General features: G+C 31.4%; 54 protein-coding genes and 2 tRNA genes (2 of these 56 running past the window's edge). 22 read left to right on the plus strand and 34 right to left on the minus strand.

Annotated features, from left to right (window positions below; all coding sequences use genetic code 11):
• Positions 1-285: the end of an ATP-binding protein gene (locus CLU82_RS14680; RefSeq protein ID WP_100843783.1), read on the plus strand. 1,830 nt of this gene lie to the left of the window's left edge; the window shows 285 of its 2,115 coding nt (coding positions 1,831-2,115); its start codon lies off the left edge, out of view; it ends in the stop codon at positions 283-285.
• Between the two features lie 158 nt (positions 286-443).
• On the opposite strand, the gene CLU82_RS14685 is transcribed toward CLU82_RS14680, so the two are convergent.
• Entirely contained in the window at positions 444-893 is a 450-nt protein-coding gene (locus tag CLU82_RS14685; protein ID WP_100843784.1) for a GNAT family N-acetyltransferase, read from the minus strand.
• Positions 894-1,701: 808 nt separating this feature from the next.
• Here CLU82_RS14685 and CLU82_RS14690 point away from each other — a divergent pair.
• Complete coding sequence (locus tag CLU82_RS14690) at positions 1,702-2,757, plus strand: outer membrane beta-barrel protein (RefSeq protein WP_100843785.1); 1,056 nt, start codon at positions 1,702-1,704, stop codon at positions 2,755-2,757.
• A 139-nt stretch (positions 2,758-2,896) separates the two neighbouring features.
• On the opposite strand, the gene CLU82_RS14695 is transcribed toward CLU82_RS14690, so the two are convergent.
• The 6 genes from CLU82_RS14695 to CLU82_RS14720 form a co-directional block, all read right to left on the minus strand.
• Positions 2,897-4,039, minus strand: coding sequence for a DegT/DnrJ/EryC1/StrS aminotransferase family protein (locus CLU82_RS14695; protein ID WP_100843786.1), 1,143 nt, complete (start codon positions 4,037-4,039; stop codon positions 2,897-2,899).
• 208 nt (positions 4,040-4,247) lie between these two features.
• Positions 4,248-5,150, minus strand: a complete 903-nt coding sequence (locus CLU82_RS14700; protein WP_100843787.1) for an N-acetylmuramoyl-L-alanine amidase — start codon at positions 5,148-5,150, stop codon at positions 4,248-4,250.
• Between the two features lie 36 nt (positions 5,151-5,186).
• A complete protein-coding gene (locus CLU82_RS14705) occupies positions 5,187-5,660 on the minus strand; it encodes a hypothetical protein (protein WP_100843788.1) in 474 nt (157 codons plus the stop codon).
• A gap of 29 nt (positions 5,661-5,689) precedes the next feature.
• On the minus strand, positions 5,690-7,003 hold the full coding sequence (gene rimO / locus CLU82_RS14710) for a 30S ribosomal protein S12 methylthiotransferase RimO (protein ID WP_100843789.1): 1,314 nt from the start codon (positions 7,001-7,003) through the stop codon (positions 5,690-5,692).
• 536 nt (positions 7,004-7,539) lie between these two features.
• Positions 7,540-9,144, minus strand: coding sequence for an OmpP1/FadL family transporter (locus tag CLU82_RS14715; RefSeq protein ID WP_100843790.1), 1,605 nt, complete (start codon positions 9,142-9,144; stop codon positions 7,540-7,542).
• Between the two features lie 46 nt (positions 9,145-9,190).
• Entirely contained in the window at positions 9,191-10,159 is a 969-nt protein-coding gene (locus CLU82_RS14720) for a hypothetical protein (RefSeq protein ID WP_100843791.1), read from the minus strand.
• A gap of 102 nt (positions 10,160-10,261) precedes the next feature.
• On the opposite strand from CLU82_RS14720, the gene proS reads away from it, so the two are divergent.
• The 4 genes from proS (at position 10,262) to rpsT (ending at position 12,411) form a co-directional block, all read left to right on the plus strand.
• Entirely contained in the window at positions 10,262-11,740 is a 1,479-nt protein-coding gene (gene proS, locus CLU82_RS14725; protein WP_100845046.1) for a proline--tRNA ligase, read from the plus strand.
• 77 nt (positions 11,741-11,817) lie between these two features.
• A tRNA-Glu gene (locus tag CLU82_RS14730) sits at positions 11,818-11,889 on the plus strand.
• 46 nt (positions 11,890-11,935) lie between these two features.
• Positions 11,936-12,007 (plus strand) — tRNA-Glu (locus tag CLU82_RS14735).
• A gap of 152 nt (positions 12,008-12,159) precedes the next feature.
• A complete protein-coding gene (gene rpsT, locus CLU82_RS14740) occupies positions 12,160-12,411 on the plus strand; it encodes a 30S ribosomal protein S20 (protein WP_100843792.1) in 252 nt (83 codons plus the stop codon).
• Between the two features lie 98 nt (positions 12,412-12,509).
• Here the strand turns inward: rpsT and CLU82_RS14745 are convergent, their stop codons facing one another.
• Together CLU82_RS14745 and CLU82_RS14750 are read right to left on the minus strand one after the other, a co-directional pair.
• Complete coding sequence (locus CLU82_RS14745) at positions 12,510-12,893, minus strand: response regulator (RefSeq protein WP_100843793.1); 384 nt, start codon at positions 12,891-12,893, stop codon at positions 12,510-12,512.
• 1 nt (position 12,894) lies between these two features.
• Positions 12,895-14,607, minus strand: a complete 1,713-nt coding sequence (locus CLU82_RS14750) for a PAS domain-containing protein (protein WP_100843794.1) — start codon at positions 14,605-14,607, stop codon at positions 12,895-12,897.
• A 173-nt stretch (positions 14,608-14,780) separates the two neighbouring features.
• Here CLU82_RS14750 and typA point away from each other — a divergent pair, with 173 nt between their 5' ends.
• Entirely contained in the window at positions 14,781-16,577 is a 1,797-nt protein-coding gene (typA, locus tag CLU82_RS14755; protein ID WP_100843795.1) for a translational GTPase TypA, read from the plus strand.
• Between the two features lie 219 nt (positions 16,578-16,796).
• Here the strand turns inward: typA and CLU82_RS14760 are convergent, their stop codons facing one another.
• From CLU82_RS14760 to CLU82_RS14780, 5 genes are read right to left on the minus strand one after another with little or no spacing between them, the layout of a single operon-like run.
• Complete coding sequence (locus CLU82_RS14760; protein WP_100843796.1) at positions 16,797-17,216, minus strand: DUF2141 domain-containing protein; 420 nt, start codon at positions 17,214-17,216, stop codon at positions 16,797-16,799.
• A 34-nt stretch (positions 17,217-17,250) separates the two neighbouring features.
• Positions 17,251-21,729 (minus strand): T9SS type B sorting domain-containing protein, encoded by a 4,479-nt coding sequence (locus tag CLU82_RS14765; protein ID WP_100843797.1) that lies wholly within the window; start codon positions 21,727-21,729, stop codon positions 17,251-17,253.
• Positions 21,730-21,747: 18 nt separating this feature from the next.
• Positions 21,748-24,081, minus strand: coding sequence for a T9SS type B sorting domain-containing protein (locus CLU82_RS14770; RefSeq protein ID WP_100843798.1), 2,334 nt, complete (start codon positions 24,079-24,081; stop codon positions 21,748-21,750).
• Positions 24,082-24,095: 14 nt separating this feature from the next.
• The gene (locus CLU82_RS14775) at positions 24,096-24,932 is read right to left on the minus strand and encodes an ABC transporter permease (RefSeq protein ID WP_100843799.1); all 837 of its coding nucleotides are present in this window, start codon (positions 24,930-24,932) and stop codon (positions 24,096-24,098) included.
• A 50-nt stretch (positions 24,933-24,982) separates the two neighbouring features.
• Positions 24,983-25,879, minus strand: coding sequence for an ABC transporter ATP-binding protein (locus tag CLU82_RS14780; protein WP_100843800.1), 897 nt, complete (start codon positions 25,877-25,879; stop codon positions 24,983-24,985).
• 367 nt (positions 25,880-26,246) lie between these two features.
• On the opposite strand from CLU82_RS14780, the gene CLU82_RS14785 reads away from it, so the two are divergent.
• The gene (locus CLU82_RS14785; RefSeq protein WP_100843801.1) at positions 26,247-27,314 is read left to right on the plus strand and encodes a hypothetical protein; all 1,068 of its coding nucleotides are present in this window, start codon (positions 26,247-26,249) and stop codon (positions 27,312-27,314) included.
• A gap of 476 nt (positions 27,315-27,790) precedes the next feature.
• Here the strand turns inward: CLU82_RS14785 and CLU82_RS14795 are convergent, their stop codons facing one another.
• From CLU82_RS14795 to CLU82_RS14850, 12 genes are all read right to left on the minus strand, one after another.
• Entirely contained in the window at positions 27,791-28,849 is a 1,059-nt protein-coding gene (locus tag CLU82_RS14795; protein WP_100843803.1) for a nucleoid-associated protein, read from the minus strand.
• 132 nt (positions 28,850-28,981) lie between these two features.
• Positions 28,982-29,527: a hypothetical protein gene (locus CLU82_RS14800; RefSeq protein WP_100843804.1), complete on the minus strand. Its 546-nt coding sequence runs from the start codon at positions 29,525-29,527 to the stop codon at positions 28,982-28,984.
• 98 nt (positions 29,528-29,625) lie between these two features.
• Positions 29,626-30,783, minus strand: coding sequence for a hypothetical protein (locus CLU82_RS14805; RefSeq protein ID WP_157813367.1), 1,158 nt, complete (start codon positions 30,781-30,783; stop codon positions 29,626-29,628).
• 46 nt (positions 30,784-30,829) lie between these two features.
• A complete protein-coding gene (locus tag CLU82_RS14810) occupies positions 30,830-32,491 on the minus strand; it encodes a S41 family peptidase (protein ID WP_100843806.1) in 1,662 nt (553 codons plus the stop codon).
• Positions 32,492-32,656: 165 nt separating this feature from the next.
• Positions 32,657-33,253, minus strand: coding sequence for an HPP family protein (locus CLU82_RS14815; RefSeq protein ID WP_100843807.1), 597 nt, complete (start codon positions 33,251-33,253; stop codon positions 32,657-32,659).
• A 4-nt stretch (positions 33,254-33,257) separates the two neighbouring features.
• Positions 33,258-34,538 carry a chloride channel protein gene (locus tag CLU82_RS14820; RefSeq protein WP_100843808.1) on the minus strand — a complete coding sequence of 427 codons (1,281 nt, stop codon included), beginning with the start codon at positions 34,536-34,538 and terminating at the stop codon, positions 33,258-33,260.
• Between the two features lie 114 nt (positions 34,539-34,652).
• Positions 34,653-35,042: a VOC family protein gene (locus CLU82_RS14825; protein ID WP_100843809.1), complete on the minus strand. Its 390-nt coding sequence runs from the start codon at positions 35,040-35,042 to the stop codon at positions 34,653-34,655.
• The gene (locus CLU82_RS14830; RefSeq protein WP_100843810.1) at positions 35,039-35,299 is read right to left on the minus strand and encodes a hypothetical protein; all 261 of its coding nucleotides are present in this window, start codon (positions 35,297-35,299) and stop codon (positions 35,039-35,041) included. The genes CLU82_RS14825 and CLU82_RS14830 overlap by 4 nt, the downstream gene beginning before the upstream one ends.
• Positions 35,300-35,725: 426 nt before the next feature.
• Complete coding sequence (locus CLU82_RS21020; RefSeq protein ID WP_157813368.1) at positions 35,726-35,875, minus strand: hypothetical protein; 150 nt, start codon at positions 35,873-35,875, stop codon at positions 35,726-35,728.
• 113 nt (positions 35,876-35,988) lie between these two features.
• Positions 35,989-36,447: a YciI family protein gene (locus CLU82_RS14840; RefSeq protein WP_100843812.1), complete on the minus strand. Its 459-nt coding sequence runs from the start codon at positions 36,445-36,447 to the stop codon at positions 35,989-35,991.
• Positions 36,448-36,501: 54 nt separating this feature from the next.
• Complete coding sequence (locus CLU82_RS14845; RefSeq protein WP_100843813.1) at positions 36,502-37,110, minus strand: hypothetical protein; 609 nt, start codon at positions 37,108-37,110, stop codon at positions 36,502-36,504.
• Between the two features lie 18 nt (positions 37,111-37,128).
• Positions 37,129-37,587: a DinB family protein gene (locus CLU82_RS14850; RefSeq protein WP_100843814.1), complete on the minus strand. Its 459-nt coding sequence runs from the start codon at positions 37,585-37,587 to the stop codon at positions 37,129-37,131.
• A 142-nt stretch (positions 37,588-37,729) separates the two neighbouring features.
• Between CLU82_RS14850 and CLU82_RS14855 the strand changes: the two genes are divergently transcribed.
• The 8 genes from CLU82_RS14855 to CLU82_RS14890 all read left to right on the plus strand — a co-directional run bounded on the left by CLU82_RS14855 (position 37,730) and on the right by CLU82_RS14890 (position 44,308).
• Complete coding sequence (locus CLU82_RS14855) at positions 37,730-39,889, plus strand: TonB-dependent receptor (protein WP_100843815.1); 2,160 nt, start codon at positions 37,730-37,732, stop codon at positions 39,887-39,889.
• A 133-nt stretch (positions 39,890-40,022) separates the two neighbouring features.
• On the plus strand, positions 40,023-40,436 hold the full coding sequence (locus CLU82_RS14860; protein ID WP_100843816.1) for a DUF2141 domain-containing protein: 414 nt from the start codon (positions 40,023-40,025) through the stop codon (positions 40,434-40,436).
• A 32-nt stretch (positions 40,437-40,468) separates the two neighbouring features.
• Positions 40,469-41,092, plus strand: a complete 624-nt coding sequence (locus tag CLU82_RS14865) for a hypothetical protein (RefSeq protein ID WP_100843817.1) — start codon at positions 40,469-40,471, stop codon at positions 41,090-41,092.
• 20 nt (positions 41,093-41,112) lie between these two features.
• Positions 41,113-42,471 carry a 2TM domain-containing protein gene (locus CLU82_RS14870; protein WP_100843818.1) on the plus strand — a complete coding sequence of 453 codons (1,359 nt, stop codon included), beginning with the start codon at positions 41,113-41,115 and terminating at the stop codon, positions 42,469-42,471.
• 2 nt (positions 42,472-42,473) lie between these two features.
• Entirely contained in the window at positions 42,474-42,776 is a 303-nt protein-coding gene (locus tag CLU82_RS14875) for a 2TM domain-containing protein (RefSeq protein ID WP_100843819.1), read from the plus strand.
• Positions 42,777-42,818: 42 nt separating this feature from the next.
• On the plus strand, positions 42,819-43,124 hold the full coding sequence (locus tag CLU82_RS14880) for a 2TM domain-containing protein (RefSeq protein ID WP_198520229.1): 306 nt from the start codon (positions 42,819-42,821) through the stop codon (positions 43,122-43,124).
• Between the two features lie 19 nt (positions 43,125-43,143).
• Positions 43,144-43,500 (plus strand): 2TM domain-containing protein, encoded by a 357-nt coding sequence (locus CLU82_RS14885; protein WP_100843821.1) that lies wholly within the window; start codon positions 43,144-43,146, stop codon positions 43,498-43,500.
• A 37-nt stretch (positions 43,501-43,537) separates the two neighbouring features.
• Positions 43,538-44,308 (plus strand): LytTR family DNA-binding domain-containing protein, encoded by a 771-nt coding sequence (locus CLU82_RS14890; protein WP_100843822.1) that lies wholly within the window; start codon positions 43,538-43,540, stop codon positions 44,306-44,308.
• Between the two features lie 92 nt (positions 44,309-44,400).
• On the opposite strand, the gene CLU82_RS14895 is transcribed toward CLU82_RS14890, so the two are convergent.
• The 5 genes from CLU82_RS14895 to CLU82_RS14915 form a co-directional block, all read right to left on the minus strand.
• Entirely contained in the window at positions 44,401-45,174 is a 774-nt protein-coding gene (locus CLU82_RS14895; RefSeq protein WP_100843823.1) for a CDP-alcohol phosphatidyltransferase family protein, read from the minus strand.
• 180 nt (positions 45,175-45,354) lie between these two features.
• A complete protein-coding gene (locus tag CLU82_RS14900) occupies positions 45,355-46,374 on the minus strand; it encodes a COX15/CtaA family protein (RefSeq protein ID WP_100843824.1) in 1,020 nt (339 codons plus the stop codon).
• Positions 46,375-46,398: 24 nt separating this feature from the next.
• The gene (locus tag CLU82_RS14905) at positions 46,399-47,832 is read right to left on the minus strand and encodes a CCA tRNA nucleotidyltransferase (protein ID WP_100843825.1); all 1,434 of its coding nucleotides are present in this window, start codon (positions 47,830-47,832) and stop codon (positions 46,399-46,401) included.
• Between the two features lie 82 nt (positions 47,833-47,914).
• Positions 47,915-48,487, minus strand: a complete 573-nt coding sequence (locus CLU82_RS14910; protein WP_100843826.1) for an L-threonylcarbamoyladenylate synthase — start codon at positions 48,485-48,487, stop codon at positions 47,915-47,917.
• 56 nt (positions 48,488-48,543) lie between these two features.
• Complete coding sequence (locus CLU82_RS14915) at positions 48,544-49,620, minus strand: DegT/DnrJ/EryC1/StrS aminotransferase family protein (RefSeq protein ID WP_100843827.1); 1,077 nt, start codon at positions 49,618-49,620, stop codon at positions 48,544-48,546.
• A 256-nt stretch (positions 49,621-49,876) separates the two neighbouring features.
• Between CLU82_RS14915 and CLU82_RS14920 the strand changes: the two genes are divergently transcribed.
• From CLU82_RS14920 to CLU82_RS14945, 6 genes are read left to right on the plus strand one after another with little or no spacing between them, the layout of a single operon-like run.
• Positions 49,877-50,107 (plus strand): phosphopantetheine-binding protein, encoded by a 231-nt coding sequence (locus CLU82_RS14920; RefSeq protein WP_100843828.1) that lies wholly within the window; start codon positions 49,877-49,879, stop codon positions 50,105-50,107.
• Between the two features lie 5 nt (positions 50,108-50,112).
• A complete protein-coding gene (locus CLU82_RS14925; protein ID WP_100843829.1) occupies positions 50,113-51,168 on the plus strand; it encodes a ketoacyl-ACP synthase III in 1,056 nt (351 codons plus the stop codon).
• Complete coding sequence (locus CLU82_RS14930) at positions 51,165-52,250, plus strand: aromatic ring-hydroxylating dioxygenase subunit alpha (RefSeq protein ID WP_100843830.1); 1,086 nt, start codon at positions 51,165-51,167, stop codon at positions 52,248-52,250. Before CLU82_RS14925 ends, CLU82_RS14930 begins: the two co-directional genes overlap by 4 nt.
• Complete coding sequence (locus CLU82_RS14935; protein ID WP_100843831.1) at positions 52,250-52,993, plus strand: SDR family NAD(P)-dependent oxidoreductase; 744 nt, start codon at positions 52,250-52,252, stop codon at positions 52,991-52,993. The genes CLU82_RS14930 and CLU82_RS14935 overlap by 1 nt, the downstream gene beginning before the upstream one ends.
• Positions 52,994-52,999: 6 nt before the next feature.
• Positions 53,000-54,010 (plus strand): ketoacyl-ACP synthase III, encoded by a 1,011-nt coding sequence (locus tag CLU82_RS14940; RefSeq protein WP_100843832.1) that lies wholly within the window; start codon positions 53,000-53,002, stop codon positions 54,008-54,010.
• Positions 54,010-54,645 carry an acetyltransferase gene (locus tag CLU82_RS14945; RefSeq protein WP_100843833.1) on the plus strand — a complete coding sequence of 212 codons (636 nt, stop codon included), beginning with the start codon at positions 54,010-54,012 and terminating at the stop codon, positions 54,643-54,645. The genes CLU82_RS14940 and CLU82_RS14945 overlap by 1 nt, the downstream gene beginning before the upstream one ends.
• 252 nt (positions 54,646-54,897) lie before the next feature.
• Here the strand turns inward: CLU82_RS14945 and CLU82_RS14950 are convergent, their stop codons facing one another.
• The 3 genes from CLU82_RS14950 to CLU82_RS14960 form a co-directional block, all read right to left on the minus strand.
• Entirely contained in the window at positions 54,898-56,034 is a 1,137-nt protein-coding gene (locus tag CLU82_RS14950; protein WP_100843834.1) for a hypothetical protein, read from the minus strand.
• A 96-nt stretch (positions 56,035-56,130) separates the two neighbouring features.
• A complete protein-coding gene (locus CLU82_RS14955) occupies positions 56,131-57,093 on the minus strand; it encodes a hypothetical protein (protein ID WP_100843835.1) in 963 nt (320 codons plus the stop codon).
• Positions 57,093-57,671 carry the 3' portion of a glycosyltransferase family 2 protein gene (locus CLU82_RS14960; RefSeq protein WP_100843836.1) on the minus strand. The gene runs 339 nt beyond the window's last position, so the window shows 579 of its 918 coding nt (coding positions 340-918); its start codon lies beyond the right edge, outside the window; it ends in the stop codon at positions 57,093-57,095. Before CLU82_RS14960 ends, CLU82_RS14955 begins: the two co-directional genes overlap by 1 nt.

Below are 57,671 nucleotides of genomic sequence, written 5' to 3' on the forward strand. Positions count from 1 at the left end.
GCAAGAAACGGTCAAGAAGTAGTGGATATTAATGCGTCAAATTTAGAAATAGATTTGATTTTTATGGATATTAAAATGCCAGTTTTAGATGGGTATGAAGCCTTTGAAATGATTAAAAAAGAAAACCCAAATCGAATTGTAATTGCTCAAACAGCACATTCATCTTCAGAAGTGAAAGAAAAAATCATGAAAGCTGGATTTTCAGGATATATAACAAAACCTTTAGATAAAGAGAAGATCTATGAAATAATTAATAAAGTGTATCAAAACAATTCTATATTTTAAAATTGTTTTTTACATATAAAAAATGGCATCATTTTTATTTTAGAGGCTTTGTTTTTTTAATCTCTTCATGGTATGTAAAGTTTGTTCTGACTTGAAGACAAACTAATTTTTTTACATTACTTAAATTTGATGTATGTTTTTGTTTACGCTGTTTGATATTATGAAACTGTAAGGTCGTAACTATAAAGGTAATCTTCTCTTACAAATCCCATTTTATGATATAATTTTTGAGCTATATTATTGCTTTTAGCAGTTCTTAAACGAATGGTATGAGCCCCCAATTCTTTAGCAAAAGCTTCTGTTTGTGAAATTAATTTTTCACCTATTCCTTTTTTTCTTGCTAAAGGATCTACAAAAAGATCATTTAGGATTAGTATTTTATTGAGTGCCAATGAAGAAAAAGTGACATAGATGAGTGCAAAACCAATAATTTTATCTGGATTTTCATCATCACAGGCTACAAAAATGACTGCTTCATTGTTCTCTAATCTTTCTTTTAGATAAGTATGGTGCTTTTCATAATTAGATGAATTTTTATAAAAAACAACATATTGATCAAATAGATTTGTTAATTGATCTAAGTCTTGAATGTTTGCTTTTCGTGTCATAGTTGGCTGGTTATGTGGGTTTGGAAATTAAATATACAAAAAAAGATTTAATGTTATTTTAGTTTTTATGCTTTTATGCTAATTTTTTAGTTTAAAAAATTAAAGACATATGTTAATTTATCCAATTTATTCTTGCTTTTGGCTTCTATTTATTTATGTTTTTTCTCGTTTAGGTAGAAATATTATTATTTACTAATCTGATGATTTTAGCACCATAGAATCATGTTACACTAATTTAAGAATATTCATATTTCTTTTTATTTTTTGCTAACTGCCTAAAATATTCGGTCATCGAAATATCACAATGTTCAAAAAACAGTTATTACACTTATTCATATTTGATAATTGTATTTTTTTATTATAATCCTTGAACTTATTTTAATAATGAGTTTGAGGATTTTTTGTTCTGTCAAGAAATTGAAATTGATATTTCAATTTTTAATACAATTATTTTGCTATATATTATTTTTTTCGACAACACCCCCTATTTTTTTATGGGTTGTGATATATTATTTATGTAATTTTTTTAAAAAACAAGTATTTTTTTATTTAGATTTTAAAACTAAGTATGTTTTTTATGGGTATTTTTAAAAATCTTGATTATTGAATTTGTAAAATAATTACAAAAAAAACGGAATTTGATCGTTATTGGGTAATGATTTTTGGATATTAATAATTCTTCACAGAAACTTTTAAAAAAATTTTCATGTTAACGAAAAGTTAATAATTTCGCTCTTAAGAAAGAAAAAAATAACCAACATCTGACTGAAAAGTCATTAATTAAATTACTAACAAAAAACATTTAAACATGAAAAAAGTATTAGCAATTTTAGTATTAGCATTAACAACGAGTATTTCATTTGCACAAGACGGAGATTCTTCAGGGCCTCCGGTTACCACTTTTGGAGGATCTGCAGATGCTTATTATAAGTATGATTTCTCTGGGAAACAACTTCAACCAACTTCAACTAGTTTTACAAATGCAAATGATTCATTTCAGTTAGGAATGGCTTCTATAGAGGCATCACATTCATGGAAAAAAGCTTCTGTATTTGTAGATTTAGGTTTCGGAAGCAGAGCATCTGAATTTTCATATAATGACGAAGCAAATACATTTATGATTAAACAGTTAATGTTTACTTATGAGCTTTCGGATAAATTTAAAATGGTTTTTGGTAGTTTCGGTACACATGTAGGATACGAGCTATTGGATGCTGTGGATAATAAAAATTATAGTATGTCATATGCTTTTACAAATGGGCCATTCTTCAATACTGGGGTGAAAGCAATTTATACTTCAGGAAAATTTACAGCTATGGCAGGTATCACAAATCCTACGGATTTTAAATCGGCATTAGATGCTCCTTCAAAAAACAAAACGTTTATTGCTCAAGTTGGATATGTAGGTGATACAGGAAGTGCTTATTTTAATTTTACTACAGGAAGTAATAATCCATCATCTCCTAAAAACATAACTCAATTCGATTTTGTAGCATCAAAAAAATTAAATGATAAATTTTCTTTAGGTTTTAATGGAACTTATGCAATGGTTGCAGATGATTTTGATAGTGATTTAGATAGCGAATGGTTCTCATTAGTTGGATATGCTAGTTATGCTTTAAATAATAGTTTAAGCTTAGCTTATAGATTAGAGTATTTTGATGATAAAGATGGAATTTCGGCAAATGCAATTGGTGGAAATGTTTTAGGAAATACATTGTCATTAAATTATAAAGTGGGTAATTTAACTATTATTCCTGAGTTTAGATATGATAATTCATCTGAGGATTCATTCGTAGATAGCGATGGAGTAGGAACAGGTTCTAATGGATTTGTGTTACTTGCAACGACATATACTTTTTAATTTTTAAATAAAAAGATATTTTTTTTTTGGCTGTCAAGATCTTTTATGGTTTTGGCAGCTTTTTTTATAGGAAATAATTAGTGTTTAACTCTGGTTTCTAATGTAGAAATATGGTTTAAAGTGTTTTGTTTTAATCTAATTAGCATAATAATTTTAATAAAACAGTGCTTATGCGGTTTCGATCGGAGTCTGTTAAATTAGATCCTGAAGGTAAACTCAGTCCATTTTTAAATAATGTTTCTGCAATTTCTCCCCCATAGAAAGGATAGTTTTCATACAACGGTTGTAAATGCATGGGTTTCCACAAAGGCCTGCATTCTATATCTGAATCCAATAAAGTTAATCGGATCGTTTCTCTATTGATCCCATTTTTGGTTTCATTAGGATTTACGAGTATAGAAGTCAACCAATAATTGGTAAAATAGTCTGGATTTACTGTTGAAAAAACGGTGATTCCAGGTATATTTTTAAAAAGTGAGACATAAAAATCATGCATAGCTCTTCGTAAAGCAACATGTTCATCAAGAACTTTCATTTGGCCACGACCAATACCTGCACAAATATTGCTCATTTGATAATTATAACCTAGTTCGCTGTGTTGATAATGAGGTGCCTCATCTTTGGCTTGTGAAGCAAGAAATTGTATTTTTTTCTTTTGCTGATGACTTGAAGTTATGATTGCTCCACCTCCAGAGGTGGTTATGATTTTATTTCCATTAAATGAAAAAACACTAATATCTCCAAAAGTACCACATTTTTGACCTTTGTAACTGCTTCCTAGAGCCTCGGCACTGTCTTCTAGAATAGGAATGTTGTATTTATCTGCGACGGCTCTAATTTCATCTATTTTATAAGGGACGCCATATAGATGTACCGTGATGATTGCTTTTGGAATTTGACCTTTATGAATTGTATCGATAATTGCATTCTCTAAAGCGATTGGGCAAAGATTCCAAGTTTCGAGTTCACTATCAACAAAAATGGGTTTTGCTCCTTGGTATAAAATAGGATTGGCCGATGCTGAGAATGTGAAAGATTGGCAAATAACTAAGTCTCCAGCTTTTACATCCAAGAGTATTAAACCTAAATGAATGGCAGCTGTAGCGGAGCTTAGAGTAGTTACAAAAACATCGTTAGATAAGTATTTTTCCAAAACATGTTCAAATTCAGTAATATTTGCCCCAAATGGTGCAATCCAATTGGAGTCAAAAGCATCGTGTATATAACTGAGTTCGGAGCCTCCCATATGTGGAGAGGATAACCATATTTTTGATTTGATCATTATTTTTTTAGATGTTAAATCATATAATTAACAAAATGTTTTTGACGGCTACTTGTTCGTATTCATTTTGGAAAAAGTTATGTAATTTATTTTTATTTACAAGTATCTGAGATATGTACTATTGATTCGTTAGTTTTAAATATAGTAAAAATAAAAAAAAACGCCTTTTGAATTGACCAAAAAGCGTTTTTTATGGAATATAGTATTTCTACTTTTTGTAAATAGAATAGATAGTGCTAATTGTTTTTTCGTCTAATATATCATTAACTTCTGTTTGGATATAATGAAGTTTGAAAGCCATAATGGCTGCTGAAAGATTTTTAGTGCTATAACCAATTACCTGCAAGCCTTGTTCTGCATTAAATTCTGGTGGAGGACAAGGAAGTTCATCTTCAGGCCAAACTCCAAAACCATTTAAAGACAAAAGTTTCCAAGGGAACAATGCGCTTGGGTCTTTCTTTCTACTTGGAGCAATATCTGCATGTCCAATTATATTTTGTATTGGAATATTATAATCTTTTTTTAATTTAGTCAGAAGAGCTAATAGGGAATTAATTTGTAAATCTGAAAAAGGTTCAGATCCGTTATTATCCAATTCAATGCCAATAGAGCTTGAATTAATGTCGGTATCTCTACCCCATGATCCATTTCCGGCGTGCCAAGCTCTTAAATAATCATTGAGCATATGAATTACTTTTCCATCTCTTGAAATTACATAATGAGCACTAACATTGGTTGCTTTTAATGTAAACGTTTTTAAAGTTTGTTGAATAGAATCCTGTGCTGTATGATGGAGAACAATAAAATTGGGTTTTCTTAAATTAAAATTAACTGTACCTACCCATTCAGAGACAATGCCATTTTGCAAAATCTTAGTGTCTGTTTTAGAAAGAGTATCTTTGTAATTAATCAATTGTTTATTATATCGATAAGCAACACTATCAATCACGACAAAAGGTTCGCTTTGCAAAGGTGTAGCTTCTTTTGTGGCAATAGTTTCTTTTAAAGTATTTATTTGATCATTATATACTTTTTCGTTTGCTTTGTGTGGATTTGTACCACACGAGACAATTAAAAAGATTAGAATGAGGTAGTAAAAGTGCTTTTTCATAGCTGATATTCAAAAGTGTTTCAGAATTATTAAATCTTAGTGTTTTCGAGCTTCCATTTTGCTGTTTCTTTCATCAATAAGATTTTTAAATTTCTCTTTTTGATCTTTGTTTAAAATTTCTTTTATTTCCATTTCTGTCATTTCACTTAGAACTTTAAATTCTTCTTTTTTCTCATCATCACTAATTTCTTTTTTCATTAAAACTTCTTCTTTTTTTAACGATTTTACATAAATATTAGTAACAACTACTTCTTGAAGGGCATCCAAATTGAGTTCTTTTTTATAAAATGCTACTATTTTTGCAGCAGTTTGCTCTACAGGTACAGGTTTTGGTGCACTTGGTTGACTAGCTGGCATTTGATTCATTTGATTAGATCTGCCATAGCTGTTCCCTCCATATCCATTTCCCCCATATCCCCCACCGTAGCCATTATTATATTGCTGTGCCGAAATGGTGTTGGCTGACAAGAATAAAAATACTATAAACAATACTGTTTTAAATGTTTTCATAAAATACAATCTTGAAAATTAAAAAAAAATTAAACTGGTTCTCCGTATAAATCAAATTCTGTTGCTTCGATAATTTTGATCATTGCAAAATCACCTGTTTTTACATAATGTTTTGAAGCGTCAATTAATACTTCATTATCTACATCTGGGCTATCAAATTCAGTTCTACCTACAAAATGGCCACCTTCTTTTCTATCAATGATACATCTAAAAGTTTTTCCAACTTTTTCTTGATTCAAATCCCAAGAAATTTGAGATTGTAATTCCATAATTTCGTTGGCACGATCTTGTTTTACATCAGCAGGAACATCATCTTCAAGTAAAAAAGCATGCGTGTTTTCTTCGTGAGAATAAGCGAAACAACCCATTCTGTCAAATTTCATTTCTTGAACAAAATCTTTTAAAATATTAAAGTCCTCTTGTGTTTCTCCGGGATAACCAACAATCAAAGTTGTACGAATAGCCATTCCGGGAACTGCAGCTCTAAAATCTTTTAATAATTGTGTTGTTTTCTCTTGAGTAGTTCCACGACGCATTGATTTCAAAACAGAATCAGCGATGTGTTGCAACGGAATATCAATATAATTACAAATTTTAGGTTCGCGTTTCATGATTTCAAGAACATCCATTGGGAATCCAGTAGGGAAGGCGTAGTGTAAACGAATCCATTCTATCCCTTCTACTTTTACTAAAGCTTCTAATAATTCTCCAAGGGCTCTTTTTTTGTATAAATCAAGACCATAATAAGTTAAGTCTTGTGCAATCAAAATCAATTCTTTTACTCCGTCTCTAGCTAATCCTTCTGCTTCTTTTACTAATTTTTCAATAGTTTGCGAAACATTTTTCCCTCTCATTAAAGGAATAGCACAAAAACTACAAGGCCTATCACAACCTTCAGAGATTTTCAAATACGCATAATTTTTAGGAGTCGTTGTCAAACGTTCTCCTAGTAATTCATGCTTATAGTCAGCTCCCAATGCTTTTAATAAAGCGGGTAATTCTGTAGTTCCAAAATATTGATCTACGTTTGGAATTTCTTTTTCTAAATCAGGTCTATATCTTTCAGATAAACATCCAGTTACAAAAACTTTATCTACAAGCCCTTTCTCTTTTTTATCAGCATATTCTAATATCATATTTACCGATTCTGCCTTAGCATTATCAATAAATCCGCAAGTATTAATTACAATAATATTCCCTTCATCTTCGGCTTTAGCTTCATGGGTCACATCTTTTCCGCTTGCACGAAGTTGCCCCATTAACACTTCACTATCATATACATTTTTAGAACACCCAAGAGTGATCACATTTATTTTGTTCTTTTTTAAAGACTTCGTTCTCATAATATTATATTCCTGATAATTTAGGAATTTGCAAAATTACAATTTTTTACGGAAACCCTGCTTCTTTCCTTTCAAAATGCCTTGTTTTGTTTCTGTAAAAATAATTTTAAATGATATAAATAGTGTTTAAGTATTGTTTTTGGGAGCAAAAGCAAAGGGTGTTTTCAGGAAGTATGGTTCCCGCTATCCGTTACAATCTTGTTGCCCGAACCCCGGGCAACAAGGATTTTCACTGCTATCGGGGCTAGGGATTAAGATTTAGTATTTTTGCTATTATTAGTCATTCCAATAAAAAAAGCAAAAGAAAGCTGAGAGTCGCGAGAAGGGAAACAGAAGTATCAGTAGCATTGGAATTGAATATAACTTTGTAAAAAGGAGTTATAGCGTATAAGTAAAATACTATTTAGTTTTAGAAATAACCCCGTTCGTGGCGTCAGAGACGCCGTGCATGGGGTTATTGGGAATAAATAACATAAAAAAACCATCTTTGAAAAAATTCAAAAATGGTTTTTTGCTTGTAAACTTGTTCTTTGTTTTTACATTTCAAATGTAAAAGTCATTGTGTAATTATTTTTGTATATATTTATTTGAGCTCTTTCTGTAAATCCTTGTGAGAAAAACTGTTCTTGAGATGTGTTGTGAGCATGTACATAAGAGAAATCAAGTTTTATAAAGCCAAAATTATATCCTAAACCACCCGAAAAACTATTCAAATCGCCTATGGTTACAGAGTCATTATAAGGGCTTCCTTCAAAACGATAACCGCCTCTTAGTTTTAAATTTTGTATTCTATATTCGGCACCAATTCTTATTTCGTTTGAGCTGCCTAATGCATTATATAATGCATTATTGACTCCGATATAATAAGAATTATTAGTAGAACTATTATATTGCGTTTGACTATAATCTTTGTATTTGTAATCCACGCTAAATAATCCTGTTTTACCAAAAACATAAGCGAAACTTCCTATAAAGCTTCCGGGAGTACGTAAGTCATAAGGAGCATAGTAATTAATTAGAAAAGGATCAGCAACATCTGGTGGTAATGAATTTGTATTATTAGATCTGATAGAAGATAATCTTTGTGATAACTGATCTGTCATATTGTACCATGTCGGTGATTCATAGGATAAACCGACTCTAATGTCCTTAGTTAACTTCGCAATAGTTCCTAATTGAAAAGAAAATCCTGAGCCGTAAGTATGTAGGCTATTTGAAAAATTTAAACTTTGAACTTCATAATTTAAATCTAAAGGGGTGTTGTTGTTGGATTCGTAAAAGTTAGTGTTTTGTACATAATCTGTAAAATGTGAGTTCAGATTCAATCCAATATATAAGAAGTCTTTGTATTGTATAGCGCTATTGAAAATTAGTTTTCCGTTATAGCCATTTGAGTAAACACTGTTTTCTTGATGATAATTTCCACCAGAGCGAACTGTAGATACATAGTTGCTGTTTGGATTGTCTAGATCTACTGCATCGATAATAAAGCCTTGTTCGTAATACGCTAACATAGCTTGTTGTGCCGCAAATCCGGATAAGTGTGGGTATTTGCCATTTAGAGGAGTTGGTAGGGTACTTCCTAGATAGTAATATAAGTCGCTTATAGATTCTCCTTCTTGACGGGTTACAAGCTCTAGAGGTACTGGGGCTCCATTGTTTCCATAATTAGCATAACTTAAAAAATAATTAGCGACTGAATTAATAGGACTTGTTCCTGCTGAAAATAATGAGTTATCATAATTGTTAGTGTTTTCGTAATTGATAGACATCGAAAACTTTTTTAAATTATTGTTAGGGTTTTTAGTTTTAAAAACAAAAACACCACCTGCTTGATTAATATCAAAGCTATTCTCTCCCGATGAAGTAGAAGTTCTGAAATAATTGGAGTCATTATGTATGTCATAATTCCCCATTGTTGTAGCAAATTGGTTATTGTTAAAAACAGCAGATCCGGCAGGGTTTACATTTATAGATGACAAATCTCCGCCTAATGCACCAAAAGCACCACTCATTGCAGTAAAACGGGCTGTTCCCTGCAAGTCGCTTTGAGCATAACGCATCGCATCTTTCATTTCTTGTGAGTGTGCTGTATAGAATGTCAATCCTACTATTAAAAATAACAAGAAGTTCTTTTTCATGGGTTTGAGCTTATGGTTGGTTAGTAAATTTCTGGATTAAGATTTTTTATCTTCTACCGCCTCCTCCAGACGTTCTACCACCACCTCCACCAGATGACATTCTGCCACCTCCGCTTGACATACCACTTCCACTACTTCTGTACGAATTATTGCTTGGTGTATAGCTGGACCTTTGGTAGTTTTGGCTAGAGGTGTTGGCTCTGTTTTGGGTGTAATTACTTCTAGATTGACTTTGGTTGTAGTTTCTAGATGTAGAATTGGTAGAATAGTTATTTCTGTTTGTAAAAGTAGGAGCTTGTCTGTTTACAATATTGTTAGTCCTATTTCTATTGTAGGAATTGTTGTTGTAAACACTGTTTCTATTAGTAAAACTTCTGCTACTAACACTATTTCTGTTGTAAGCAGTTACTCTATTGTTGTTGTAATATCTGTTAGTATTATATCCACTATAAGAGGAACCTCTTCTGCCATAATTGTAAGCATAAGGTGTTGCATAACTATATCCACAACCAGGGTATCCGTATCCTGGATATCCCCAGCCATAACCTGGATATCCGTATCCATAATATGGGTAGCCCCATCCGTAATATGGATAACCATAGCCGTAGCCATAGTATGGGTAGCCCCATCCAAATCCTATAGACCAATAGCTATCTGGATAGACAGTAACGGTTGTTTCTTGCGGGGAACTACCCCACGAAGCATATCCAGTAGGTGGTGCTTGTATAGAATCGTTTTCTGTGTTATAGTCGTTGCTATAGCTATTTACGTCAGTAAATATTTCGCCAGAAGCAGCTGTGTTCTGTAATGAATTAAAGTATTCTTTATATTGAATTGATGCGGGAGTAGGTTTATTGTCCTTTATAACAACTTTATCTCCATTTGTGCTATAAATGCCGTCACTATCATAGTAGGAACTGTTTTGGTAAGAACCACAAGATGTTATTATCAAACTCAAAAATCCTATTAGGAAATAAAGTGATGTTTTCTGTGTAATTAATGCATTTGTTTTCATTTCGGTAGATTATTTTATTGTTGGACAATACAAAATTAGTTAGTTTTGCGTAATTATTTAGTTAAATTATTAAGAAACAAATATTATGCCAAATTATTCAAAATGAGCAAGAACCTAACGACAAGAGCAGAAGATTATTCAAAATGGTACAATGAGTTGGTTGTTAAGGCCGATTTAGCAGAGAACTCAGGGGTTAGAGGTTGTATGGTAATAAAGCCTTATGGGTATGCTATATGGGAAAAAATGCAAGCTGAACTCGATAGAATGTTTAAAGAAACAGGACATCAAAATGCTTATTTTCCTTTGTTTGTTCCCAAAAGTATGTTTGAAGCAGAAGAGAAGAATGCAGAAGGATTTGCAAAAGAATGTGCAATTGTAACTCATTATAGATTAAAAAATGATCCTGATAGACCAGGGAAATTAATGGTTGATCCAAATGCGAAACTGGAAGAGGAATTAATTGTTCGTCCTACGAGTGAAGCAATTATTTGGTCTACTTATAAAGGATGGGTTCAGTCATATAGAGATTTACCTTTGTTGATTAATCAATGGGCAAATGTAGTGCGTTGGGAAATGAGAACTCGATTGTTCTTACGAACAGCTGAATTTTTATGGCAAGAAGGGCATACTGCACATGCGACTAAAGCAGAAGCAATAGAAGAATCAGAGAAAATGATGAATGTTTATGCTGATTTCGTTGAGAATTTTATGGCTATTCCAGTTGTAAAAGGATTAAAAACCGAAACAGAGCGTTTTGCAGGTGCTGATGAAACCTATTGTATTGAAGCCTTGATGCAGGATGGTAAGGCTTTGCAAGCTGGAACATCACACTTTTTAGGACAGAATTTTGCTAAAGCTTTTGATGTGAAATTTGCGAATGCCGAAGGTAAGCAAGAACACGTTTGGGGAACTTCATGGGGTGTATCTACTCGATTGATGGGGGCATTAGTAATGACCCATTCTGATGATCAAGGATTGGTATTGCCACCTAATTTAGCTCCGATACAAGTTGTTGTTGTTCCTATATATAAGAGTGATGAACAATTGGCTTCTATTTCAGCCGAAGTAGATGTTTTGGTTAAAGCGTTGAGAAAATTAAATATCTCAGTAAAATTTGATGATAGAACAACTCAGAAACCTGGATTTAAATTTGCTGAATGGGAATTAAAAGGTGTTCCAGTTCGAATTGCTGTTGGTCCAAAAGATTTAGAAAATGGAACTTTTGAAGTAGCGAGAAGAGATACTTTGACAAAAGAAGTTGTTTTCAAAGATGGAATTGTGAATTATATTGACGATTTATTGGAGCAAATTCAAAAAGATTTATTCGAAAAAGCATTAAATTATAGAAATACTCATATTACTGAAGTAAATAATTTTGATGAGTTTAAAGCAATTTTAGATGGAGAAGGAGGCTTTGTTTCAGCACATTGGGATGGAACAGCAGCTACTGAAGAGAAGATTAAAGAATTGACAAAAGCAACCATAAGATGTATTCCTTTAGATAGAGTTGAACAGGCGGGAAGCTGCGTGTTTACTGGGAATCCTTCTGTTGGAAGAGTGCTTTTTGCTAAGGCATATTAAAAAAATAAAAAAAAAATTGCTTAGCTATTGCGCAAACAAAAAATAGATGTATCTTTGCATCCGCATTAGAGAAGCACGGTCCGTTCGTCTATCGGTTAGGACGCCAGGTTTTCATCCTGGTAAGGGGGGTTCGATTCCCCCACGGACTACAAATCTCATTTACCTGAGAGATTTTTAAAAAAAAATAATGGTAATGGTCCGTTCGTCTATCGGTTAGGACGCCAGGTTTTCATCCTGGTAAGGGGGGTTCGATTCCCCCACGGACTACAAAATTAGTTGTAAATTAGTTTTATAAAACATCAAATTCAGTGTCTCGAAATTATGTTTTATTAGTTAAAACCAAAGTGATTAAATAATAATTGTGGGAGGTTTTTCTTTTTTAACTAAGTATTAATAACCTTACAATTAAATTAAAAAAAATGGCAAATCATAAGTCAGCTTTAAAAAGAATTAGAAGCAACGAAAAAAGAAGAGTATTAAATAGATACCAACATAAAACTACTCGTAACGCTATCAAAGCATTAAGAATAGCTACTGATAAAGCAGATGCTTCTGCAAAATTATCAACTGTAATATCTATGATTGATAAATTAGCAAAGAAAAATATCATTCATGATAACAAAGCTTCAAACTTGAAGTCTAAGTTAACTAAACATGTTGCTAAATTGTAATTAATATAATTTATATAATAAAAAAAGCTCCTTGAAAAAGGAGCTTTTTTTATATAATATATGTGTGTTATTGTTTAAAAGGAGTAATGAAATTAGATTTAGGGTTTTAAATAATTTAGCATTTCAACGGTGATCGGTTTGGATAGAAACTCAATAACATTAGAGTATGATTTTGATTTTTTGATATCCTCGGGATCTATTGTTGAGGTTAGGATTATGACTTTGGTGTTATTTAATTTGTAGTAATTGGAGTTGTTGAATAAGTCAAGAAACTCCCAGCCACCCATTACAGGCATGTTTAAGTCTAAAAATAATAATTGAGGTTTGGTTTCTTCGTTGGTTATGTTATTTATAAAAGTAATCGCTTCTTTGCCGTTAGTAGCATTTATTATTTCTTTTGCGAATGAGGCTTTTTGTACTACTTTTTTGAATAGCATTAATGTAATTGGGTCATCGTCGATGCACATAATTAAGTCTAACATTTTAAAAAGATTTAAGTGTTAGTGTAAATTCGGTTCCTTTTTCGATTTCACTTTGAATGCTTATTGTACCATCCATAGTTTCTATTTGTGATTTGACTAAGAATAAGCCAAGTCCTTTGCTGTCTGGGTAATCGTGAAATCTTTGATAGAGACCAAATATTTTATTTTTGTGTCTCTCTAAATCTATGCCGATACCGTTATCTTTGAAATTGATTGAAATAATATGATCTGTTTCTGAAATAGTAATATCTATAATTAAATCTCTGTCTTTTGATCTGAATTTAAGAGAATTGGTAAATAAATTGAGTATGATGCTTTCAAGATAAGCTTTATTGGTGCTTATTTTAGAAACGTTTCCGTAGTCGATGTTTAACTTTGGTTTTATAGTTTCGATTCTTAAATTTAGTTGGTTAAGAATATTTCTGAAAATATCTTGTATTTGTACTTCTTCATTTTGTATAGATGGACTGTCTTTTATGGTGATTACTTTGGCAAGATCATTGATGGTTTCGTTAAGTAAATGTGTAGATATTGTAAAACCATTTATGATCTCTTTTAAATCTTCGCTTTCAATTGTAGCTTCATCGATTAAATTTAACAGACCAGTTAAATTTGATAAAGGAGCTCTTAAATTGTGAGAGGTGATGTATGAAAATTGTTTTAAATCTTTATTGTTACGGGTTAATTCTCGAATGAGTATTTCTTTTTCTTTTTCTAATTTTTTATCTTCTGTGATGTCTCTTTGTATGGAGATCCAGTGAGATAGGTCTTGCTCGAGATTATAAACAGGTATGAGAGATAAACTTACCCAATATTCAGAATTATCTTTTTTGTAGAGTATAATTTCTGAAAAACATTCATTCCTGTTTTTTATAGCTTGTGTTAATTTGGAAATTTCATGAACATCTGAATTTTTTCCCATGAAAAAATTAGGTGATTTGCCTATAATTTCAGGGTGTGAGTAGCCAGACATTTTACTGAAAGCAGGATTTGCATAAACTATTTTAGGAATTTGTTGGTCATGTGAAGTTGCTTGGGTAATTATAATTGAATCTCGGGCTTCAGTAAAAACTGTTTCTAGTAATTTTAGCCTATTTTCTTCTTCTTTTTGTTTGGTTATATCTTGTATGGCACCAATCATTCGTATGGCTTTTCCGTTTTCATCTTTTAAGATGAAGCCTCTATCTAAAACATGTTTATAGGTATTATCTGCGCATTTGAATCGGTATTGGTCTTGCCATTTTTCTGTTTTTTGTTCGAGAAAAGAGTAGAGTTTAATAGACATTTTTATACTGTCTTCTGGGTGAATGTTGTCAAACCACCATTTTGAAGTATTGCCTACTTTGTCTTGATTGTAGCCATATATTCCTTTGATACCTTTGTTCCAAGTGAGTTTGTCTTCGGGTATTTTCCAATCCCAAATAGTGTCGCTAGTTGCTTTTGCAACAATATCATATTTTTCGTTAGATTCTTTTAGTTTGTCATTAGTTTGTTTTAGTTTTTTGTATGTTTCGGTGTTTTTTTTATCGTTTTTGTATAAAACATATCTAAAGAGTAGTCCAGTGATAGTTATGAAAAGGATGTCTTTAATAAAACCAAAATTATAAGCATTTAAATAAGGTGAATAATGTTTTGCTAATTTAAAGCTAATGATAGCAATAAATAGTGCAGTAATTATATAGACTAAGGTTATTTGGTTCGCTCTGTTTTTCATTAATCAAATATAATTATTTAATGTTAAAATTTAAAACTTCATTTTAAATAAATTCTGACACAATTTATTTAATGTTTTATTAATTACCTATGTGTTAACAAAATAGCAAACTATTGCATAAATATTTTTTATATCAAAATAAAGTGTACCTTTGCACCCATTAAAAATCACAGATGGAAGCTATTAGAAACATTGCAATTATTGCCCACGTCGATCACGGTAAAACAACTTTGGTTGATAAAATTATGTATCACTGTCAGTTATTTCGTGATAACGAGAATACAGGTGACTTAATCCTTGATAACAACGACTTAGAGCGTGAAAGAGGTATTACAATTACTTCAAAGAATGTTTCTGTTTCTTATAAAGGAACAAAAATCAATATTATTGACACTCCTGGTCACGCCGATTTTGGTGGAGAGGTAGAGCGTGTATTAAATATGGCTGATGGAGTTTGTCTTTTGGTAGATGCTTTTGAAGGACCTATGCCACAAACGCGTTTTGTATTGCAAAAAGCGATTGACTTAGGATTAAAACCATGCGTAGTAATCAATAAAGTTGATAAAGAAAACTGTACTCCTGAAGAAGTTCATGAAAAAGTTTTTGACTTAATGTTTGAATTAGGTGCTGAAGAATGGCAGTTGGATTTTCCAACAGTTTATGGTTCAGCAAAAAATAACTGGATGTCTGATCATTGGGAAAACGTAACTGATAATGTGGAAGCATTATTGGATATGGTAATCGAAAATGTACCTGCTCCTAAAGTTTCTGAGGGTACTCCTCAAATGTTGATTACATCTTTAGATTTCTCGGCTTTTACAGGACGTATTGCTATTGGTCGTTTAGAAAGAGGTGTTTTGAAAGAAGGAATGCCAATTTCTTTGGTTAAAAGAGATGGTACAGTAACAAAATCTAGAATTAAAGAATTACATACTTTTGAAGGTCTTGGACGTAAAAAAGTACAAGAAGTAATTGCTGGAGATATTTGTGCTATTGTTGGTGTTGAAGGTTTTGAAATTGGTGATACTATCGCTGATCATGAAAATCCTGAAGGTTTAGCATCTATTGCTATTGATGAGCCAACAATGAGTATGTTATTTACTATTAATGACTCTCCTTTCTTTGGTAAAGAAGGTAAATTTGTAACTTCTCGTCATATTAGAGAAAGACTTACAAAAGAATTAGAGAAAAACTTAGCTATGAAGTTAGGTGAAACTGATTCTGCTGATAAATTCATGGTTTTTGGTCGTGGAGTACTTCACTTATCTGTTCTTATTGAAACAATGAGAAGAGAAGGGTATGAGTTGCAAATCGGTCAACCACAAGTTATCATCAAAGAAATAGATGGTAAAAAATGTGAGCCTATTGAGGAATTAACAATCGATTTGCCAGAAACACTTTCAGGAAGAGCGGTAGAGTTTGTTACCATGCGTAAAGGAGAAATGTTGAGTATGGAAACTAAAGGGGAACGTATGATTGTAAAATTCAACATTCCATCACGTGGAATTATTGGATTGCGTAACCAATTGCTTACTGCTACAGCTGGTGAGGCTATTATGGCACACCGTTTTATTGGATATGAGCCTTACAAAGGAGAAATTGCTGGACGTAACAAAGGTTCATTAATTTCTATGGAAAAAGGAAAAGCTATTCCTTATTCTATCGATAAATTACAAGATCGTGGTAAATTCTTCGTTGAACCAAATGCTGAAATTTACGAAGGTCAGGTAATTGGAGAAAACTCTCGTGGTGACGATATGTGTGTAAACGTAACTAAAGAGAAAAAACAATCTAACGTTCGTTCTTCTGGAAATGATGAGAAAGCAAGAATTATTCCTCCAATCATTTTCTCTTTAGAGGAAGCATTAGAATACATTCAAAAAGATGAGTATGTTGAGGTAACTCCAAAATCTATTCGTTTAAGAAAAATTTATTTAACAGAAACTGATAGAAAAAGATTTAAAATCTAATTCTTTTATTTTTATTATAAAAAAACCCATTCATTTGAATGGGTTTTTTGTTTTTCTCTATTTAATTTTAATAATGCAGAGTAATATATTTTTCTTTAGCGCTGATAGTTCAATTGCTTAAGAAATAGTTTTTATTTAAAAAGGCAAATATTTAATGAAGAGTAGAATTCATATTAACTTAAAAAAGCCTTCACTTCTGCTATATTTTTAGTTAAAGCTTTAATGTGCATCATTCATTTTGATACTAATCTTCGAATCAGTAATAATTTTAAACTTTGTTTCTTCATATTTTGGAGGTCCCATAAATCCTTTGGCATTATTAGAACAAGCAACAGGTTCTTTGGGCATACCTATAAAGTTTTTGTCTAGTTTTCCATTGTTGTTTTCATCGTGATATACCATAACGGTATATTCTCCTTTAGGAATATCAGTAAAAATAACAGTAGCTGAATTTGATTTTATTGGGGTGGAATCTTTTTTGTATGATGTTTTAAGAAATTTTTCTTTAGAATTGTACAGTTCTGCAGTTAGTAATCCAGTATTGTTTTTTAAACCCGAAACATTGATAGTTAGGTTTGAGCTTTGAGTATACCCTACACTACAAATTGATAATAAGATTACGGAGAAAAGCTTTGTCATGATTATTGATTTATATTTTTAAAAATTGATTACTTTATCTTTTTAAACTAAAATGACCTTTTGCTTCGCGCCCATCTTCCAGTTTTATACTATACCAATAATCATCACTAGGCATTTGGTTTCCTATAAAAGTGCCATCCCAACCATCGCTTAGTGCAGAAATTTGTTTTATTAATTTACCATATCGATCGTAAATAAAAATTTTTGCTCCTGCATTGAATGTTTCATTTACTCCCTTGATGTTCCAATAATCATTATAACCATCATTATTGGGTGTGAAAAACTTTGGAATTCCAAGCACCGCAATAGTTTTTTTAACAATCCCACATCCGTTTTTGTCACTAATATAAAGTTCGTGAATTCCAGGTGAAACATTCTCAAAAGAGTTGGATTCCTGAAAAGGACCAGTAGGTAAATCAATACTATATACATAATCTCCTTGGCCTGAAATGTTTGCTGACACGGTATTAAAATCGGAAAGATCTGAAATAGTTACCGAATTTAAATGGGCAATGTCCGAAGCTGTTACAGTAATACTTCTGGTTCTGTCACAACCTTTTTGGTTGAATACTGTTACTTCGTATATGCCTTCTTTGTTAACATCAAGAGTATAATTGTTTTCATTTGGAAGCGTTATTCCATCTTTGGTCCAAATATAATTGTAGTCAGTAATTGGAGTATTATCTATGATTCCAGCATTGAGAGTAACATAAAAACTTGGTAAATTTGAACATACTAATTCATTGTTATTTTGGTTCTGGTTAGTGTCAATGTTGGGTTTTGGATTCACTATAAGAGTTATATAAGGTCCTAATCCAAAGCAAGAATTGTCTAAATTACTCTCTACTCGTACCCAAATGTCTTGATGATTTGTTGTTACATTTCTATAATTAGAAGGATTTTGAATGCCATTAGTTTCTGCTAGAGCATCGGTTTCATTGACATAGAATTTTATGATGTAATTTGAGGAAGGAGTAGGGAGTAAGTTTTCGATATCAGTTTTTACGGAACTAAAATCAAATGTAGCTATACCATCTTTGTCGTCATTTGCAATATCGATAAAATCATCACAAACTTCAAGTGTTCTTTTGAACGAGGCGTTGATTTGTGTAGTAGAAACAATTAAATTTATTTCTGCTACACTAAAGCAGCCATTTGAGTTTTCGATTCTTGTCCAAATAGTATTATTTGCACTTGTAAAAGCAATAGGATTAGCAATAATTGCAGTCAGATCTTTTGTATTTGCAGCTGTTGAAGACGTATAATATGTAAAAGTTTCGTTTGTATAATTCGCAGAAATAAAGCTATTTTTCTCGGTTATGTTGAAGTTAGAAATACCATCTGTATCATCATCACACTGTATAATTGTAATTGGAGAATTTAATACTGGTAAAGAAAGTATTGTTAGGGTTACTACGGCTGAACTTAACCCGCAGGCATTATTATTTTTGTTTAATAGTACGCGATATTTATAGCCATTTATTGCGGGACTGACTTTAGTAATAAGTAATGATTTGGTATTGGTTCCTGAATAAATAGTATTATTTGTTAAAGTGTTCCAGTTATTACCATCGTCAGTAGAAAGTTGCCATTTAAAACCATCAGCATTAGATTCTATCGCAAAAGTGGCATTTTGTAATTCGCAAATGGATTGATTCTCAAGCTGTGTCGTCACAAGAATTGGAACAGCTATAACGTAATTATTGTTAGGAGTTGTGTATCCGTCTGTTTTACTGATTACAATTCCGTTTGTATTTACTACAATGGGAATGATTCCTAGTTGACCATCAAAATTTGGATCTGTAAATCCAGCTTCGATTATATCATTACAGAAATCATCGTCACTATCTATTTCAGTTTGATTTTTTATACCGTCGCCATCTGTATCTGCAACAGAATAGTTTAGAGTTCCATCGTCAAGATTTGTTTCTAAGGAATCAGCAAGTCCATTAGTTCCAAAAGCAGTTGTATCTACGATTCCATCTTTATCATTATCTAATGCATTACTTCCTGATTCAACTACATCATATATTCCATCATTATCACTATCCAAATCAAGGTAATTGGTCACCCCATCATTATCACTATCGATTGGATTTGAAGGTGGTTCAAAAATATCATCTAATCCATTTATATTGGCATCAGTGTTTGATAATGGTTTGGGAACTTTTTGATTTTCTATACTGTCAAGAATACCATCATTGTCCGAGTCTAAATCTATTTGATCGGGAATACCATCGCTATCATTATCTATTGGAATACAGGTAGCGATAAGTTTGAAAGTTGCTTTGTTTCCATCGGTGTCGAGCAGGTTTTTATGAGTGATTTTAAATGATTTGGTTTGATACGATTGAAATGAAAAAGTCCCTATTCCCGCTGCTAATGGTATATTTCCGTTGAGTCTAAAACGAATTTCAAATGATGAAAATTGAGTAACTCCACTTTCATAAATTCCGTCATAATTGGTGTCTATTAATAATTGATTGGTAGGATTTAAAACAGTTATGGTTTTATCTATATCTGAATTGATAATGTATTCTGAATTTGTATTTAATAAATCGGTTGAATTTGCAGTCGAAACATATTCTAAACTAATATTTATTGGCTTTGCGAAATTTAAATTATAGGAAACAGAGGCTCCTTTACCAGCCAAGACTTCGGTTACAAAACTACCATCTGTATTTCCTTTAAAAGGTGTTGATGCGGCTGGAATAGAATTAGTAATCGATCCCAAAAAGGAATTAGAATATGTACCTTTAGTTACTGTGCCTGAATTTGGGTTAAAACTATTGATTGGTTGACTACCAAATGATTCATTACAATTTAATATTCCATCATTATCATAATCAATATCAATATTGTCATTAGTTAGATCATTATCATTATTTATTGGACATTCGCTAACAGGGATTTTATCTGAAAAAATATCACTAAGGCAACCCGAAATACTTCCTTTTACTTGATAAAAACCAGGTTGTGTTGGCGTGTAACTATTGCTTGTTGCCGATAAAATTTCAATGTCATTTTTATACCATTGGAAAGTATCATAAGATGATAATGAATTTATTTTTAAAGATACATTTGGTATGCAGGCGGAATTTTCTAGTGAGATTTTGCCAGAAACAATTTCGGGTTTTAAATCAAAACCAGAATAATAACCTCCATAAGTTGCTGCTCCATTAGTGCCAAAATAGGAAACATAGACTTGCTTACTTGATTTGACAGCTATATTTCCAGACAAATTATTTACAGTATATAGTACGAAATTTGAGTTTCCTGTAATAGGAGTAGGTGAATCTTTAATTACTGAATTGTTTAATGAAACAGTTGCTCCTGATTCGGTAACAATATTCAAAACGCCTGTAAAAGTGGTGTTTCCAATAGATTGAATTAGGGGTATATTGTCAACAGAATTGGGTGTTGAACAATTTAGTGGAGGAACAAAAAACAAGTTTTGGTTAGCAGGTAAATCCGATCCTCCAATACTTTGATAAGCAAATAAATTTTTGGTTGCTTTAATGTACATGTTACCGTTGATGAATTGACTTCCATCTAGAGCAATATATTCACCATTATTTAGGGTTTTGAAAGGTATTGTGTTACCATTAAGGAATATTTGAGTTTGATCAGAATGGGCTATCAGTAAAACACGTTCCAATTCATCGGTTCCCACTCCTTTTACAAAAATATATTCTTTTCCTGTTTTTTCTAAAGAAACAATTTGATCAAAACCTAAATCTCTTCCTTGAGGTCCACTAGTGCCGTTTTCGGTTATTATCAAGGTACTATTACTTCCTCCAAATGAACCTGAATTAACTACAACAGGTTTATCTGAAGATACTAGAGCTCCAATTATTTTTGAACTATTGGAAACACTGCTAACATTATCATTTCGTAAGGCTAGAACATAACTTTCATTTTTGTTAAGTGTAATTGTAATTGGTCCTGAAATAGCTGGGCTGTTTAAAATTCGGGTTCCGTTTTGAAGATTTGAAATGATAACTTTGGTTCCGTTTTCGGTGGCAAGTATTGAAGCAAAATTTAATAATGTTATATCCAGAAGAGGATTCAACATAGCTCCTAATCTAAAGGTGGTTCCTAGTGCACTATTTCCTTTAGAAACTAATCCTCCTGCCTGGTTATAACCTCCAATCTCATTTACTCCTGCATTGACTCTTACACTAACATATATCAAATCCTCAGCTTCTATTATGTAGCCTTTATTAGCTATTATTCCGGTTTTTGTTATTGGAGTAAATAATTGAGTATTATCACCTGTTCCAATAGTATACCGATAAGGATTATTACTATTTACAGTTCCATAAATCACATTTCCACCATTGGCGATAATTTTAAAACTTATATTAGTAAGGCTTGGTGTTGAAATGTATAAATATTGGTCTTCTACTAATCCTGTTGCCGAAATTAATGGAGGAATATAGTGAGTTTTGCTAAATTGAGCAAAACAGTTTATTGTCAAAAAAATAAAAATGAAATGTATTTTTTTTACCATTAGTAATAATTTTTTGAGCTATCTTTTTAATGTGAAATGACCTTTTATGGTTTTGCCATCTTCAAATGTTATGCTAAACCAATAATCATCTGCGGGTAGTTCTCTTCCATTAAAGGTACCATTCCATCCATTACTTGTAGCACTTAATTCTTTTAATAATTTTCCATAGCGATCAAAGATTGTTATGGAAGATTTTGGAAGAACATCCAAATTTTTTATCTTCCAAGTATCATTGTAATTATCATTATTAGGTGTAAAAAAGCGAGGATAATCAAGTATGTAAACTTTGTATGGAGTAGATGTTCCACATCCATTTTTGTCTCTAACGGTTGCCCAATATGTTCCTGCATCTAAACCATTAAATACAGAGCTGTCTTGATAAGAATTCCCATCTAATGAAAATTCATAATTTCCATTACCGGTGTAGGATATAGAAACCGTGTTTTCGGCTCCTGCAAAGCCACTAACCGATACATTGGTTATTGTAGCTATTCCAGAAGGTTGTACAATGTATTCTTTTGTTTTTTGACAGCTTTCTATATTTGTAACTGTAACTGTATATTGACCTAGCATTGTCACAGTTGTTGAATTGGTTTTATCTCCATTACTCCATAAATAGTCTGCGAAGCCACTATCTACTGTTAAAGTTACATTTGTACCATCACATAAAAATGCAGTTGCTTCTTCGAAATTTGGAGGATTAAAAGTATGAACAATAAGAGTTTCTGGTGTGATTTCATAACAATCTGGGCCATTTACAATTCGAGCATAAATTATTTGCTGATTTGGAACAGTATTACTGAATAGATTAGGTAATTGATTCTTTTGAGCGATGGCATCGGTTTGAGTTGGATAATATTCAACGACTAATCCAGACGGTAATCCATTAATTACTTGAGGGGTAACTTTTATATTTAAATCAAATTCGGTTATTCCATCTTGTAATGCATCTGTGTCACAGCTTTCAATTGGATTTTGAAGTGCGATAGTGTTATTAGCTATAGCTAAATTTAATTTTGCATAATTAACACAATCAAATTCGTTACTTACTCGGGCATATAGAGTTTGATTGACTGTTGTGTTTTTAAAAGAATTTGGATTTAAAATAGGACTAATTTCTCCTTGTGCATTCGCTAATGAAGTATAATACACCAATTTTGTTAGTTTTAGATCATTGTTTTTAATAAGGTTATCCATCTTTGTTAAATCAAAAATGGAAATACCATCTGCATCAGCATCACATTGATATAAGCTTTGATCATTTAATACAATTTGAGGAGCATATTCAATTCGTATTTGATCTTCGGCAGTACAAGTGGATGGTAGCAAAGTAACTTTTACTTTGTAAGTTCCGGTATTAGTAACCGTAAGTGATGGTTTTATTTCTCCTGGAATTGGAGTTACTGAACCATCTTTAAACCATTCGTATCCATAATCTGTAGATAGTTTGGTATCAATAATATAGTTTTCTCCAAAGCAAATAGGGTCACTGTTGTTAGTGGTACGATCTGATCCTAAATCCATTTTTGCCGAAAAACTTCCCGCTTCCAGAAAAACGGCTGAGTCATAATACTGGGGACCATCATCAGCGATAACCAATTTTATGTGGTAAGTTTCACCAGCTATTACATCTGCCTGAGCATTCAGTTTTGTAGTTTGACCACTATAGTTTATAGGGCTTGTGTTGGTGTTAAAACCATTAAAATAAGTTTCATTAATAGCTGGACAACCAGGATGAGTAGTATTAAATTGATCTACAACTGAATTTATTATAGGATGTACGTTTTTAGAAGAAACAGTAGTAGTACTGTTAGGGAGAACTGCAATGTTTTTATAATTGTCCGTACTTCCTTTTTCTTTAATCAAAAAAGCAAAACCATCTGAATGTTCGCAAGGATAATAGGATTGATATTCGTTGGAAGCAAAAATATAATTAAAACTAATAAAATTTGTCAATGGAATAAAATCAAATTCAAGTACAGTAGCATTGATACTATTGATCCCTAATGTTTGATTAAGATCGCTATCACCAAGCCAAGATGTACTTCCGCCACCTACATTACTTACATAAGGGCCTATCGCTGTTTTGCAACTGGAAGTGCTTAATACTACTCCTTCTTTTAGAGGGAAATTACTGCTTCCCGCATTGAAATAGCCATAACTATTTTGTCCGACAGTATAAGAATCACCAGTAGCTTTAAAATCAGAAGCATTGGCGCATGTACTATTTACCAAAACATTTTCAACTAATTCTTGAGCTGTTTTGGTGTCGTCTACTGTAATATACTGGGCTGTTGCTGCAGTTGTAATGAAGTAGATTGCTAAAAATAAAATATTTTGTATACTATTCATAGTATACAAATATACTATAAATCTCTGTTTTTTAAGATCCTGTAGGATAGGAATAAAAACATCCCTGTCCAGCATAAAACTATTACAATATCAGAAAAATGTACGCTGTAATCTTTGATGTTTTCGACTCCCATTTGAGTACCAATAGATTTAACAAAGTTAGTTCTGGTAAAGGGTTCAACAATTAAATTTGACATCGCTTCCAAAGGAAAAAACTGTGTAATATAACTAGCTATTTTGCCTTCTGGAAAAATACGAAAGTTTAAAAAACCTTTAGCAACAGCTTCTATTACATTCCAAACCAAAAGAAACCCCAAAGCAAATGCTGATCTTTTTACCAATATTCCTAAGAATAAGCAGAACGAGAAGAAACCAACCAGTTTTATAAAAAATGCTAGAAGATAATCTAAATCAGAGAAAACAATGCTTAGTTCTGTATAAGATGAAAAACTAAACCCTAAAATTAAGGTCATTATAAAAACAAAAACGGTAGAACATAGTGAAAACAATACGATTGTTACAAATTTTGAAAGTATAAACTCCTTTTTGCTCAAACCATCAATTAGGTTTTGTTTTAAGGTTCCATAACTATATTCGTTTGCCATCATGGAGACAATAATAATTGCCAAAAAGAGTTTCAAAATTGCCGCTATATAGGTGTTAAAGTGCCAGATATATGGGAAATTAAAAATACCCATTTCAGCAATTTGAAATTTAATAGGGCCAATATTAAAATTGATAGAGGCTATCAAAGCAATAAAGGAAAGAAGTATAAAGTAAGTTAAAGTCAGTACGCGACTAGCTTTGTTTAACCATATTTTTTGCAATTCTATAGAGAGTAATCGTTTCATGTTTTTAATTTTAATTTTTGAAGTCAGACTTTAGAGCAACTTTAAAATGATTATTGTTTTTTGGTTAATTCTAAAAACTGTTCTTCTAAACTGTTTTTACGTTTTACCAAATGACTCAAACAAATATTATTCGTAAACAGAAACTGATTTAAATCTTTAGATTCCAATTTGCTTTTTAAATACACCAAAACTTTTGTGTCCGCTGTTGTTACTTTATCAACTGCAGGATGTGACTGTAAAACGCGGATTAAATATTCAGTATCATCAGCTTGTAATTCAAAGAAACCTTCATTGGCCGAAACTCCATCTACAGGACCTGAATAAAGAACTTGTCCTTTTCTTAAAACCAAAACATGCGAACATACTTTTTCTACTTCGTCTAATAGGTGAGAAGCCAGTAAAATGGTAGTTCCTTTGGCAGCAATTTGTTTTATAATATCCCTAATCTGATGAATTCCTTGAGGGTCCAATCCGTTGGTAGGTTCGTCAAGAATCAAAATCTCAGGATCATTTAGTAAGGCAGAAGCAATCGCTAGACGTTGTTTCATACCCAAAGAAAATGTGCTGAATTTGCTGTTTTTTCTATCAGTCAAACCTACTAATTCCAGTTTTTCATCAACTTTAGAATAGTTTATATTTTTTATTTTACAAACCAATTGCAAGTTTTGCTCAGCAGTCATGTAAGGATAAAAATTTGGTCTTTCAATAATGGCTCCCACTTTCTTCAAAGCTTCGTGTGTTTGAAGATTGCCCCCAAACCAACTATACTCACCTGAAGTTTTATTCACAACATTAAGAATAATACCCAAAGTAGTTGATTTTCCACTGCCATTAGGGCCTAGAATGCCATAAACATTGCCTTTTGTTATTTCTAATGAAACATTTTTTAAAGCTTGAAGGCTACCATAGCGCTTATTGAGGTTATGTATTGAAAGAATTGTTTCCAAAGTATATCGTTTTTTGTATAGGACGAGTTAGTTTGTTTTTTGTTACTCATGTTGTTAGTTTTTTTATTCCTTAATTATAAAGCACATATATTTAGTGTTTATTCGTTAGTTTGTAAAAGTATATATGGGCGTGCCCCTCCGTAAAAACTACGGGTCGGGCTTTTCGTTCCCGCTTTTTTATATTTGGCGAAGAAAAATCGCCAAATATAAAAAGAGCTCCACTGCAATCCCTCACGCAAAAGGAGATAGACGATAAATAAGAGAATTTTTTTGTATAATTTATATTGAAAGTTTTTATGATTTTAATAAAGTCAAAGCCTTGAATAAACAAGGGTTTTAATGTAAATTTGTAATAAATGTACCTGAAATGAGTGAAGCACCTTTAATGTTTTTTAAAAAACCATGTTACCCTATCAATAGTGCACTTTTAAATTATTTGGAAAGGTTTGATCTTGTATCAAAAGAACCAGTAATTTATGATGATCTTTTACGATTCACGGGTTCAATTAACGTTTTTGATAAAAAGGATCAGGATACTTTATGGATAAGAGTGTATTACAATGAATTTGAACGGGAAGAAATTGATTTAAATTTAAAGAAAGTATACTCATTATTGTATTCAGATGGTAATACTGAAATTTTGCAGTACTTAAATGTTGATGCAATTGACTATTGTACTTTTGGAAATTCGAAGCCATTTCGTATAAAAGTGCGAAATATTCTGAATGACAATTACACTTATTTTTATATTAAAAAAGCAGATGCTTCAAGAGTCTATGGATTAGAATTGGAGCATTTATTATCACCTTATAAAATCAATTTTTTAGTGTTTAAAGACACTTTGATAGAAGAACATATTACAGGAATTCCAGGTGATGTTTTTATGCAAACTTTCTTGCCAAGATGTACCGAAACCGAAAAGGCTCAGATTGCCAAAGAATTTGTGAAGTTTAATGAGCGTTGTATGATTCGCTTATTGGGAGACATGAGATCGTATAATTATGTTGTTATTCCGATTCACGATTTTGATCAAATTGTTTTTAAAATTCGACCTATTGATTTTGATCAGCAATGTTATGAAGGTAATTTTAAAGTATATCGTCCTCAGTTTTTCAAGGAAAATTATCCTATGATTAAAAATATTAAAGAAAAACTTCAAGACAGGTCTATTGAACAATATAAAAATGAAGAACGATCTGCTCTGGCCAAACGAATCCACACGGCCGAAAATAGAATTAAGATTCTAATGAAAATTATGGGTAATGACTATATTTCCAATGAAGAAAATCTTAATCAATTAAAAAAGGAATTATATCGTTATACAAACGATATGAATTTTAAAAACGCTAAATCGATGGGAAATGTTTTAAGTGCCGCATTTGAATTTGTCTCTAGAAACTTCAATAGCGCCAATTTATTCAAACCAGGATTTTAACGAAAAAATTACAGAGAAGAAAGATTTTTTCTATTGAAATGATTGATTAAAGTCTCATTTATTTCTTTTAACTCTGGAGTTAACAAATTCTTTTTATTCTGTAAATCATTTGTTAATTCAACTTGACAGACTGTGCATTTATATTCTTTAAAATGGTTTGTTACATTTCTGACAGTCACTATCTTGTGACCAAAAATAGAACATGCAGTCTTTTTGTCAACAAATTTTGACATAAAATATAAAAAGCTCATAGTGTGGTATTTATATATTTTGGCAAACTTATAATAAAAAGATTTAGTTTTCAAATAAATCCGATTAAATGCGCTTTTTTAACCAAAAAGAAGTTTAAATCTTACGAATTTATTATAATTTGTTTCATCTTAATAAATTATTGTTAAAAAAAATCCTCAATTACCTAAGTAATTGAGGATTGTGTTTTTTGAATAATTAACGTTTGAAAGATTATTCCAGTAAGATTAAGATTTTTGTTCTTTATTGAAATAAACCAAGTAGTAATACATTTGTTTTTCTTCATCCCAACCTTTTTCTACAAATTTCTCAGCACTTTCTGGATTGATGAAATCCATTTTTATTTGAATGTTAGTATCTAGATTAATAACGTTTTTTATAGATTTTCTAGCATCACTTACAGCAGCATTCGCAATTGGAAAAGAAGTTACATCTTCAATGCTGTATTTTTCTCCTTTATCCATTTTGTAATTTTTGAATTCAGGAATCAAATCAGGATTGTCTAATACTTCGTTCAGGAAATTGCTTTCTTCAAATTGATCATTTTTAGCAAAATAATTGACAGAACGGTTCATAAACATTACCTCTTCCTTTTTGTCTTCAGCAGGGAAAACAACATCTTTGGCAAAGTTTTGACAAAATTTCAAGTATTTTTTAGTGATGAAATTTTCATCTTCAAAAGCATCTACAGATAAGAAATGCTCCAACCAATATCTGGCATCGTAACGATTACTATCAACAGATAGAATTTTATACCCTTCTTCTTTTTTATAATTAAAAATCAAACACCCCTTGTCTAGTTTATTCAAACTAACTCCGTGTTGAAGAATCATTTCCAATTGTGTTTCTTTTTCTTCAAACTGTAAAAAGTCAGATTGAATTTCACTTTTGAAAATACCAATAGCATCAACAACATTATTATCAATACTCAAATTGGTTAGATACGTTACATATACTTCACCGTTTTTGATGTGTGGATGATTTGATTGTTCAAAAAGGTGTTTGGTTATCTTTTTAGAAACATCATGTAAACTATTTGGATTGCTAAAAATTTCCGTAGCATATTTAAACATATCATTGTAGTCTAAATCTACTTCGTGTGCAAATTGAAAATAGTTCTCTTCTTTTTCTTTGAATGATTTAAAGAAAAATTCCTTCATCAAAGGCACAATTTCATCGTTCAATTTAAAAGGTTCTTCCGATAAAAAAAGAGGCTCGTTGCGACTCATGTTTCCCACACGGTGGATGGCTAAAGTTTCAATGTGCGTGTTGTATAAATTGATCATATTTTTGAGTTTTTATTTTATTAGATAAAAGAAGCAAGATGAAAGAGAAAAGTAATTGTGTTTAACTTCTTCTGTCTTTAATCTTGCCGCTAATTTTTATTCTATTTTCCTAAATGCTAAAAGCTATTTGCTTTAGTTCCAATTTTCTTCAAAACCATAGTCTTCAAAACTATCGTCTCCTTCAAACATATCCAAGTCATCTTCGTCTAAATCGTCTTCAAACTCACCATAGATATCATTGTGCATACTATCTTCAGCTTCAAAGTTTTTTTCTAGAGCTTCATCTGGCATTTCTCCGTGAGAGAAAATAGTTTCAGGGTATGTATTTCCAACAGCTTGCTCTTCAATAGCTGCCAATTCTACTAAGAAAGTCCACATATTGATGAAATCATAGACATAGATAATCTTGGTATTTTCCTCGTCTAATATATCAGATAATGCATAATCACTCATGATTTTTTGTTCGCCAGGAACATCACCAGTATCAAACATAGAAATTTCATCTTCCTGATTCCAAGTTTCATCGCAAGTGTAGAATGAAGCTACTTCCATTCCGTCAAAACCAAATGAATTGAAAATTGCATTGTGTAAATCTTCTAAAGTGTCTTCTGCAAGTATTGCTATGTCTCTAAAAATGTCTTCTTCGGCATCTAGAATGACTCTGAATTTATAAACCATAATCTTTGTTTTTATTGAAAGAGCAAATGTAAAGTTTAATTTTAGATTTCAGATTTCAGAATCGGGATTTGTTGAAAAGATTTTCTGAATTGAATTTGTTATTTTGTCGTGTTGTACTCTTTTATGGTTTTTATTACTATTGTTTCCAATTCATCATAATTCATTCCAAACTGTTTTTCTAAAACCAATTTAAAATTATCCTGATTGGAATTGTACAGTTCCCAGATTCCTTTTTCACCCTGTTTTTCATAAACAAGTCTGCAAATCACCCCACCAGTAACATATAAAATGTTATTGTCAAATTTATTGCGGAATTTAAAAGTCATAATATCTTCTAAAGTAAGCTTATCTTGTTTCTGAAATGTTTTTGAAACTTCTTTTAAAGCTTCTTCAAAACTTGTATTACTATTTGGCCCTGCTAACCAAGTAGCTAATCCTTCTGTTATTATTCCTGGACAACCTAAATTACCATCCTTTGGCATAGGAAATAATAAATGAACAAATTCGTGCGGATAATTTTCCTTTCCATAAGTAGTAAAAATTTCTCTTGTAGAATGAAAGGTTTGACCTCCTAAATAAGACATCCAATAATCAAAATTATAAAGCTTGCCCATCGCATCAGAATTTGGTAACTGAAAATAGGTAAAAGGTTCGATTCTTATATTAAATTGTTTTGCAATTTTTTCACAAAATGCTACAGCTTTAGAAGCTTCTTTTTTGTTGAAGCTACAATCTGGATGTACCACATAGTTTATGAATTTGTATTGATACTTTTTCCATTTTCTAGTATCATAAGAGATTGTATTTTCTAATTTGAATTCCCCTTTGGCATCTCTTACAGCATATAATTTGGTAATCCAATCTGGAGAAAATTTTTCATTTTCTCCATCGGGACATTTTTCAGAAAAAATAGTTTTGATCTGATATCTGTTTGTGGCAACACTGTCTATTTGCAGTATTTTAGGGATAGAGCGACTAAAATACTTGGTTGAATTATTATAATAAAACATCAAATTAGCAGCTCTGTCAACTCTTAATTTATTTTTTACATAATATTTAGCTTCATTAACATTCCAATCTGGATTTTGATAAATACTATCAGGTCTTGAATTAAGATAGTGTTTATATAGATGATATACCTCTTTAATAGCAACTTTAGAAGTATCAACTCTAGCTGAAATATTGGGTACAATAGTTTGTCCATTAGTACCAATACTTATTAAAATAACTACAATTAGAAACTGATATTTTTTCATTTTATTTAAATAATTTGAGCCCTTTGACGACATTTTATAGTTGAATTTACTTTCCAGTTTCAATAAACAGTAAAGCCCTATCTAAAACCTCGTCTCTTCCTTCTTGAATCCCTTTAATAGTTGGTTTAACTTCGATGTCTGGAATAATCCCGATTCGTTGGGTTTCGCTTCTGTCAGGATAATAAACACCAATTCCTGTAAAGGCAGTGTAGAATGCTTTTATTACTTGAAATTGAGTTGTGTTTCCATCAGCGCCAGCGGTTTGGCTGCCTATGATCGTAGTATTACCCGCAGTTTTAAAGCTCATAGCGATCCATTCGGATTGGCTTATAGATTCTTGATTAAGTAATACAATAACTTTTCCTTTGTAATTGGCATTGTTCTCAATTCCTGAAGGGTGCGACTTAGTCCATGTAAATCTTCCAGGATAAGTATAGTCTGGTTGTGTATACATTGCAAATCCACTTTCTTTAGTTTTTAAGAAATTTGATACTGCTTCCATGGTTCCTTGCGGATAATTACGCATATCAAAAATAATGGACTTGGTTGATTGTAAGGTTTCGATCATATCAGGAACATTCTTAACTTCCAAAATTCCCATATCTACATAACCGATATTATTGTCTAAAAGTTTGAATTTTTCTTTTTTGACTCTAGCTCCTCTTTTAAATTCATTTCTATGAGAATCATGATAATTGTACCAATTTATATTTTTTGTTGAATATTTCCCATCTTGCAAAAATTCTAGTTTTACACTATCCGAATATCCGTACAGTACAGATTCTACTAATCGGTCTAAATAAACTGGTTCGTTTGAGGCGGGTATTAAATCTCTGTTTTCTATTATAATTTGTTTTATTGTTTTGTCGTTTATTTTAGTAATAACTGTTCCTATTTTTATATTTTGGGCTAGTGCTAGGCTGTCTGCTAAAATTTCGGTAACGATTATTTTTTCATCAATTATTTTGCCTTTGGCAGGAAAATAGTTTTTGATTTTGATTGACTCTTGGTTTGGATATGCGTAAAATGTAACGTGAGAATCATTGAGTTTGACAGTCAATTTTTCAAATACATTACAAAACTCTTCATTGTTTTTAGCTTCGCTAAACTGAGGAATCATTTTGTCTAAAGTAAAATCCCATTTTTGATCCATGATATATTTATAAGGATAAAAATACTCTATCAGATTCCAATACATAAACAATGCTAGAATCCTGGATTTTTTTTCCTTGAAGTTGAGGTCTGAAAGATTTTCGTTTATAGGATTAACGTTTCCCGCTTTTTGCCCTTCTACATAATGTTGTTCACCTTGAAATCTATTATCCTCTATAAATTTTAATTTCGCAGAAAGTTTTTTCGAAAACAACTTACTATTGTTTGTCCAACTCAAATCAAAATTTTTATCAAAATATTCGATATCTTTTGGTGGGATAATTGGAGCAATTTTTTTTACTTCTCCCAAAGCATCTATCCAATTTTCCAGAATTAATGAAAATTCTTCTTTAGTTTGAGCTTGTTCAATTTTTGGTAAAACTTCAAAAAGTTGTTCGTCCCAGTTTTTACTACCATCAGCAACATTCGGATGATAATATTTAAGAAATCCCCAAACTTTGCAAGTGGCAGCGAGTTTTTGAGTTTCGGTAAGTTTGGTTTGGCAGAAAATAATTTGAGTAAATACTAAGAATAAAAATAAGAAGTTTTTTTTCATTTGGGGGCTAATTGAAAAAGTGAGTATATTTTTATCAAAAATAGAATTATAAATTTTAAATAAAAATATACTCACAAAAAAAACACCAATTTTCAAAAACTAATTTGTGAAAATTGATGCAATTCGTGTTAACATTTTTATCGTAAAAATTTTAGTCTTCAAAAATCATCTTCTGATAACTTTCGAAATCCTCTTTCTAAGCTTATGATATTTTTTATGCGTTGGATAATACCTGTTGGGTGTCATGTTATTAAAAATTAAAGCCACAGTAAGCAAAATCAAAACACCAACAAGAACAGGTGATAAGACATACATATAGCCTAAAGCTTTTATTTTATCAGAACCAATAATGGCAATAAGTGCCGTTGCACCTCCCGGCGGATGCAAGGTTTTCGTCATTTGCATAAAAATGATAGCAAACGAAACGGCTAGGGGAGCAGCTATCCAAATGATATCAGGAGCTAATTTATGTACTGTAACACCAACTAATGCCGAAATCAAATGCCCTCCAACCAGATTTCTTGGTTGCGAAAATGGACTTTGAATAATACCATAAATCAATACACTCGATGCTCCAAATGAACCAATTAAATAAACCGCATCGTTTCCTTTGAAATGGATAGATTGAATATAAGCTAGAATTCCGATACCAACAAATGAACCTAGAAAAGACCAGAAATGTTCTTTAAAATCAATTAAAGTTTCTTTATAAAGTACGTATTTTGTTTTACGATAACCTCTTTTTATTTTCTGGACAGGCATAGGTTTATTTTATTATACTAGGCGAATAAGAGTAAACTGTAAATGGATAAATCATTTTTGCAGTATATTTTGAAATTAGGCAAACTACTAATATTGGAAAAAATAAAGTGTAATCATTGGTTAAACCACATACTAAAAAGATAGCCGTAAAAGGAGCATGAATACTGGCACTTAATACCGCAGCCATTCCGATAATCATAAAGTTTAAAGGAATTACTTGTATATTAAAGTAGGTATTTAATATCGATGAAAGTAACAATCCTAAAAAAGCTCCAATAAAAAGACTAGGAGCGAAAACACCGCCATCACCACCAGAAACTAAAGTTATAGAGGTTACAATTGGTTTTAAAATTAAAATCCCAATGAAAGTTAAAGCTAAAGTTATGGTTAATGGTAGTTGGGTTGAATTACCAAAAATCATTTTTATAGAATGATATCCTTCTCCATATAATTGTGGAAAAATAAACAATGAAACAGTCAGAACAATCGAGCCTATTATTATTTTGTAATAATGAGTTTCGATTTTAGCAAATTGAGATTTAAAAAACAAAACACAACGAGTAAGATAAACCGAATTTATTCCAGCTAGAATACCCAAAAGAATAAAATAAGGAATTGCTTTTACATGCCAGGTTGTAATAGAAACCGTAAATAATGGCTCTTCTTTTAATATGGATAGCAAAGCAAAAGCAATTGAAACTGCAATAACAGTTGAAATAATATAAGCCTTAGTAACTTTTCTTGAAATAACTTCGACAGCAAATAAAATTCCAGCTATTGGACTGCTGAATAACGCCGTGATCCCAGCAGCAACTCCAGCGCATATTAATTCTGTTTTGTATTGACGAAAAATAGTTGATTTTTGTTGTGCTACAGAACCAATTGTTGCGGTAGCAACAACAGTAGAAATCTCAATTCCAGTTGAACCTCCAAAAATAACGGTTAATAATCCATTTATAAAATGGGATGGAATTTTATAAGAAGGTAAGTTTTTTGAACTCGATTCGGTACTTTCAAAAACTTCTTTAATGCCTTTGTTCTCTTTTTTCTTAAAAAGATATTGTCTTAAAAAATAAATTACTGATAATCCAAAAATAGGAAAGATGACTAAATATATTGGAGTTAAAGTTACTTCTCGAAGAAAAACACCTTCGTAGTATTCGGTCATTTTCTTTAGTGTAATACCTAAAAATGCAGAAAGAAAACCGATTAAAGTGGAAACTATTATTAATTTTCGAAGAACAATGAATTGATGATTTTTTTTGATTTTAGCCGTTTTATTCATCAGTAGTAAGTTTGTAAAGCGTAAAAAGTTATACGTTTCGCAAAATTAAAGAATCAATATGGTATTCTCCTAAAAAATAACCCTTTTATTATGTTAAAATTGATAAAATGACAATTATTGCTCATAAAATTCAATGGGTGTATTATCTGGATCAGCTATAAAGAAAAATTTCTTTTCAGTAAATTCATCGATGCGTATTTCCTCGGCAATGCAGCCTTGATTGATTATGTATTGTCTTGTTTCCTGAATGTCATTCACTTCAAAAGCCAAGTGGCGTAATCCAGCAGCTTCTGGTCTTGATGGACGTTGTGGAGGATTTGGAAAGGAAAATAATTCAATAATATAGTTTCCATTCAGAGCTAAATCAAGTTTATAGGATTGTCGCTCTTCACGATAGATTTCTTGTATAGGCGTTAGCCCTAAAATAGCGGTATAAAAATGTTTTGATTTTTCGTAATCAGAAGAGAGAATAGCGATGTGGTGTATTTTGTTTAATGCAATCATTGTAAATAAGTCATGTTAGGTAAATTGGCATCTGGATTTTGTTCTAATGCTTTAGAATGTAATTTCTCAATCAGTTTTTTGGTGTTTTCTATTGAATTAATTCTGAAAAGAAATAACACTTCATTTTCATCATCGACATTTTGCCAAATATGCTCTAAATACATTTCTTCGGATGCATGAAAAGCTTTGTCGTTTTCTAAGACCTCTTTGATGGTTTCAAAAGGTACATTTCTGAGTTTTGCTAAAAGGTGTGGCATCTTTAATTTTGTTTAAATTATTATACTTAAAATTTTATAGCCTTTAGAACAGGAGTTTACAAGTATTCAACAATAAAAAAATAGAGTAGCGCCCATGTTCCAATAAAAAATAATCCAAGGTATACGTTATTTAAATTTTGCTTTAAGTCTTTTTTAATTAGAAGTCTGTATAAAGCCCAGCCTATGAAAGCGATTGATAAACCTATTACCATTACAATTCTTGACATAATTCTTTAATTTTTCTTGTTAGTTTATTGAATTTTAATATTCTGTAGTAACATCGTTACGAATTCATTAATATGCAATACAAACTTTCTTATTTATACCCAAAACAGTCTAGATTGGTGAAAGTTTGTTCTGTTTTATTCTTTTATTAAAGATAGTTAATAATGAGTAGAAACTTATAAAGCTCAAATTTTGTTTATTTCAGCTGTTTTTGTGCTCCGTCCAGTTAAATAAGGACTCCGAAGAAAAAATAATGCCTTCAAATGAGCTTCGGACTCCTTCAAACATACTTCGGACTCCTTCAAATGAGCTTCGGATTCCTTCAAACGAGCTTCGGACTCCTTCAAACATACTTCGGACTCCTTCAAATTAGCTTCGGACTCCTTCAAACGAGCTTCGGACTGCCTCAAGCAAGCTTCTAACTGCGGCAAACGATCTTCGGGCGCCGTTTTATAATCAACGGATTAAAATTTAGGTTTTACTATTTTATCATGAATTTTTACTGTTTCCTGCAAAGCAGCACTAGCATACCAAGGTGTTAATTCGGCTTCTAGTAAGTTGGATTGTATAGCAGGATCGGTAGCAACAAGTGCTTTGGCCTCTTCAACGGTTTCAACATTAAAAATATAAATACCTCTGTAATTTCTATCATTTTTCATAAAGGGCCCCGCAACAACCAATTTTCCTTCTTTTGCTAATCGGCCAATATTAGTCATGTGCCCCTCAAATGCTTTTTGAGATTCTTCTTTAGTAGCTGTTGTGTTAGTTCCAGTTTTTAAAAGACAAAATACATATTTCTTCATGCCACGTTCATCAGCATTTAGAGATTTTGCCAGTTTTTCGTCGTATTTAGATTCTGTTTCCTGTGAAAAAGAAACTAAACTCAGGAATAAAAAAGCGAGGATTAGTATTGGTTTTTTCATATAAAATAGAAATTTAAGGATAGAACAATTTTGTTTTTTTAGGATTAGAAATTGTTATTTATTTAGCATTCGGTTATTTGTCAGTTCGATGTTTTTTATCGATGCTACTGGGGCAATTTTTATGGTTTGATTGCCTTTGGCTATATAAAAATAATATTCTGTATTAGAATTTATTATGAAAACATTTTCGGATTCTCCGCTATTATAGTTGAGTTTGTAATCATATTCTAGTTTGTTGTTTTTTATTTTTTTTGAAATAAAGTAGCCTCCGGCTAAACCAAAACCTAAAAAAATTGATAATATAGAAGTGCAAAGAGTTTTTATCGAAATTGTGATATAATATTTATTTAGATCTTCTGCTGATAATTCATCTTTTGTTTTTTTTAATTCAAAAAGTTTTCTAACCCAATTTTTGTGGTCATTTTTAAGCAGTATGTTGGGTAAATAAAAATGTAATACGATGATTATAATTACAGCGATTAATGTAAATGGATTTGAAGTTAATGTCGCTAATGGGCTAATTAAAATGTCCATAATTGATGAATAGGTCAAAATATTAATCCCTATTTGATAAAAGAATACACTTTCTTTTATAATCCCCATTAATACTAGGAAAACATAACCTAAGGGGAGCAGATGTTCAATCTTATCAATATATTTCATATCATTTATTTTGCTGTTTTAAAGAAGTTTTTTTAAAATAACAATCTGTCCTAAATGATAAACATCATGCTGGATGATTCCATGAATGTGTTCGTAAAACGTGTGATTATTTGCCGGATATATTTTTGCCAGATCGGAATCATTAAAACCTTCAAAAAAAGCATTCCATGATTCCTGTGATTTTGCCAGAGTTTGAAGTGATTGTGCCCAAGCAACTTCAGATGGGTCTATAACAGGTACAAAATAATTATGGTCGGGTGTTATAATTGTTTCTCCTTGTACACGCCTCAAAATATTTCTCCTCCATTGTATAAGATGATTGACAATTTCCCAAATTGTATTCAAATTAGGATGCACTTTTTTGTGAGCCTGTTCTGCATGTACCTCTTTTAAAGTATCTGCTAGTGTAACCTCAAGCCACGGGTTTCCATTATAAATGGATTGATATAAATTCGAAATTCTTTTACTTTCTGACATAATAAATAGAGTTTTTAAATTCAAAAGCTAAGATACAAATAAGTAATTGACAACTCATCCCCGAATTTCTACAGTTGGGTTTTTAAATATTTTTTAACTAAAACTGTTAAAATACATTTGCCTCATCAAAATCAATAATCTTATGAAAACCATTTTTTTAGTAGTCGCTTTTTTATTTAGTATCGCATTATTTTCACAAAATACTATTTCGGGCAAAATTACAAATGCGAAAGGAAAACCAGTTGCAGGAGCTAATATTTACATTGACGGAACTTATGATGGAGCGACAAGTTCCGAAACTGGTGATTTTTCTTTTGAAACAACAGCAGCAGGAAATCAATTTTTGATAGTGAGTCTCTTAATTTATGATACCTACAAACAAGAAATTGATGTCGCTAATTTTAAAAATCAAATCGTTAAGCTAAGTGAAAATGTAAATGCTCTTGATGCGGTTGTTATAACAGCTGGAACATTAGAATCTGGAGATAAAGCCAGAGTTTCTGTTCTTAAACCATTGGATATTGTAACTACTGCAGGCTCTGCTGGGAATATTGTTGCCGCTTTACAAACTTTGCCAGGAACACAAAGTGTTGGCGAAGATGGTCGTTTGTTTGTTCGTGGGGGAGAAGCAAGCGAAACGCAGACTTTTGTTGACGGAATTAGAGTTGCACAGCCATATGGAGCAACCACTAATAATTTACCAACACGTGGTCGTTTTTCTCCTTTTTTGTTTAGTGGAATCGCTTTTTCTACTGGAGGATATTCGGCAGAATATGGTGAAGCTTTATCAAGTGTTTTACTTTTAAATACACAGGATGAGGCCGATCAAAACAAAACAGAGATTTCATTAATGACAGTGGGTTTAGGATTGGGAAATACTCAAAAATGGAAAAAAAGTTCGTTGAGTGTTAATACAGCTTACATCAATTTAGCGCCTTATCAAGCGGTAATTCCACAAAATGTAGAGTGGAATAGTCCATACCAATCATTGTCTGGAGAAACAGTTTACCGTTATCACTTTGTGAACGGAACTTTCAAACTATATGCAGCGTTTGATTCTGAGAAATTCGATTTGAATCAAAAAAATGTAAACTTCGAAGAGAAAATCAGAACCGATTTAAATAATAATAATTTCTATTTGAATGCTTCTTACAATGGAACTTTTGGAACGGGTTGGCGTTTAACTTCGGGTATAAGTTATGGTTACAATAGCAATAAAGTAAAGTACAATACAAGTGATGTTGATAGCGACGAAAATGCTGCACAATTGAAATTGAAGTTAAGAAAACATTTCTCAAATTATTTTAATTTGTCATTTGGAGCAGATTATTTTATTACAAAATTCAATGAAAATTTTGATGACAACATTACGCTTAAAGTTGCCAATGGTTATGATTCTAATATTGCAGCTTTTTATACAGAGGGTGATGTTTTATTTTCTAAAAATCTAGCATTAAAGGTTGGTTTAAGGCTTTCCAATAATAGTTTGTTAAACGAAACTAACCTTGCTCCGAGAGCCTCAATTGCGTATAAAGTTTCTAAAACCAGTCAGTTCTCTTTTGCTTACGGAGATTTTACTCAAACACCAGTTGTTGATTACATTAAATATTCTAAATACCATCAGTTTGAGAGCGAAAAGGCAAGGCATTATATTCTAAATTATCAATTTACAAAACCGGGACAGACTTTTAGAGCGGAAGCCTATTATAAAGATTACAGTAATCTGGTTCAATATGATTCTAAAGATATTCAGTACAATTCAGTTTTCAATAATAACGGTTCAGGTTATGCAAAAGGATTGGATTTATTTTGGAGAGATAGTAATTTGTATAAAAACCTTGAATATTGGATTTCGTATTCGTATATCGATTCTGAAAGACAGTATAAAAATTTTCCAACCATGGCAACACCGAGTTTTATAGCCAATAATAATTTATCAGTTGTAACTAAATATTTTATTACCGATTGGAAATCACAAATTGGATTCACCAATAGTTTCAGTACAGGAAGACCTTATAATGATCCAAATCAAACGCAGTTTATGAGCGGAAAAACCAAGTCGTATAACAGTTTGAGTTTTAACTGGGCTTATTTATTAACAACACAAAAAATTCTTTATTTCTCTGTATCAAATATTTTAGGAAGTCAAAATGTTTTTGGATATGATTATGCAAAATTACCAGATGCAAATGGAGTTTATAATAGACAAGCCGTTACACCAACCGCAGATCGATTTTTCTTCGTTGGTTTCTTCTGGACAATTAGCCAGAATAAAAATGATAATCAGTTGAAGAATTTATAAATCGCAATTCATCCTCAAAAATCTACAGTTCGGTAGTTTTAAATTTTAAATCAGTTAAAACTGAAATACTTTTGAAGTATAAATTAATAATCGTTTCAATCATCAAAAATAACAACAATTAAAATCAAACACTATGTTAAAAATCACTACCGCAATCGCTTTTTTTATCTGCAGCTTAATGTCTGCACAAAATGTAAATCTAACTGTTTCTGTTTCAGGTTTAAAAAACGATACAGGAACTTTAAAAGTGAGTTTGTACAACTCAGATGGAACATTCCTTAAATCGACTTATAAAAGTATTGCTTCCGAAATTAAAAATAATAAGGCTACAGTTACTTTTGTTGGTATTCCAAAAGGAGAATATGGGATTTCGGCCTATCAAGATGAAAATAGTAATGGAAAACTTGATAAAAATATGATGGGAATCCCTTCTGAAGATTATGCCTGTTCAAATAATGCTAAAGGATTTATGGGGCCTCCTAGATATACAGATGCTAAATTTGACATTAATAAAGACTTGAAAGTTGACGTTGTATTCAATAACTAAAAAATAGAAATAACCATTTAAATTATATCAAAATGAAAAAAATCATCACGACAATAGCATTATTTGTAGTAGTAATAAGTTCAGCACAAACACAATTTGAACAAGGAATGACAAAAGCTTCTGGGCTTTGGAAAGAAGGGAAAACAGATGAAGCTTCGTCAATGTACGAAAGAATTGCTTCTGCAGAAAAAAATAACTGGCTGCCTAATTACTATGTAGCTTTAATAAACACAACTGCTGCTTTTTCAGAAAAAGATAAATCTAAAGCTCAATTGCTATTGTCAAAAGCACAAGATGCTCTTGATGTTGAAATGATAAAAGATCAAAATAATTCAGAATTATATGTGATGCAAGCTTTACTTTATACAGCTTGGGTTGTACAAGATCCGATGACAAATGCCCAAAAATATTCAGGTAAAATAATGGAGGATTATGCTAAAGCTAAAGCAATAAACCCTAATAATCCAAGAGCTGTTTTTGGCGAAGCGGATTATCAGTTGGGAGGAGCCAAATGGACAGGGGTAGATACAAAACCATTATGTTCACAAGTAGATAAAGCTGTCGAACTTTTTGCTACTTTTAAACCTGAAACTTCTTTCTCTCCAAAATGGGGATTAGAAAGAGCTTTGGAATCTCAAAAAAACTGTAAAAAATAATACTTTAAGCCTACCTATAAATGAAAGACTATAGAAATACATTCGGAAATTTGAAAAGCGGAACGATAATGTGTTTCAAGATTTCTATGGTTTTTACAATAATATTTTCTGTTTGTTTAGGACCCAATTTAACTGTAAAAAATGTATTACTTACGTTCTGTTTAAGTTGCTTGTATTCTTTCGGTCTTGGTTTCGGGAATGGTTTTCTTAATGTTCTTTTAGATAGAAAATGGGATTGGCTCGAGCAAACAAATCTAAGAGTATATTATGGAATTTTGGTTACTGTTTTGTACACTGTTCCAGCTGTCTTAGGAATTGATTATGTCATTTTTGTGATAGTTCAGGATCTGCCTTTAGGTAATTTTTTTAGCGAAAGAATGATTTGGGTACACCTTTTTTACATCATTTTATCATTAGGAGTCTCTACTTTTATGCAAGCCAGAAGCTTTATGGTACAGTGGAAACAAGCTTCGAAATCTGAAGTGACTCAGCAAAGAATTATTGCAGGAACCGCCAATGCAAAGTTTGAAACTTTAAAGAATCAGATTGATCCGCATTTTTTGTTTAATAGCTTAAATGTATTAAGTTCTTTGATTGAAGAAAATCCGGATAATGCACAACGTTTTACCACTTCTTTGTCAAAAATCTATCGCTACGTTTTAGAACAAAAAGACAAAGAATTAGTTTCTGTTGAAGATGAATTGTCGTTTGCAAAAACGTATATGAATTTGTTGAAAATGCGTTTTGAAAACAGTCTGTTTTACGAATTGCCAGCGACAAATGGCATTCCGGATGCAAAAGTGGTTCCGTTATCATTACAGCTTTTGCTTGAAAATACAGTAAAACACAATGTTGTAAGTGAACAAAGACCATTGCATATTCGAATATTTGTTGATGGCGATTATCTGGCAATCCAAAATAATTTTCAAAAAAAGGAAGTCATACAAAGTAGGCAAGGAGTTGGTCTTCAAAATATTGTGGATCGTTATGGAATCATTACTAATAGAAAAGTTCTAATTGAAGAAAATGAGCAAAGTTTCACTGTTAAAATTCCAATTTTAACTAAACAAATTTCAGTTATGGAAACAAGTACAGATTACAGCGATGAAAATAAAGCGTATTTCAGAGCTAAAAAAAGAGTAGAAGAATTAAAAGGATTTTATGGAAATGTAATTTCATATTGTTGTGTGATTCCTTTTTTAGTTTTTATAAATGTGACATATTCACCTAATTTTGAGTGGTTTTGGTTTTCGGCTTTAGGTTGGGGATTTGGAATTGTAATGCATGCTTTTAAAGTTTTTGGATATAGTACCGATTGGGAAGAAAGAAAAATCAAAGAGTTTATGGAAAAGGGTAACAATAAACAATCCTGGAAATAATAATGGAGAAAAATTATACGGAAGCGGAACGTTATTATCAAGCTCACAAGAAAGTGGAAGAAATAAAGAAATTTTACCAACATTTGACTGTGTATCTTCTTTGTAATCCAATTGTAATAGTTGTAAATCTTATGACTTCACCAGGGTTTTTGTATTTTTGGTGGTGTTTGTTAGGTTGGGGAATTCCAGTTGTTTTACATGGATTGAAGGCATTTAATTGTTCTCCTCTTTTTAATAAAGAATGGGAAGAACGAAAAATTAAAGAGATTCTGGAAAAAGAAAATAACCAAAAAAGATGGGAGTAAGTATAAACTGAAAAACATCTTAGAATAAAAATAAAGGTAATCATGGAAATTAAGTATAACGAAGAGGATAAATATTATTTAGCAAAAAAGAAAGTAGAAAATATTAAAGGTTTTTATGGAAATCTCGCAGCTTTTATTGTTGTAAATATTGTTTTGCTTGTAATTAATTTATGGACATCACCAGATCGTTTATGGTTTTATTGGCCATTAATGTGGTGGGGATTGGGAGTTCTTTTTCATGGATTGAAAGTTTTTGAAGTATTACCAACTTTAGGGAAAGATTGGGAAGAACGAAAAATCAAAGAATTGATGGAAAAAGAGAAAGAGAATAAAAACAAATGGCAATAATTAACTCAATATAAATAAAATGGGACGATTTACAAGACGAATGTTCGAAGAGGATTCACGAGAATTTAGCACAGATGAAAACTATAATATAGCGTACAAAAAGGTAAAAAGAATAAAAGGATTCTATTCACATTTAAAAGTATATTTTATTGTAAATGCAATTATTCTTATTTCCAGTTTTAATAGAGATTATATTGGGAACTCTGGGTTTTGGAATTGGCATACTTTTTCAACCGCAATATTTTGGGGAATAGCTTTAATTGCACATGGGGCAACTGTTTTTGGGACTGATTTGTTTTTTAATGATGATTGGGAACAAAAGAAAATCCAAAATTATATGGAGAAAGAGAAAGCGAACACAAATAAATGGGAGTAGTTTTAGACTAATTTTTTCACCTTTTGCACTTTATTAAATGACCACACTAATTATCGAAGACGAAAAACCAGCAGCGAGATTGCTACAAAGAAAACTCGAAAAATTGAATATTGCAGTAGAAACTATGCTGCATTCTGTTGAAGAATCAATTGACTGGTTTTCTAAAAATGAACACCCCGATTTAATATTTTTAGACATCCAATTATCAGATGGTTTGTCCTTTGAAATCTTCGAAAAAATAAACATAAAAAGTGCTGTTATTTTTACAACTGCTTATGATGAATATGCACTAAAAGCATTCAAATTAAACAGTATTGATTACCTGTTGAAACCCATCGATGAAGATGATTTGGAGACTGCTGTTTTTAAATTTAAAGATCGTTTTGATTCAACGCTTTCTGTAGGAAAAAATTCCTTGCAGTTGGATTTTGAACAAATCAAAAAAATGTTTGCGAACCCTTTTGAAAAAACATTCAAAAAAAGATTTACAGTCAAAATAGGGCAACATCTAAAAGTAATTTCAGTAGATGAAATCGAATGTTTTTTTAGCGAAAATAAAGGAACTTATATTCATACTTTCGACAACAGAGATTATTTAATCGATACTACTTTGGAACTTTTGGAACAAGAAATCGATACTAAAGATTTTTATAGAATTAGTAGAAAGTTTATTGTTTCGCTCAAGGCAATAAAGGAAATAGTGATGTACAGCAACTCCAGATTAAAGATTGTTTTGCCTACTTATAAGGAAGATGAGGTAATTGTAAGCAGAGAAAAGGTTTCAGATTTTAAAAATTGGATAGGTTAGCACTGTCTTATTTTTATTGTTGAGGTGGTTTTGTCTAAAATTCTGAATTTATGTTGTTTACGTATTGTACATAGATTTTGCTTATAGTCGTTTTATGGACGAATAAACACTCTTCTGATGCCAATTAAGACAAAAATAAGTAAAGTGTAAATAATTAAAAACAGAGCAATGTATTCTATTTTGTTTAATGTAAGCATAATTGCTATAAGCAGTAATTGAAAGCCTAAGCCATATAACGAAACAATTGTCATAAACCAATTTGGAAATGATTTTACTTTATAAGCTTCTTTATCCAAACGGTGAATGATTGTATCGAATATACCGTAAACGAAAGTATATATTCGAAAAAAAAGATCCACAGTTTTTTGACTTTCACCAGGTAATGCTCTAGGAGATTTGTCTTCAAAAATTTTACTTGTTGTATCTCCTCCTTCTAATTTATGTCTTAAAATTACATAGTAATAATTGTATAAAGTGCCTTGTAATTGGATACCAATAAATGCTAAAATTGTAGTCCAAAAAGTAGTTTTGGATACATAACAAATAGACATTAAAAGCAAAAAATTCAAGATGATGTCAAATATACTGTCGAGGTATCTTCCAGTGTATGATGGTGTATTTTTTGCACGTGCCAGTTCCCCATCAATGGCATCAATTATTGATTTTAAAATGATAAAAAAAGCAGCAAAATAGTAATGGTTTTGTATCACACAATAAATGGCAATTAGTCCAGAAACGCCAAAAAGAAGCGTTACGTGTATAGGAGTAAAACGTGTGTTTTTTAATTGATTTGCAAAATATCTTGCAAACGGTCTACCATAATCAGATAAATCAAGGAATTGATTTTGTGCGGCAAGTTTAGACATTGTGATAAGTGAGCGATGAGATGTGACAATATAGTCGGACTACAAAAGTAATGCTATTTTGAGCATTTTGCTAAATTGTAATTTTAAAATGACAAAACGCTTTTGAAAATGAACTCTACAAGGAGTTAATATATTTTCAAAAGCGTTTTGTTATGAATTGATTTTGATTGCGATTTTTGTTTATTTACTCAATCGGTGCAAAGTATATGTCATTGCTGTTAATAAAAAGAAAGCGACGATTTGATGGGTTAAACCTAGCCAAAGCGGAACACTATAAAGCAATGTACAAACCCCTAAAGTAAATTGGATAAAAACGATTAGTACCAATGCGTTTAATCCTTTTTGTTGTTGTGAGTCAAGGGTATATTTTTTGCTTTTAAAATAAAGGAATAAAATAAGCCCTACTACAAAATAAGCTAAGGTTCTATGAACGAATTGTACACCGCTTTTTCCTTCGGTGAAGCGTTCCAACCAAGTGTTTTTTTCGAGTGCGATGCTTTCGTGAAAGAATTCCCCATCGCTCATCAAAGGCCAATGATTGTGAATTAAACCGGCATTCAAACCTGCAACAAAACCTCCGTAAATGATTTGCAGAAGTAAAAAGATTAATGCGTATCGGGCTATTTTTCGTAATGGAACAATGACTTGTTTTTTATCGGGATAGATTAAATCTAAAGCGACCCAAAGGGTATATGCAAAAGTAATAAAGGCAAATGTAAGGTGTAATGAAAGGCGGAAATGACTAACATCAGGATTATCGACTAGGCCGCTTCTTACCATAAACCAACCAAAAAAACCTTGTAAAGCTCCCATTCCAAGTAAAACAAAACATTTATTAAGGGTGGCTTTGTCAATTTTTTTCTTCCACAGAAAATAGAAGAAAGGAACAATAAATACAAGACCAATTATTCTCCCGATGAAACGGTGAAACCACTCCCAGAAATAGATGAATTTATAATCGGAAAGTGTAAAGTCGTTATGAATATTGATTTTTTGGTACTCAGGAAATTGTTTGTATTGGTCAAATGTTTCATGCCATTTTGCTTCTGTTAGAGGAGGAAGAGTGTCGGTAACCAAATGCCAATCGGTCATTGATAACCCTGAATTGGTTAATCGGGTAATCCCACCAACAACTACCATTACAAACACTAAAAAGCAACCCGATAGAAGCCAGATAATTACGGATTTATTGTTTTTCATTTTATATGTACTTTAATCTTTTAATTAGTTTTCCGTTTTTTTCAATCCTAATTTTTCTGCTTTCTTCATCATAAATCCATAAGCGGCATCATAATCATTGGCGATATCACCTTCCAGAATGGCTTCTTTAATAGCTTCTTTGAGCATTCCAATTTCACGGGATGGTTTCAAATTGAAGATTTCCATGATTTCTTCTCCAGAAATTGGTGGTTGAAAATTGCGGACATGGTCACGTTCTTCTACCTCTACAATCTTTTTTCGAACAATTTCAAAATTACTATGGTATTTTCTAAATTTATTAGGGTTTTTGGTAGTTATATCGGCTTCACAAAGTGTCATTAAATTTTCGACGTCTTCACCAGCATCAAAAACCAAACGGCGAACGGCAGAATCTGTTACAATATCTTGTGCTAAAACAATTGGTCGAGAACTCATGATAACCATTTTTTGTACAAACTTCATTTTATGGTTTAATGGCATGTGTAAGCGTTCAAATATTTTCTTAGCCATTTTTCCACCAAGAAATTCATGCCCGTGAAATGTCCAGCCTTGTTTTTTGTTGAAGCGTTTGGTAGGTGCTTTACCAATATCATGTAATAAAGCCGACCAACGCAACCATACGTCATCCGTATTTGGACAAATGTTATCTACGACTTCAAGAGTGTGGTAAAAATTATTTTTGTGTGTATGACCTTCTATTTCTTCAACTTGATTTAAAGCAGTCAGTTCGGGAAGAATGATATCTAAAAGGCCAGTTTTGAATAACAATAAAAATCCGATTGAGGGTTTATCAGTAGAAAGAATTTTATTTAACTCTTCGACAATACGTTCTCCAGAAATTATTTTGATGCGCTCGGCATTTTTAGTAATAGAGTCCAATGAATCTTGGTCTATGTCAAATCCTAATTGAGTAGCAAATCGAATTCCTCTGAGCATTCGCAATGGATCGTCAGAAAAAGTGATGTCAGGATCAAGAGGTGTTTTTATTATTTTGTTGGTCAAATCAGATATTCCATTAAAAGGATCTGAAAGAGCGCCAAAATTATTTGAATTTAAGGATAAAGCTAGTGCGTTGATGGTGAAATCACGTCTGTTTTGATCATCTTCAAGTGTTCCGTTTTCTACAATTGGATTTCTACTATCGTGATTGTATGATTCTTTTCGGGCTCCAACGAATTCAATTTCGGTATCTTCAAAACGTAACATGGCTGTACCATACGTTTTAAAAACCTGAACTTTTGGTTTTTTAGGCAGTAATTCAGATACTTTTAAAGCTAATTCGATACCGCTTCCAACAGCAACAATATCAATGTCTTTTTTGGAGTCTCTGTTTAAAAGTAAGTCACGTACAAAGCCACCAATTACATAACTTTCCACATTAAGTTCTTGTGATGCTTTCGATATGACTTCGAATATTTTATTATTTAAAAATTCTTTATAGGAAGTTTTAATGTTCATTCTTAAATTTGTTTAATCCCAATTTTTATGGAAAAGTTTGAAATTTTTTAACAAATTGCAAATGAAAATTGCAATCTGAAAATTATTTTCGAATTACTTTCACCTGTGAATCATTAGTTAATTTAATGATTGTTGAAGGTTTTCCGGCAATTTTATCGTGGTGCAAATTTACAACATAGTCAACGCCTTTTATAATTTCAGGACTAATTTCTTTGAAACTTTTTGGAGTAGACTGCCCAGAAATATTTGCCGAGGTAGATACTAATGGCTTTTTCATACGCTCCATCAATTTAAAACAAAAGGGTTCTTTGACGATGCGAATCCCTAAAGTATTATCGGCTGCAATTAAATTTTTTGCCACATTCCTAGGATTATCAAGTACCAATGTAGTTGGGTTTTCGGATAAATCCATAATTTGCCAAGCTACTTCAGGAACTTCTTTGAAAACATTGTAGATCATTTTTTCGCCATTCATTAGGCAAATCATGCTTTGAGTTTCAGCTCGTTGTTTGAGTTTGTATATTTTTGCAACTGCTTCAGGATTAGTTGCATCACAGCCAATTCCCCACACAGTATCAGTCGGATAGAGGATAATACCTCCTTCTTTTATAACTTCGTATGCGTTAATTATTTCTTGATTTAAATCCTGACTCATAATAGAAATTTTTATTTAATAACAACTTGATGATTGTTTAAAACGATGCAGTATTATTAAGATGTTAGTTTATTTATAATGTCTACAATTTTCTGTAAATCAATTGTAGAAAGTCCCACATATAATGGTAAACACACTATTCTTGAAGCGATAGATTCTGATAGTGGCATTTTATTCCCTTTAGTATAAGTAATGGTATTTAAAGAAGGATAAAAATAGCGTCTAGGGATTATGTTTTCTTTTTGTAATGCTTCTTGAACATTTAATAGAGTAGCTTCTGAATCAAAAAGTATTGGATAATAACTATGGTTCCATTCGGTATTTTCTCTAATTTTTATGTTTTTTAAATTGTTAAAGTTTAAATTCGTATTATAAAAATCAGTTACTTTTTTTCTTTCTGCAATAATATGTTCCATATAAGGGAAAAGAGCTAATCCCATTGCTGATTGCAATTCGGAAATTTTAGCATTAATTCCGAGACCGTAAAATTCTAATGGACCATTGTGCCCAAAATTATGGCTAAAAAACAACTGGTGTTGTATTTTATCATCATTACAAAACATGGCACCTCCTTCTCCTGTATGAAATAATTTTGTTGCATGAAAACTACAAGTACTTACATCTCCAAAATTAAATATAGATTGGTTGTTGTATTTTACACCGAAACAATGTGCAGCATCGTAAATTACTTTCAGGTTGTGTTTTTTTGCAATAATTTCTATAGCCTCAACATGGCAAGGATTTCCGAAAACGTGAGTTGCCAAAATTGCAGTTGTTTTTGAAGTTATTGCTGCTTCAATTTTGGTCTCATCTATAGTTAGATATTCAGGATTTATATCAACAAAAATTGGAGTGCAATTTTCCCACACAATTGCAGCAGAAGTAGCCACATAAGAAAAAGGAGTTGTAATTATTTCTCCACCTTTACCAAATAGTTTTAAGGCAATTTGCAAAGGTATTGTACCGTTATTAGTAATCGTAATATGAGGAACATCGAGATATTCTTTAAGTTTATCTTCTAATTCTATTGTCAGTTCACCACGATTTGTGAGCCAAACTTTATCCCACGCACGTTTTACATAAGAATTGTATTCTTCTTGTGGGGGTAGAAAAGTTTTGGTTACTGGAATCATTATAATTATGGATTTAGTACGTTTAATTTACCTTTAAGGGTAAACTATTGTTATATTTGTGGGGTAAAAATAGGAAAAGAATGCTGATTTATCAGCAAAAGCAGGAATTTTAAAAAATAGAACAATTTTTGGTTACTCATGATTACCTGATTAACAATATTTTATGAGTATTTTTCTTGAAATAAAATTAACATCTTTTCTTTTAAATTTTTATAAAAAACATATATAATAAAAATAAAATAAATTTAGGAATACTATGGAAATTAACACTTTTTTGCAAAATTTTGCAGAACTTTTAGATGATACAGATGCAACATTAATAAAACAAGAAACTGTTTTTAGAGATTTGGAAGAATGGGATTCGTTGACAGCTTTGTCATTAATTGCGATGGCTGATGAAGAATATTCTGTAAAATTAACTGGTGATGATATAAAATCTTCGAAATCATTAAATGATATTTTCGAAATAATAAAAAATAAAGGGTAATTGAAATGGCTACTTTTTCAGTAAATAGTATTGCAATAAAAGGTATATCGTGTTGCGTTCCAAAAAATAAGGAACGCAATATTGATTTGGATATATTGACACAAGAAGAGATTCAGAAATTTGTTGATGCAACCGGAGTTGAAGAACGACGTATTGCAACCAAGGAAATCTGCACTTCTGATTTATGCTCTGAGGCTGCTGAAAAATTAATCAAAGACCTGAACTGGCAAAAAGAAGAAATAGAGATCCTGGTTTTTGTTTCGCAGACTGCCGATTATATTTTACCTGTTTCTGCTGCCATACTTCAGGATAGATTGGGATTGTCTACAAATTGTATCGCTTTTGATGTTCCTTTGGGATGTTCAGGATACGTTTACGGAATGTCAATAATAGCAGGTATGATGAAGGCAACTGGTCTCAAAAAAGGATTGCTTTTGGCTGGAGATACAAGTAGTAAATTACTTTCCAAATCAGATAAGAGTACGGTTCCGCTTTTTGGAGACGGAGGGAGTGCAACAGCATTTGAATATGATGAAAAGGCAGATAATATGCTTTTTGATTTAGGTAGTGATGGTTCCGGTTATAAAACGATAATTGTAAATGACGGCGGATCCAGAAACCGTATAAATGCTGATTCTTTAACTTATCACACTATTTCTCCCGGAATAGAAAGAAATGCCTGCCAGTTAGTCCTTGACGGGATGGATGTTTTTAGTTTTGGAATTTCACAAGCGCCAAAAACCGTAAATAAACTGATTGAAAAATTTGAAATCGATAAGGAAGCAATCAGCCATTTTGTATTTCATCAGGCCAATTTAATGATGAATAAAATGATTGTTAAAAAATTAAAACTGCCAGTTGAAAAAGTTCCTTATTCCTTAAAAGAGTTCGGAAATACATCTTCTACAACGATTCCATTAACAATTGTAACTGAATTAAAAGATAGTCTGACAAACACTTCACAGGATTTAATCATTTGCGGATTTGGAGTTGGTTTATCCTGGGGAACAGCAAAAATAAGATTGGAAAATGTTGTAATTTCAGATTTAATTGAAATATGATAAAAAATTTAAATTACATAGATGAAGCCGTTTATCTAAAAGAAAAGTCTTTGTTTTTTAATGAATCCTGGTTACTGGTCGCACATAAAAATGAATTATTAAACAACAATGATTTTGTTACTTTAGAGTATTTTGGAAATAAAATTTTTATCCAAAACTATAACGGTACCATAAAATCTTTTCAAAATGTTTGTTTACACCGTTTTAATACAATCCATGAAGAGCCTTATGGGAACAGGGTTTCTTCGTGTCTGTATCATAACTGGACTTATGGCAAAAAAGGAAATGTAATTGGATTAATGTGCCGTAACTCATTTGAGAAAGACAACATCAATGAATTAAGGCTCAAAGAATACGAAGTTGATTATTGTGGTGATTTTGTCTTTATAAAATTAAATAATCAGTTTGATAAAAGTTTAGGTGATTATCTAGGGAATATGTTTAGTCCGTTAGAAGATATAAGCAAACATTTTGGTGCGAAAACGATCGACTATACAATTGAACATAAAGTCAATTGGAAGCTTTTGGTAGAAAATGTGTTAGAATGTTATCACTGTACTTCAGTACATGAAAATTCATTTGCAAAAATGGGTTTTGGTTCTGTGCCTCCTGAGAAATTTGATTTTTTTGATGCGCACAGCTGGTGTGAATTCCCAAAAGGAGAAGATGTTAAACCAAACAAAATCATCGAAAAATCATTAGCAGGTAGAACTTTTAAACCGCAGGGCTATTTGCATTTTTATATTTATCCGAATGCATTTATAAGTTCAGTCGAAGGTAAAGGATTTTATTTTGGATTTATGTTTCCGGAATCAGCCTCAAAAACAAATTTAAGAGTACGTTATTTTGCTCCTGAATTTGAAAATGAACTAACCGAATCACAACAGAATATTATTGATTTTATAAATAACAGTTCCAATGAATCGTTGGATCTGGTTTTGAATGAAGACAAAAAGATAGTCGAAAATATTCAGACCAATTTAGTGAATTTTAAAGACAGCTCTCCCATTTTTGGTGATGAGGAATTTAGGATTTTAAAATTCTATGACTATTTTAATAAAAAAGAATTAAAAGATATATAATGAATCCATTTGATTTATCAGGAAAAAAAATACTAGTAACCGGAGCGTCTTCGGGCATTGGTTACGAAACTTGTTTAGCAATAGTAAGGCAGGGAGGAACATTTATAGCAGTTGCCAGACGTCAGGATTTTCTTGAAAGACTGATCGAGGAATGCGGAAGCGAAAATAGTTTTATAGCTGCCGATTTATCTAAAATGGATGATATCAAAGCTATTGTAGATACAGTTGAAAATATTGATGGAATCGTGCATTCTGCTGGAATAGTATCATTAGCACCGGTTAAGTTTTATTCTGAGGAATTAATGAATGAAATGCGATCCATAAATTTTGATTCTATTGTATATCTGGTGAATCTGATTTTCAAAAAGAAGAAAATAAATAAAGGAAGTTCAATTGTTTTGGTTTCCTCTATCGCAGGTTTATTCGGAATGAAAGGAAACGGAATTTATGCAGCTGGTAAAGGGGCATTAATTGCGATTTCAAAAGTTTGGGCAAGCGAATTTGCAAACAGTAGAACAAGAGTAAATTGTGTTTCACCGGGAATGGTAAAAACAGAAATAACTTCAAAATCAATTGAAGATCTATCTTTAGAAGTAATTCAGCAGGATGAAAAAAAATATCCTTTAGGATATGGCGACCCGATTCAGGTTGCCAACCCGATTGTATTTTTGTTATCGGAGGCAAGCAGTTGGATTACTGGACAAAATATAGTTTTAGACGGAGGAAGAACTTCAACCATATAATTTACAATGAAAGCCAGTATAAAAGCCATTTCGTATTATCTGCCTGAAGCGGTTTTGTCAAATGATTTGATAAATCATGAATTTCCGGAATGGGGTATTGAAAAAATAAGTTCAAAAACGGGAATTAATTCTAGGCATATTAGTGCTACAGACGAGTTCTCATCAGATATGGCTGTAAAAGCAGCCGAAAAATTATTCTTGGAACATAATATAGATAAATCAGAAATTGATTTTTTATTGTTTTGTACTCAAAGTCCGGATTATTTTTTGCCGACTACTGCCTGTATCATTCAGGAAAAATTAGGTCTTGAAACGACAGTCGGTGCCTTGGATTTTAATTTAGGATGCTCCGGCTTTGTATATGGTTTAAGTTTGGCTAAAGGATTAATTGCCGGAGAAATGGCGAAGAATGTTTTATTGATTACTTCAGAAACGTATTCGAAATTTATTCATCCAAAGGATAAAAGCAATAAAACAATTTTCGGAGATGCTGCAGCCGCAACATTAATTAGCAGTGAAAAAGGATTTTGTTCTGTTGGAAATTTTGTCTTTGGAACAGATGGGAAAGGTGCCGAAAATTTAATTGTAAAACAAGGCGGAATGCGTTTTCCAGTTTCCAATACAAATCAAGATGTGGTTGATGAATTTGGGAATGTTCGAAATGATAAAAATCTCTTTATGAACGGAACAGAAATCTTTAATTTTACAGGGGAATTTGTTCCAAAGCTTACAGAGGCAATTTTAGAAAAATCGAATTTATTGAAAGAAGATATCGATTTATTTGTTTTTCATCAAGCCAATAAATACATGTTGAATCATTTAAGGAAAAAGATAAAGATTCCGGAAGAAAAATTTTTTATTTCAATGGAAGACTGTGGAAATACAGTTTCATCGACAATTCCGATAGCTTTATACGAAGCTCAAAAACAAGGAAAAACTGCTAATTGCAAAAACTTAATTCTGGCAGGATTTGGTGTTGGATATTCCTGGGCAGCCTGTAATTTAATAGTTGAATAATGAAGAATTTAATAATAATAGGTGCAAGAGGTTTCGGACGTGAGGTATATGACCTTGCCAAACAATGTTCGGGCTACAATACAGAATATATTATAAAAGGTTTTTTAGATGATAAATCAGATGCTTTAGATGGTTTCGAAAATTATCCTGAAATTATTTCATCTGTTGAAGAATATAAAATTGAGGAGAATGATGTTTTCGTTTGTGCATTAGGAAGTATTAAATGGAAAATATATTATACAGAGCTAATTTTGAGTAATGGAGCTAAGTTTATGAATTTAATTCATCCCTCAACAATTTTGAATACAAATGCCGTTGTTGGTGTTGGTTTAATTGTTTTTATGAATTCCAATATTAGTAATGATTGTATCATTGGAGATTTTGTTACCATACAAGGTTATGTGGGTTTAGGGCATGATACGAGGATTGATAAATGGTCACATTTAAGCGCTTATAGTTTTACGGGAGGTTTTGTAGTATTAGAAGAAAAAGTATTACTTAATACGAGAGCTACAATATTACCTCATGTTACGGTTCGTAAAGGAGCTACTGTTGGAGCATCGAGTTTAGTAATTAAAAATGTAAAAGAAGGTACTACTGTTTTTGGAATACCTGCTAAAATATTAAATTTTTAAGATACTATAAGTATAAAAAAAAACAGGAAGCTATTTCACAACCTGAATAAAACCTTTTTTTATATTTAGATTTTTTTGGAAAGTAGGTAGTAAAATAATTAACTCTCGAACTCATTTTAGTTGTGAAACTTCCTTACTTATTTTTCATTAGTTTTTTCCTACATGATTCATTGGTATTATAAATCAATGTTTCTTTTTTAAGTAGAGACAGGGTAAAGAATCATATTGTAAAAAGTCTAATGTTTTTTCGGATTATTTAAAATCATACTGTTTTAAATAGAATTCTTTTGCGTCTATTTTCAATTTATCGAAGCTATATTTTTTACCTAAGATTTCATTTAGAATTTGATGGTAATTTGTATAATTCTCATTGTTGTCAAAATAGTTAATATCATCTACTATTTTTTCTTTTAATTCATCAAAAGAATTGTATAAGGTTGGGAGGTTTTCAAAGTCTTTGGTGAAAAATATTTCATTATATACGGCAAATGATATTCCTCCTGAAACAATAGGCTCACAAAAGAAGCCATCTAAACCTTCTCCAAAAGTAAGTGCAAATTTTGATCTAGAAGCATAATCTTTGTAAACATCATATTTCATATTTTTAATTTCGATGAATTTATAATGTTTTAGGTTTTCTTTCAAATGTGTTATTATTTCTTTTTTTGTAATTGTACTGCTATTAGGGACAGATTGAATTTCGTCTGGCGAATATAGAATTAGGTTTTCTTTTTCAGAATAGCCCCTTTTTTTATAAGGAACAGGATTCAACCAAGGCGATAATAAATGAATAGGCATCCCATAATAATTTCGTTTCTCTATTGTAGCATATTGTTGATGAGCCATAGTCATGGTCAAATTTGGAGATATTTCTTTTAATGCTTCAATATGATCTATGCTTGGCATAAGTAAATCATTTTGGTTTAAAATGTTAATATGAACTTCTTTTATTTCAGTGATCCATTTAAAAAAAGGATCCATTTTAATATTATTTTTATTAAATTCAATAACCATCATGTCAGGAATATGAATTTCAAGATAATCTAGATTTTTAAAAAGTTTTTTTATTTCATTAAAATTATAAATAATCATTTCATTTTCGAAATTTCGGTATTTATAGTCTAAATCTTTTTTGTAGGGTAAAAAACTACTAATTACGTTGCAATTATGAGTGCTTTTTAGGTTCTTAAAAACCGAAAATATAGTGCATATAGAAAGTATACCTCCCGTAATTTTATGTGTTCCACTAAGAGTAAAAATAAGTATCAGTCTTTTTGTGTCAGAGTAGTTATTTTTAAAATAATTTATTTTAAAATTTTTATAGCTTCTCTGTAAAAGAAAGTGTTTTGTTTTTCGAATTGATTTTTCGAATTCTTTTTTTAAAGACATTTTAGATTGTTTTTAGAGCCGTTATCCTTTTTTTGGAACTATTGAGCTTGTTTAATAATTTATCAATTGAATAGTAGTTGTTGGCTATAGATATTTTTATTTAAGTGAATTTTTAGCGCTAAAAATAGTGTTCAACCAACTTTCAAGACTGTATTTTTTAAATATTATTTCTGGTAATTCTTCATAATCTGTTTCAAAAAATGCATCTGGAATATCTTTAGAATCTTCAGTCCATACAAATATATTATTAGGATTGTAAAAATCATAATTTATGATGTCAGCATTTGTAGTAATGAGTTTTTTTCTAAATCCCATTGCTTCAAATACTCTGAATGTTAGTCCTTGTTGAATCGTTTTTTGAACATCCAAAATAATTTTTGAATTACTAAATATTTTTGCTGTTTCTTCTATTGGAATTGATTTTTGTATAAAAGTAATTTCAGTATCTTTATTTTCGTTAATCACTTTTGGATTATTACACTGAAGTATGATTTTTGAATTTTTATTTTTACGTTTGACAGTATCCAAAATTTCCTTTATAACAAGAAATCGACTATCATAAGTACCGATAAAGAATAAATCGATTTCAGTTGATTGTGAATATCCATCAATATGATAAAAATTAGTCAGAAAGTTTAAGTCATATTTTATTGCGTCTTTACGTTCAAAACTGTATTTTCTTTTAAAAAACGGCAAAGTCCTTTCGTATCTTGGGATATTATTGAAGCTATCCCAAAAATAAACAATAGGATTTGGAGTTTTATCGGTAATATATTTTAAATCTTCGTTAATTAAAAAATCGGGACAAATCATAAAAACATAATCAAAACGATCTTCTGGTTTTATGTCTTTTATTCTTTCGTTACTAGCCCATATTTTTTTAAGGTTTTTTTTGAAAAACGTTTTCGATAAAAAGTTTAAGATTTTTTCCCAACTATTTTTGTATTGATAATCTTCAAATATGATGGAAGTTAGGTCACAGTTGAATTGCTTTTGTATTCCTTTTTCAATGACTTTATATATGCCAAAATAATCTGGGCAAAGAAATAAAACTCTCATTATTTTATAATTTGTTTAGTTTTCAAAGATGTTGAAAGTGGAGCTCCAGCTAATAGTACTTTTAATAAATACCAATATTTGGGTTTAAATAGGGTGCTGAAAATATAATTGATTCTTAGATAATTTAACAAAAACCAAAAGCTTAAATAGCCATAATGCTTACGAATGACATATAATAATGAGATTTTAAGTTCGGTTTTTATTAAAATACTTTTTGGTGTGCTTGCTCCATGATAATGAATGTATTTTGCATCTGGAATTAGATAGCTTGATTTGCCTTTTTTTTGCAAGCGTATTGATAAATCTGTTTCTTCATAATATAAAAAGAGATTTGTATCAAAACCACCAACTTCATTAAAATCTGCTGTTTTTATAAACATAAAACTACCCTGAACATAATTTACTTGTACAGGTTGTCTATATTCTAGCTTTCTTTTTGGATATTTTTTCGGGTTTATTTTTTCCAAAAAATCCCTCCCCAAAAGTTCTTTGGTTATTGAAGCAAAATGATCAAAAGCCACCATTCTTTTTCCTTGTTCGGTGTATGATTGCCCTCCAACAACTGCTACATCACTATA

Origin of the sequence: Flavobacterium sp. 5 (assembly GCF_002813295.1) — a bacterium.
Classification (GTDB): domain Bacteria; phylum Bacteroidota; class Bacteroidia; order Flavobacteriales; family Flavobacteriaceae; genus Flavobacterium.

Bases quoted from the DNA above. Each gene is read 5' to 3' on its own strand.
- rimO (WP_100843789.1), bottom strand. From the start codon at position 7,003: ATGAGAACGAAGTCTTTAAAAAAGAACAAAATAAATGTGATCACTCTT.
- CLU82_RS14870 (WP_100843818.1), top strand. From the start codon at position 41,113: ATGAAAGACTATAGAAATACATTCGGAAATTTGAAAAGCGGAACGATA.
- CLU82_RS14905 (WP_100843825.1), bottom strand. From the start codon at position 47,832: ATGAACATTAAAACTTCCTATAAAGAATTTTTAAATAATAAAATATTC.
- CLU82_RS14865 (WP_100843817.1), top strand. From the start codon at position 40,469: ATGAAAAAAATCATCACGACAATAGCATTATTTGTAGTAGTAATAAGT.
- CLU82_RS14700 (WP_100843787.1), bottom strand. From the start codon at position 5,150: ATGAAAAAGCACTTTTACTACCTCATTCTAATCTTTTTAATTGTCTCG.
- CLU82_RS14720 (WP_100843791.1), bottom strand. From the start codon at position 10,159: ATGAAAACAAATGCATTAATTACACAGAAAACATCACTTTATTTCCTA.
- CLU82_RS14830 (WP_100843810.1), bottom strand. From the start codon at position 35,299: ATGCCACACCTTTTAGCAAAACTCAGAAATGTACCTTTTGAAACCATC.
- CLU82_RS14690 (WP_100843785.1), top strand. From the start codon at position 1,702: ATGAAAAAAGTATTAGCAATTTTAGTATTAGCATTAACAACGAGTATT.
- CLU82_RS14930 (WP_100843830.1), top strand. From the start codon at position 51,165: ATGATAAAAAATTTAAATTACATAGATGAAGCCGTTTATCTAAAAGAA.
- CLU82_RS14795 (WP_100843803.1), bottom strand. From the start codon at position 28,849: ATGATCAATTTATACAACACGCACATTGAAACTTTAGCCATCCACCGT.
- CLU82_RS14935 (WP_100843831.1), top strand. From the start codon at position 52,250: ATGAATCCATTTGATTTATCAGGAAAAAAAATACTAGTAACCGGAGCG.
- CLU82_RS14785 (WP_100843801.1), top strand. From the start codon at position 26,247: ATGAGTGAAGCACCTTTAATGTTTTTTAAAAAACCATGTTACCCTATC.
- CLU82_RS14875 (WP_100843819.1), top strand. From the start codon at position 42,474: ATGGAGAAAAATTATACGGAAGCGGAACGTTATTATCAAGCTCACAAG.
- CLU82_RS14715 (WP_100843790.1), bottom strand. From the start codon at position 9,144: ATGAAAAAGAACTTCTTGTTATTTTTAATAGTAGGATTGACATTCTAT.
- CLU82_RS14820 (WP_100843808.1), bottom strand. From the start codon at position 34,538: ATGAATAAAACGGCTAAAATCAAAAAAAATCATCAATTCATTGTTCTT.
- typA (WP_100843795.1), top strand. From the start codon at position 14,781: ATGGAAGCTATTAGAAACATTGCAATTATTGCCCACGTCGATCACGGT.
- CLU82_RS14900 (WP_100843824.1), bottom strand. From the start codon at position 46,374: ATGAAAAACAATAAATCCGTAATTATCTGGCTTCTATCGGGTTGCTTT.
- rpsT (WP_100843792.1), top strand. From the start codon at position 12,160: ATGGCAAATCATAAGTCAGCTTTAAAAAGAATTAGAAGCAACGAAAAA.
- CLU82_RS14765 (WP_100843797.1), bottom strand. From the start codon at position 21,729: ATGGTAAAAAAAATACATTTCATTTTTATTTTTTTGACAATAAACTGT.
- CLU82_RS14940 (WP_100843832.1), top strand. From the start codon at position 53,000: ATGAAAGCCAGTATAAAAGCCATTTCGTATTATCTGCCTGAAGCGGTT.
- proS (WP_100845046.1), top strand. From the start codon at position 10,262: ATGAGCAAGAACCTAACGACAAGAGCAGAAGATTATTCAAAATGGTAC.
- CLU82_RS14925 (WP_100843829.1), top strand. From the start codon at position 50,113: ATGGCTACTTTTTCAGTAAATAGTATTGCAATAAAAGGTATATCGTGT.
- CLU82_RS14800 (WP_100843804.1), bottom strand. From the start codon at position 29,527: ATGGTTTATAAATTCAGAGTCATTCTAGATGCCGAAGAAGACATTTTT.
- CLU82_RS14855 (WP_100843815.1), top strand. From the start codon at position 37,730: ATGAAAACCATTTTTTTAGTAGTCGCTTTTTTATTTAGTATCGCATTA.
- CLU82_RS14885 (WP_100843821.1), top strand. From the start codon at position 43,144: ATGGGACGATTTACAAGACGAATGTTCGAAGAGGATTCACGAGAATTT.
- CLU82_RS14955 (WP_100843835.1), bottom strand. From the start codon at position 57,093: ATGAGAGTTTTATTTCTTTGCCCAGATTATTTTGGCATATATAAAGTC.
- CLU82_RS14920 (WP_100843828.1), top strand. From the start codon at position 49,877: ATGGAAATTAACACTTTTTTGCAAAATTTTGCAGAACTTTTAGATGAT.
- CLU82_RS14895 (WP_100843823.1), bottom strand. From the start codon at position 45,174: ATGTCTAAACTTGCCGCACAAAATCAATTCCTTGATTTATCTGATTAT.
- CLU82_RS14805 (WP_157813367.1), bottom strand. From the start codon at position 30,783: ATGAAAAAATATCAGTTTCTAATTGTAGTTATTTTAATAAGTATTGGT.
- CLU82_RS14775 (WP_100843799.1), bottom strand. From the start codon at position 24,932: ATGAAACGATTACTCTCTATAGAATTGCAAAAAATATGGTTAAACAAA.
- CLU82_RS14810 (WP_100843806.1), bottom strand. From the start codon at position 32,491: ATGAAAAAAAACTTCTTATTTTTATTCTTAGTATTTACTCAAATTATT.
- CLU82_RS14770 (WP_100843798.1), bottom strand. From the start codon at position 24,081: ATGAATAGTATACAAAATATTTTATTTTTAGCAATCTACTTCATTACA.
- CLU82_RS21020 (WP_157813368.1), bottom strand. From the start codon at position 35,875: ATGTTTGAAGGAGTCCGAAGCTCGTTTGAAGGAATCCGAAGCTCATTT.
- CLU82_RS14695 (WP_100843786.1), bottom strand. From the start codon at position 4,039: ATGATCAAATCAAAAATATGGTTATCCTCTCCACATATGGGAGGCTCC.
- CLU82_RS14860 (WP_100843816.1), top strand. From the start codon at position 40,023: ATGTTAAAAATCACTACCGCAATCGCTTTTTTTATCTGCAGCTTAATG.
- CLU82_RS14825 (WP_100843809.1), bottom strand. From the start codon at position 35,042: ATGATTGCATTAAACAAAATACACCACATCGCTATTCTCTCTTCTGAT.
- CLU82_RS14890 (WP_100843822.1), top strand. From the start codon at position 43,538: ATGACCACACTAATTATCGAAGACGAAAAACCAGCAGCGAGATTGCTA.
- CLU82_RS14915 (WP_100843827.1), bottom strand. From the start codon at position 49,620: ATGATTCCAGTAACCAAAACTTTTCTACCCCCACAAGAAGAATACAAT.
- CLU82_RS14750 (WP_100843794.1), bottom strand. From the start codon at position 14,607: ATGAAAAACAGAGCGAACCAAATAACCTTAGTCTATATAATTACTGCA.
- CLU82_RS14910 (WP_100843826.1), bottom strand. From the start codon at position 48,487: ATGAGTCAGGATTTAAATCAAGAAATAATTAACGCATACGAAGTTATA.
- CLU82_RS14705 (WP_100843788.1), bottom strand. From the start codon at position 5,660: ATGAAAACATTTAAAACAGTATTGTTTATAGTATTTTTATTCTTGTCA.
- CLU82_RS14880 (WP_198520229.1), top strand. From the start codon at position 42,819: ATGGAAATTAAGTATAACGAAGAGGATAAATATTATTTAGCAAAAAAG.
- CLU82_RS14840 (WP_100843812.1), bottom strand. From the start codon at position 36,447: ATGAAAAAACCAATACTAATCCTCGCTTTTTTATTCCTGAGTTTAGTT.
- CLU82_RS14760 (WP_100843796.1), bottom strand. From the start codon at position 17,216: ATGACAAAGCTTTTCTCCGTAATCTTATTATCAATTTGTAGTGTAGGG.
- CLU82_RS14850 (WP_100843814.1), bottom strand. From the start codon at position 37,587: ATGTCAGAAAGTAAAAGAATTTCGAATTTATATCAATCCATTTATAAT.
- CLU82_RS14815 (WP_100843807.1), bottom strand. From the start codon at position 33,253: ATGCCTGTCCAGAAAATAAAAAGAGGTTATCGTAAAACAAAATACGTA.
- CLU82_RS14945 (WP_100843833.1), top strand. From the start codon at position 54,010: ATGAAGAATTTAATAATAATAGGTGCAAGAGGTTTCGGACGTGAGGTA.
- CLU82_RS14950 (WP_100843834.1), bottom strand. From the start codon at position 56,034: ATGTCTTTAAAAAAAGAATTCGAAAAATCAATTCGAAAAACAAAACAC.
- CLU82_RS14845 (WP_100843813.1), bottom strand. From the start codon at position 37,110: ATGAAATATATTGATAAGATTGAACATCTGCTCCCCTTAGGTTATGTT.
- CLU82_RS14685 (WP_100843784.1), bottom strand. From the start codon at position 893: ATGACACGAAAAGCAAACATTCAAGACTTAGATCAATTAACAAATCTA.
- CLU82_RS14745 (WP_100843793.1), bottom strand. From the start codon at position 12,893: ATGTTAGACTTAATTATGTGCATCGACGATGACCCAATTACATTAATG.